The 57,671-nt window shown below is 36.2% G+C and carries 42 protein-coding genes and 1 riboswitch (1 of these 43 running past the window's edge); of the genes, 8 read left to right on the top strand and 34 right to left on the bottom strand.

All coding sequences use genetic code 11. From position 1 onward, the window contains the following. Together gatE and gatD are read left to right on the top strand one after the other, a co-directional pair. On the top strand, window positions 1–1,837 hold the 3' portion of the coding sequence (gene gatE, locus ACXR6G_RS17310; protein WP_458362709.1) for a Glu-tRNA(Gln) amidotransferase subunit GatE. Its footprint begins 134 nt before the window's first position; only the last 1,837 of its 1,971 coding nucleotides appear in the window; its start codon lies beyond the left edge, outside the window; it ends in the stop codon at window positions 1,835–1,837. 9 nt (window positions 1,838–1,846) lie between these two features. Then, window positions 1,847–3,229 carry a Glu-tRNA(Gln) amidotransferase subunit GatD gene (gene gatD, locus ACXR6G_RS17305; protein ID WP_458362708.1) on the top strand — a complete coding sequence of 461 codons (1,383 nt, stop codon included), beginning with the start codon at window positions 1,847–1,849 and terminating at the stop codon, window positions 3,227–3,229. A 121-nt stretch (window positions 3,230–3,350) separates the two neighbouring features. On the opposite strand, the gene ACXR6G_RS17300 is transcribed toward gatD, so the two are convergent. From ACXR6G_RS17300 to ACXR6G_RS17265, 8 genes are all read right to left on the bottom strand, one after another. Beyond that, window positions 3,351–3,503, bottom strand: a complete 153-nt coding sequence (locus ACXR6G_RS17300) for a hypothetical protein (protein WP_458362707.1) — start codon at window positions 3,501–3,503, stop codon at window positions 3,351–3,353. Window positions 3,504–3,576: 73 nt separating this feature from the next. Beyond that, entirely contained in the window at window positions 3,577–4,941 is a 1,365-nt protein-coding gene (locus ACXR6G_RS17295) for an outer membrane protein assembly factor BamB family protein (RefSeq protein ID WP_458362706.1), read from the bottom strand. Between the two features lie 233 nt (window positions 4,942–5,174). Further along, window positions 5,175–6,113: an NAD(P)-dependent oxidoreductase gene (locus ACXR6G_RS17290; RefSeq protein ID WP_458362705.1), complete on the bottom strand. Its 939-nt coding sequence runs from the start codon at window positions 6,111–6,113 to the stop codon at window positions 5,175–5,177. A 574-nt stretch (window positions 6,114–6,687) separates the two neighbouring features. After that, a complete protein-coding gene (locus ACXR6G_RS17285; RefSeq protein WP_458362704.1) occupies window positions 6,688–7,950 on the bottom strand; it encodes a multidrug effflux MFS transporter in 1,263 nt (420 codons plus the stop codon). Between the two features lie 63 nt (window positions 7,951–8,013). Beyond that, window positions 8,014–8,586: a TetR/AcrR family transcriptional regulator gene (locus tag ACXR6G_RS17280; RefSeq protein WP_458362703.1), complete on the bottom strand. Its 573-nt coding sequence runs from the start codon at window positions 8,584–8,586 to the stop codon at window positions 8,014–8,016. A gap of 145 nt (window positions 8,587–8,731) precedes the next feature. After that, window positions 8,732–11,926, bottom strand: coding sequence for an efflux RND transporter permease subunit (locus tag ACXR6G_RS17275; protein ID WP_458362702.1), 3,195 nt, complete (start codon window positions 11,924–11,926; stop codon window positions 8,732–8,734). Window positions 11,927–11,960: 34 nt separating this feature from the next. Beyond that, window positions 11,961–13,046, bottom strand: coding sequence for an efflux RND transporter periplasmic adaptor subunit (locus ACXR6G_RS17270; RefSeq protein WP_458362701.1), 1,086 nt, complete (start codon window positions 13,044–13,046; stop codon window positions 11,961–11,963). A 38-nt stretch (window positions 13,047–13,084) separates the two neighbouring features. Beyond that, a complete protein-coding gene (locus tag ACXR6G_RS17265) occupies window positions 13,085–14,416 on the bottom strand; it encodes a TolC family protein (RefSeq protein WP_458362700.1) in 1,332 nt (443 codons plus the stop codon). 246 nt (window positions 14,417–14,662) lie between these two features. Here ACXR6G_RS17265 and ACXR6G_RS17260 point away from each other — a divergent pair, with 246 nt between their 5' ends. From ACXR6G_RS17260 to ACXR6G_RS17245, 4 genes are all read left to right on the top strand, one after another. Next, window positions 14,663–15,925, top strand: coding sequence for a 6-phosphofructokinase (locus ACXR6G_RS17260; RefSeq protein WP_458362699.1), 1,263 nt, complete (start codon window positions 14,663–14,665; stop codon window positions 15,923–15,925). Window positions 15,926–16,091: 166 nt separating this feature from the next. Further along, window positions 16,092–16,535 (top strand): hypothetical protein, encoded by a 444-nt coding sequence (locus ACXR6G_RS17255; protein WP_458362698.1) that lies wholly within the window; start codon window positions 16,092–16,094, stop codon window positions 16,533–16,535. A 1,972-nt stretch (window positions 16,536–18,507) separates the two neighbouring features. Then, on the top strand, window positions 18,508–19,086 hold the full coding sequence (locus ACXR6G_RS17250; protein ID WP_458362697.1) for an acetate uptake transporter: 579 nt from the start codon (window positions 18,508–18,510) through the stop codon (window positions 19,084–19,086). A 152-nt stretch (window positions 19,087–19,238) separates the two neighbouring features. Further along, the gene (locus ACXR6G_RS17245) at window positions 19,239–19,664 is read left to right on the top strand and encodes a BLUF domain-containing protein (protein WP_458362696.1); all 426 of its coding nucleotides are present in this window, start codon (window positions 19,239–19,241) and stop codon (window positions 19,662–19,664) included. Window positions 19,665–19,925: 261 nt separating this feature from the next. Here ACXR6G_RS17245 and ACXR6G_RS17240 read toward each other — a convergent pair whose 3' ends face one another. From ACXR6G_RS17240 to ACXR6G_RS17205, 8 genes are all read right to left on the bottom strand, one after another. After that, window positions 19,926–21,572: a BCCT family transporter gene (locus ACXR6G_RS17240; RefSeq protein WP_458362695.1), complete on the bottom strand. Its 1,647-nt coding sequence runs from the start codon at window positions 21,570–21,572 to the stop codon at window positions 19,926–19,928. A 20-nt stretch (window positions 21,573–21,592) separates the two neighbouring features. Then, window positions 21,593–22,753 (bottom strand): hypothetical protein, encoded by a 1,161-nt coding sequence (locus ACXR6G_RS17235; RefSeq protein WP_458362694.1) that lies wholly within the window; start codon window positions 22,751–22,753, stop codon window positions 21,593–21,595. Window positions 22,754–23,386: 633 nt separating this feature from the next. Further along, window positions 23,387–24,259: a glycine betaine ABC transporter substrate-binding protein gene (locus tag ACXR6G_RS17230; protein ID WP_458362693.1), complete on the bottom strand. Its 873-nt coding sequence runs from the start codon at window positions 24,257–24,259 to the stop codon at window positions 23,387–23,389. Window positions 24,260–24,283: 24 nt separating this feature from the next. Next, window positions 24,284–25,144, bottom strand: a complete 861-nt coding sequence (locus ACXR6G_RS17225; RefSeq protein ID WP_458362692.1) for an ABC transporter permease — start codon at window positions 25,142–25,144, stop codon at window positions 24,284–24,286. A gap of 1 nt (window position 25,145) precedes the next feature. After that, window positions 25,146–26,390 carry a quaternary amine ABC transporter ATP-binding protein gene (locus tag ACXR6G_RS17220; RefSeq protein WP_458362691.1) on the bottom strand — a complete coding sequence of 415 codons (1,245 nt, stop codon included), beginning with the start codon at window positions 26,388–26,390 and terminating at the stop codon, window positions 25,146–25,148. A 199-nt stretch (window positions 26,391–26,589) separates the two neighbouring features. Beyond that, entirely contained in the window at window positions 26,590–27,750 is a 1,161-nt protein-coding gene (locus tag ACXR6G_RS17215) for a hypothetical protein (RefSeq protein ID WP_458362690.1), read from the bottom strand. 658 nt (window positions 27,751–28,408) lie between these two features. Further along, on the bottom strand, window positions 28,409–29,947 hold the full coding sequence (locus ACXR6G_RS17210) for a BCCT family transporter (protein ID WP_458362689.1): 1,539 nt from the start codon (window positions 29,945–29,947) through the stop codon (window positions 28,409–28,411). A gap of 20 nt (window positions 29,948–29,967) precedes the next feature. Beyond that, entirely contained in the window at window positions 29,968–31,122 is a 1,155-nt protein-coding gene (locus tag ACXR6G_RS17205) for a hypothetical protein (RefSeq protein ID WP_458362688.1), read from the bottom strand. A gap of 572 nt (window positions 31,123–31,694) precedes the next feature. On the opposite strand from ACXR6G_RS17205, the gene ACXR6G_RS17200 reads away from it, so the two are divergent. Continuing rightward, complete coding sequence (locus ACXR6G_RS17200; protein WP_458362687.1) at window positions 31,695–32,858, top strand: ATP-grasp domain-containing protein; 1,164 nt, start codon at window positions 31,695–31,697, stop codon at window positions 32,856–32,858. A gap of 187 nt (window positions 32,859–33,045) precedes the next feature. Here ACXR6G_RS17200 and ACXR6G_RS17195 read toward each other — a convergent pair whose 3' ends face one another. The 8 genes from ACXR6G_RS17195 to ACXR6G_RS17160 form a co-directional block, all read right to left on the bottom strand. Then, complete coding sequence (locus tag ACXR6G_RS17195; RefSeq protein WP_458362686.1) at window positions 33,046–34,575, bottom strand: glycosyltransferase family 39 protein; 1,530 nt, start codon at window positions 34,573–34,575, stop codon at window positions 33,046–33,048. 69 nt (window positions 34,576–34,644) lie between these two features. Then, window positions 34,645–36,177, bottom strand: coding sequence for an FMN-binding glutamate synthase family protein (locus ACXR6G_RS17190; RefSeq protein WP_458362685.1), 1,533 nt, complete (start codon window positions 36,175–36,177; stop codon window positions 34,645–34,647). A 118-nt stretch (window positions 36,178–36,295) separates the two neighbouring features. Further along, on the bottom strand, window positions 36,296–37,057 hold the full coding sequence (locus ACXR6G_RS17185) for an alpha/beta hydrolase family protein (RefSeq protein WP_458362684.1): 762 nt from the start codon (window positions 37,055–37,057) through the stop codon (window positions 36,296–36,298). Between the two features lie 236 nt (window positions 37,058–37,293). Further along, complete coding sequence (locus ACXR6G_RS17180; RefSeq protein WP_458362683.1) at window positions 37,294–38,139, bottom strand: hypothetical protein; 846 nt, start codon at window positions 38,137–38,139, stop codon at window positions 37,294–37,296. Between the two features lie 512 nt (window positions 38,140–38,651). Next, entirely contained in the window at window positions 38,652–39,461 is an 810-nt protein-coding gene (locus tag ACXR6G_RS17175) for a hypothetical protein (protein WP_458362682.1), read from the bottom strand. A gap of 2 nt (window positions 39,462–39,463) precedes the next feature. Then, window positions 39,464–41,584 (bottom strand): HAD hydrolase-like protein, encoded by a 2,121-nt coding sequence (locus ACXR6G_RS17170; protein ID WP_458362681.1) that lies wholly within the window; start codon window positions 41,582–41,584, stop codon window positions 39,464–39,466. Between the two features lie 149 nt (window positions 41,585–41,733). Further along, window positions 41,734–43,191, bottom strand: a complete 1,458-nt coding sequence (locus ACXR6G_RS17165; RefSeq protein ID WP_458362680.1) for a hypothetical protein — start codon at window positions 43,189–43,191, stop codon at window positions 41,734–41,736. Between the two features lie 477 nt (window positions 43,192–43,668). Next, window positions 43,669–44,964 carry a voltage-gated chloride channel family protein gene (locus ACXR6G_RS17160; RefSeq protein WP_458362679.1) on the bottom strand — a complete coding sequence of 432 codons (1,296 nt, stop codon included), beginning with the start codon at window positions 44,962–44,964 and terminating at the stop codon, window positions 43,669–43,671. A gap of 24 nt (window positions 44,965–44,988) precedes the next feature. Next, window positions 44,989–45,051: riboswitch (Fluoride riboswitch) on the bottom strand. Window positions 45,052–45,855: 804 nt separating this feature from the next. Between ACXR6G_RS17160 and ACXR6G_RS17155 the strand changes: the two genes are divergently transcribed. Further along, window positions 45,856–46,260, top strand: coding sequence for a hypothetical protein (locus tag ACXR6G_RS17155; RefSeq protein ID WP_458362678.1), 405 nt, complete (start codon window positions 45,856–45,858; stop codon window positions 46,258–46,260). Window positions 46,261–46,309: 49 nt separating this feature from the next. Here the strand turns inward: ACXR6G_RS17155 and ACXR6G_RS17150 are convergent, their stop codons facing one another. The 10 genes from ACXR6G_RS17150 to ACXR6G_RS17105 form a co-directional block, all read right to left on the bottom strand. Then, the gene (locus ACXR6G_RS17150; RefSeq protein WP_458362677.1) at window positions 46,310–46,645 is read right to left on the bottom strand and encodes a heavy-metal-associated domain-containing protein; all 336 of its coding nucleotides are present in this window, start codon (window positions 46,643–46,645) and stop codon (window positions 46,310–46,312) included. A gap of 92 nt (window positions 46,646–46,737) precedes the next feature. Continuing rightward, complete coding sequence (locus ACXR6G_RS17145) at window positions 46,738–47,070, bottom strand: heavy-metal-associated domain-containing protein (protein WP_458362676.1); 333 nt, start codon at window positions 47,068–47,070, stop codon at window positions 46,738–46,740. 82 nt (window positions 47,071–47,152) lie between these two features. Beyond that, a complete protein-coding gene (locus ACXR6G_RS17140; protein WP_458362675.1) occupies window positions 47,153–47,662 on the bottom strand; it encodes a hypothetical protein in 510 nt (169 codons plus the stop codon). Window positions 47,663–47,754: 92 nt separating this feature from the next. After that, a complete protein-coding gene (locus ACXR6G_RS17135; protein WP_458362674.1) occupies window positions 47,755–48,282 on the bottom strand; it encodes a hypothetical protein in 528 nt (175 codons plus the stop codon). A gap of 331 nt (window positions 48,283–48,613) precedes the next feature. Beyond that, entirely contained in the window at window positions 48,614–50,479 is a 1,866-nt protein-coding gene (locus ACXR6G_RS17130; RefSeq protein WP_458362673.1) for an efflux RND transporter periplasmic adaptor subunit, read from the bottom strand. Between the two features lie 56 nt (window positions 50,480–50,535). Then, window positions 50,536–51,783, bottom strand: coding sequence for a TolC family protein (locus ACXR6G_RS17125; RefSeq protein ID WP_458362672.1), 1,248 nt, complete (start codon window positions 51,781–51,783; stop codon window positions 50,536–50,538). A 96-nt stretch (window positions 51,784–51,879) separates the two neighbouring features. Then, window positions 51,880–55,686 carry an efflux RND transporter permease subunit gene (locus ACXR6G_RS17120; RefSeq protein WP_458362671.1) on the bottom strand — a complete coding sequence of 1,269 codons (3,807 nt, stop codon included), beginning with the start codon at window positions 55,684–55,686 and terminating at the stop codon, window positions 51,880–51,882. Window positions 55,687–55,776: 90 nt separating this feature from the next. Then, entirely contained in the window at window positions 55,777–56,145 is a 369-nt protein-coding gene (locus tag ACXR6G_RS17115) for an HYC_CC_PP family protein (protein WP_458362670.1), read from the bottom strand. 102 nt (window positions 56,146–56,247) lie between these two features. Further along, complete coding sequence (locus tag ACXR6G_RS17110) at window positions 56,248–56,871, bottom strand: C25 family peptidase propeptide domain-containing protein (protein ID WP_458362669.1); 624 nt, start codon at window positions 56,869–56,871, stop codon at window positions 56,248–56,250. Window positions 56,872–57,070: 199 nt separating this feature from the next. Continuing rightward, a partial coding sequence (locus tag ACXR6G_RS17105) for a T9SS type A sorting domain-containing protein (protein ID WP_458362668.1) occupies window positions 57,071–57,671 on the bottom strand: 601 nt, incomplete at its 5' end.

Genomic DNA, 57,671 nt, shown 5'->3' with positions numbered 1-57,671 from the left:
TAAAACCGAAAAAAAACTCTTCTGTCATTGTCCTGCCGGTCTCTTGCACGATCATAAGGATTTTGATGCTGAGGTTATCCGCCATATGCGTCCTACCTTATCGGAGCTTGGCGAATATGATGGAACCGCTTTGATGGAGTTTAAAACCCGGAAAGAGATCACCTATCGTTTGAACAACAATTCGGCTTGTACCTACGAAATTGATGACACCCCACCTTTTATCATAAATAAGGAAGCTTTGGAGTATGCGCTTGAAATCTCTTTGCTATCGAATTTGAATATTGTAGGTGAAGTTCATATCACGCGTAAGCAATATTTGGATGGTAGTATTCCTGCAGGTTTCCAAAGAACAGCCATTCTTGGTGTTGAAGGTCATATTCAGTTGAAAAACAAGAAAGTTCGTTTGATTCAGTTGAGTATAGAAGAAGACTCCTGTCGGGAGATTTCGGATATTGGCCACAACAGACTGTATAAAACGGATCGCCTGGGTGTGCCACTGATTGAAACCGTAACCTACCCTGAATGTTTTACCCCTGATGAATTGAGAGAAGCTGCGGAATACATCCGTTTCCTTAATCGCAGTACGGGGAAAGTACGTACGGGAATGGGTGCTGGTCGCGAAGATGTGAATGTGAGCTGCAAGGGTGGTACACGTGTAGAAATAAAAGGTGTGGCCCATAATAAATGGATTCCTGAGCTATCGCATAACGAGGCTTTCCGTCAGTGGGCTCTGCTTAATGTGCAGAAGCTGCTGAAAGAACAGGCTAAGAACAAGAAGTATTGGAAAATTAAAAGTCAGAAGATTGATCCTTCTCAATTGAAGCTTGATAACAAACTGATGGCATCGCTGGATTTTTCTGAGATGGAGGTTTATGCTGTCAACTTGGAAGGTTTCCAAGGCATACTATCGCACTTTACTCAACCTAAACATTGTTTTGCTAATGAAATTACAGATCGTTTAAAGGTTGTGGCTTGTATCGAAAAGCCAAATATGATTCATTCGGAAGAGATAGATGGTTCGAGCTTAAAGGCTGACTTCGATAAAATTAAAGAACTGCTGAATGCAGGTGATAATGATGCTCAAATCATTTTCTGGGGACCAAAAGATGATATTCCTACGGCTCTTGAAACTATAGAGGAACGTTGTGTAATGGCATTCGATACGATTCCTGAGGAAACTCGCAAGTCCTTTAAGGATGGGACTACTATCTTCGAGAGAGTGTTGCCAGGAGCGGACAGAATGTATCCTGATACGGATTCGGCTCCTATCCCATTGCCACTTTCTTATATCGAAAGTCTGGACCAGAATTTACCTGTTGATATTTCGAAACGTTACGAGCAACTTCGCCATTGGGGCATCCCTACTGATGCTGATCATTATATTTTAAGGAACAATTTGGTTCCGGTTATCGAGAAAATCGAGAAACTAAAGATCCCTGCTAAATTTGTTGGAACCTTCTTCGCGCATACGCTGAAATATGTAGAAGGGAAATACAAAAAGCATGAAGAGTTTAAGTACAATCGCATTGTGAAAATGTTTGAATTCATACAAAAGAATAAACTGCATTACGCCATCTCCAAGCTGATGCTTCCTGTGCTAATAGAGCACCCTAATATGGATTTCTCATCGATTTTGACCAGCATTAATTTCAAGAAAAAAAATATTGAAGAATTACTAGCGCCTGTCAACTATCTGGATGAAAAATTTAGAGAGACCAACGGTCAACCTGATAAAAAGAAAACCGTTGATTGGATTATGGGCCAGCTTCATAAGCAGGCTACAGGGAATATTGCATTAAGCGAATTGAAAACTAAAATTGAAAAAGCTATTAAATAGTCGACTATTATGGAAGATATTTTTCAAGGATATAAAGGCGGTGCGCTAGAAGTACTCAAAAAATATAATGTTAGAGTTTGGGGAACTGCAGAAATCACGACGACGCGTGGTGGTTTTGAGGGAACCATTCTACCCCGATCGGAAAATGACGACGATCAGCATATTGTTCTAAAAATTATTACGGGCTACAATATTGGTGTGGATATTATTACCATTACCGATATGAAGGAAACAGGCTACAAAAAGGCCAATTATAAGATTCCTGAAAAGGAGTTTCCTTTTACCGAGGGTTTGCCTGCCGTGAAACTATTCGGTACGGGAGGTACAATTGCCTCGCGTTTGGATTATAGAACAGGAGCCGTTATTCCGGCTTTCTCGCCAGGTGAATTATACGGTGCTGTGCCCGAATTGGCTGACATCTGTAATTTAACAACCGAGAAGGTCTTTGCTGTATTTAGTGAGAATATGGGGCCTCCACAGTATATGCAATTGGCTAAGGCCATTGGTAAAGAGATTGAGAACGGTGTGGATGGTATTGTTATTGGTCATGGTACCGATACGATGCATCACACGGGTGCTGCTCTTACTTTTATGGTGCAGAACTCACCTGTGCCTATCGTTATTGTGGGATCGCAACGTTCGTCGGACCGACCAAGTTCTGATGCTGCTCTTAACCTGATGCATGCCATGTATGCGGCAGGGAATTCGGATATTGCTGAGGTGATGGTCTGTATGTTTGGCCCTACTTCTGATGAATATGGCTTGTTGCACAAGGGAACTCGTGTGCGTAAGATGCACTCGTCTTACCGATCGACTTTCCGTACCATTGGCGATACGCCGCTGGCTATGGTCAATCGTCATAAGATTGACTACATCAAAAAGGAATTTAAGCACAGACGTAAGGATAGAAACGTAACGATAAAGCCTTATTTCAGTGATAAAGTCACCATGCTTTATTACTATCCGGGCATGAAACCAGACGTTTTGGATGCCATGGTTGATTGTGGTTATAAGGGAATCGTTTTTATTGGAACTGGCTTAGGTCATGTAAATAAAGAGCTGTATCCATCTATTGCAAGAGCCAGGGAAAAAGGCGTGTATATGTTTATGACCCTTCAAACCATTTGGGGCTATGTTCAGATGTATGTTTATGAAACTGGCCGTGAGATGATGGCTAGAGGCATTGTTCCTGGAGGTAATATGCTACCTGAGGTGGCTTATATCAAACTGGGTTGGGCATTGGGTCAGACAGACGATCTTGAAGAGGTGCACAAGCTGATGCTAACGCCTATTAATGATGAAATAACCGAAAGAGAGCCGTATAATGGTTATCTGCTGTACCAAGGTGGTATTCCTGAGGTGGAGGAATTTATTAAGGCGGTTCATAAATAGGAATTATATTCCTATAATACATGCCTTCAGTCGCCCAAATTGGGCGTCTCTACATACTTCATAACAAACGCCCCAAACTTTAATTAGTTTGGGGCATTTTCTTTGTTCAAAATTCAAGGGTTTAATCCTCTCCAAAAATCTCAGAACCGAAAAACAATAAAAACAGAAGAACTAGAAAGAATCCTATAATAAAAAGACATCCCTCTTTTGTTGCTTTTGGAGGTACTGGGCTAAAGCCTGTTAGTCCTCTTCGACTAAATGTAGTATGTGACATATATAAACTTTCTAATATTCCTCGTAAAATTTATCATCTGTCCATTTTAATGGCTTGTTTTTGATGTAATCTCTTATTTTCCTACGGCAATTAAATATTTCTGAGTTCTAAAATATAGCCTTTCGTCTGATATGGCTGGGGTTGCCATAATAACATCATCCATGCTGTTTTTAGCAATCAATTTGTATTCTTTGCCAGCCTTTACAATAAACACATCGCCCTTTTCTGTAGAATAATAAAGTTTCCCATTGGAGGCAATGGCTGATGCGGTTATGCCACGTGCACCAGCAACAACTTCTCTATAAATAAGATCACCTGTCATAGCATCATAACAGCTTAATCGACCTCCCATACTCATATTATATAAGTAATCACCATAAACTATATTGGTTGGATTGTAAGCTCCACCACGCTTTATACTCCAAACCACATGCTCATTCGATGTCTCTTTTTGGCCAAGACTAATATCTCCTTTTGCATTTGGATTTATAGCATATATGGGTGATAACTTCCCATGGGCACTATGTATATAAATCAATCCGTGTGCGAAAATTGGAGTCGGAACTGGAATATCTCCTCCACCATCTAGTTTCCATATCTCCTCACCTGTCTCAAAGTCATATCCTCCAATATGCTTGTAACCATTCACGACAATTTGCGTGCGATCTCCCTCTTTACAAACATTTGGTGTGCTCCATGTAGGCACATCATTTCGTGGTACTTTCCACTCTTCTATACCTGTTTCAATATCAATTGAAGCTATAAAAGAATCACCAAGAAAATCACATTGTACAATAACTTTGTTCTCATGAATAATTGGTGAACTTGCAAATCCCCACTCTACCTTCGGTGCTCTGTAATATCCCGAATTCATTTTTCCAAAATCCTTTTCCCAGATCAAATCACCTTTAAGATTGTAACAGTACATACCATCTGAACCAAAAAAAGCTACAACATATTTTCCATTTGTAGCACATGTTGGATTTGCATGTGACCCTTTCGTATGTCTCTTGGTTTTTGGAACCGATTTACGAGCTAATTTATTCCACAGAATATCACCTGATTTTTTGTCAATACATATCACTCTAAATTCGTGAACGGATTCATCATCATAACTAGCAATATCACCATACAATCCAACTTTTAAAGAATCTGCACCAATTTCACTAACCGCTGTGGTTACAAAAAGTTTGTCATCCCAAATTACAGGACAAGAAAGGCCCAAACCTGGAATTCCTGTCTTCCATTTTATATTTTCTCCCGTAGAAACATCCCATTTATCTGGTAGTTTAGTAGATTCAACAATACCACTTGCCAATGGTCCTCTAAACTGTGACCATTGTTTCATATGATCTTTTTGTGCAATTGCATGATGACCTAAACATATTAGCGACCAGAATAATACTTGAGATTTTATAAACATCATTTTGTATTTCATACGAATTCTATTTTGTGAGTTCTATTCAATATTTTATTACTTAAAACAAGGACTTGTTAGACCACAAATCTTTAATGTTTCTTAAAATTACAAAAAGCATGAATTAAACAATATTTCCGAATGAAGTAAAATAAAAATGATTAACTATATAGAACATCTCTACATAAAAAAATCCCCAAATCTAAATTGATTTGAGGATTATTTTTAGCTGTCTAGCCGGCTTGTATCTAATTTTAAATACTTAAACAATGATCTGCGTTAGCTTCGCTTGTTGCATACTCTTTTAAGTTTTCGAGTACTTTATAGGATAAACGCTCTTTAGCTTCTTTGGTCCATCCTGATGTGGCTTCAGAATATATGATATTATCATTCTGAATCAATTCGGCTTTATGCTCACCAAATGCAACGCTATCGAAAATGGCATAATTCCCTTTTGTATTCATCCATTTCGTAAAATCTTCTTTTTCGAAACACAATCCAAGCGATGTGTTGATCAATATTTTATCGTTCCCTAAGGTTTTAAAATGTTCGGCATTTAAGATTTTTGTTCCACGCGGTAAGTGAAAAGAGATAATATCACAATGGTATAGTAATTCATTTAAAGGCATATATTCGATTCCTTCATTCTCTGCATCGGGTTTTCTGTTTCGGCTGTAGTAGAAGGTTTTAGCTCCGAATGCTTGCAAGCGATGAGCGGTTAAACGCCCCGTTGTACCTATACCAATGATACCGACTTTTTTATTCGTCAGTTCAACAGGTTCTTCACGCCATTGATGCTTACCTAATCCCTTAAGCAGCTGAATCAGTTCTGTTATTATAAATTCACCAACACCTTCGTCACCATAGTCTCTAACACCTTTTACAGTAATGCCCTTTCCAATAGCATAACGAACATCGACATTGGCTGAGTCGAAATCGATCAAACTACAACACATGCCAATATATTTTAAGTTATGGCACTGACTTAATACACTGGCATTAATACGAGTATTCCACGATACTAATACACAATCGGCATGCTGAATGCGATTTATGATCTCGGCATCGTCTTTAGGTATATCATTATAGGCAATTATTCTTTGTTCCGATATAGTTTGAAGTTTATCGAGAGCAAATTCCTGCAAGCCTGTATAGTCAAGAATCACTATCTGTTTGAACTTTATATTATCCATTCCTTTTCCTTAAGTTTTCGCCGCAAAAGTAATGCAATTGTCTTCAAGACCCTTCTGAGACCTGGATTATATTGCTATGATTTATGTCAGCTTTATATAGCGAATTTGTTATACTGAAGCCAAATTATATGGGCAAAAAAAATCCCCAAACCATTTTAAGATTTGAAGATTGCTAGATTGATATTCTAAAACCAATTCTGTCCTAATTAATTGGCGCTTCGCCCAAACCAGACTTCATTTATTCATTAAAGTCTACTTTTATTTGTATTCATGATTTCCGCTTTGCTCCAATTGTTGGCTTGATCCAAAAAACGAAGCAAAAAAAATCAAGGCTGCTTTTTAAATACCTTTCTTATTTGCCTCATGCTAAAGTGCGGCCGGGTGATTTCCTCGCCAAGCTCGGAACTTCCCGGTCTTTCTAAAGCTTTCGTAAATCGAAAAATATTTAAAAGAAATGCCCTTTTACGAGAAGATCAAAAATAACCCCTCAATTCTATTATCAAGCTTAAATAAATTATTAACAATGAAATACACGACACAAACAAAAACGTTGAGGACGCGATTGTTCTAAAACCTATTTCGTGCTTTTATCCGAAACTAAAAGAGGTTGAACTTGAAGTTTGCTTTCCTGTTCTATTGCCATTCGTTTATTTGACCACTTGAAGTATTGAATCAAGAGTAATGATAGTGCACCACAGATAGCAAAACCAATAAAAAGAGCTATAGCGGTAAATTCAATAAATCGGCCAATAAAAGTTGCAAGGGGCACGGCAATAATTGTTGCTACAAAACCGAATATAGCTGCTCCAATTCCAGCAATGTGCCCAATAGGTTGCATGGCTAAGGCATTAATATTACCGAACATAAAGCCGACACAGAAAATCATCATCACAAAGAATACAAGAATAATTGAAAGGCTAGGATTTGGTTCTCCATAATATAGAAATACATAAGCCAAGGAAATTAGCGTTAGGGCAAGCGTAAATGTCGAAGCCAATTTTAGCATCCCGAATCGCATAACAAATGTTCCATTTAAGAAGGTTGCCAAACCAATCACAATGGCTATTCCTGCGAAAATATAAGGAAACTCTTCAACCAAACCGTATTGTACTTGAAAGATATGTTGACTGGAACTTAAATACACCATAAATGCTGCGGTAACAAAGCCTGAAACCAAGGTAAAAACCAGCGTTTGTTTATGATTCACAAACTCCTTTATCCCCTCACTAAAGAGAGACAATTTCATTTTCTTTCTCTTCTCTTCGAGCAAGGTTTCAGGCTGACGTCGCCATAACCAAAGAATCACAAAAAGTCCAAATATAACCTGACTCGTAAAGATGGATTGCCATCCAAAACTGTCTAGCATCACCTTCCCGAAGGAAGGTGCGATAATAGGCGCTAAAATGAAGATAGCCGTCACAAACGACATGATTCGAGCCATATTGTCTCCAACAAATCGGTCTCTAACCATAGCCATACTAATGGTTTTTGGTGCAGATAAGCCAACTCCTTGTAGAATTCTTCCCAAAATCATCATCTCCATACTTGTAGCATAAATACAAAGCAAGCTGGCAAAGGCAAAAACAGTGTAACCTATATAAACAACTGGCTTTCGACCTAAACTATCGGATAATGGACCGGAAATTAGCTGACCGAAGCCAGTTCCCAGAAAAATCATGGTGATTAACAGCTGATTGTTTTTCGCATCTGATATACCAATTGCGTTGCCAATTTCATTCAAGCCTGGCAATAAAGCATCGATAGATAATGAGGCTAGTGACATTAGTGATGCCATGATGATAATGAATTCTGTATCTGATTTCTTTTTTATTTGCATGCTAATCGTATCCTGTTTAAGTGATCAGTAATGAACACCTATTTATTTTTAAACGTAAATTTCTTAGTATTGTATTGTTTTGAAAGCCAATTGAAAGGTAGCTTGTATACTCTGATCAGTTACAGTGAATCTAGAGGACATTCTTTTACTTGATAGAAAAGATGCTGGTGAAAGAAAAAATGCAATGAAGATATCCAGTGACATTTCTTTAATCACTTTTTCTCTTATGCCCTTTTCAACCAATTGGGCTAAGGGCTGAGCGAATTTTTGCATTTTTATTGAGTCCACCAGGTCGTTGAAAGGAGAATTCGTAAACTGAAGGTCGTATGAAATCAATTCTGGCAAGTAGTGTCGTGCTTTAATTGAATTAACCCAAAGCGTTTTTAGATTCTCTTTTATTGTGCAATTATCACCTAAGTCTTTATGATAGTAAGTCGTTAATCTCTCCTTTACATTGTAAAAAATAGAAACAACGAGATCCTCCTTATTTTGATAATAGATATAAAGCGTTGCCTGAGAAACACCTGCCTCCTTTGCAATTTTAGATATGGATGTGTTATTTAATCCATTTTCATTGACAAGCTTAATAGTAGCATCAACAACCGCCTTTTCCTTCTGGATGTCTTTAATTCTCATCGCGCAAATGTAAGTGAGTGAACGCTCACTTACAAATGGTTTTAGAAGGTTTTTGTCTCAAACCACATCACTCTTTACAATATATGTAACAAACAAAAGCCTCAAACTATTACTAGTTTGAGGCTTTATGATGAAGCTAATAAGCTTACTTATAATTTTTCTTTTCTGTGATATAATAGATCAATGGAACGATTAGAAGTGTCAAGAATGTTGAAGCAATGGTTCCACCCATCAGTGAAATGGCTAATCCTTGGAAAATTGGATCGAATAAAATCACAACGGCTCCAATCACAACGGTTCCTGCTGTCAACAGAATTGGTGTTGTTCTTACGGCTCCTGCCTCAATTATAGCTTCTTTAAGTGGGCTGCCTTCTGCCAAGCGCAAATTAATAAAGTCTATGAGCAGTATGGCGTTTCGAACCATAATACCCGCGAGGGCAATCAATCCAATCATGGATGTTGCAGTAAAGAACGCTCCCATTAACCAGTGTCCAACCAGAATACCGATTAGAGATAAAGGAATGGATACCATCATCACAAATGGCACTTTAAAGTTCTGGAACCAACCAATTATCAGCATATATATTACGAGTAGAACAACAGCAAAAGCTGTTCCTAAGTCACGGAATACCTCATAGGTAATTTGCCATTCTCCATCCCATTTCAGACTATAATCATCCTCAAATAAAGGTTGCTGTGTGTACTCTTCAGTTAAAGAGAAACCTTGTGGAACTTTAATCTCGTCCAAATTTTCTGAGATACCCATAATACCATAAACCGGGCTTTCAAGTTTACCTGCAACATCAGCTGTTACATAAACGACACGCTTCTGGTTCTTGCGGTAAATGCTCTTCTCTTTGGTAATCTCATTAATCTCAACAATATCGCCAATGGCTAACATCTCTCCTGTTTGGGTCAGAATATTCACCTTTTTCAGATCATTAATACTTGATCTCTCCTCCTCTTTCAAACGAAGGTTAATGCCTATTTGATTGTGCTCATTTTCTTGATAAAACTGAGATACATCCTGACCATTTAGAGTCATGGCAATAGTCTGAACAACCTGCTGTGTATTGACACCTGCCAACATGGCTTTCTCCTTATTCACATCAAACTGGTATTCTTTCTGATCATCTTCAATCAACCAATCCACATCAACCACATCGGGTGTTTTGCTAAATAAGGTTTTTAATTGAGAAGCAATCGCTATTCGTTCCTGATCGTTAGGTCCATAAATCTCAGCGACCAAAGTTGACATCACAGGAGGCCCTGGTGGTACTTCTACAACCTTAACATTAGCATTAAACTTCGTGCCAATGGCTTGCAAACCTGGACGTATCGCCTTAGCAATATCATGCGACTGTTCATCTCTATCGTTCTTATGAGTCAGATTCACCTGAATATCGGCCATATTAGCTCCACGTCGTAAATCGTAATGACGAACTAAACCATTGAAATTCATTGGAGCAGCTGTTCCAATATAGCATTGATAATCCATCACATTGGCTTGCTGTGCCACATAAGCCGCAAGCTCTTTAGTTACCATTGCTGTACGCTCGAGGGTTGTTCCCTCAGGCATATCAACAATCACCTGAAATTCATTTTTATTATCAAAAGGCAACATTTTAACAGCAACCTTTTTGAAATAAACCAAGGTGGTTGAAGCCAATAAAAGCACCATTACCGAAAGAATAAATGTCCAACGCAACTTTGGAGATTCCAACATAGGACGCATCGTTTTATTATAGATCTTATAGATAAAACCATCCTCCAATTTAAACTTGCTTTCAATTTCTGTCTCTTCATCCTCACCACCTTTCAACAATCGATAGGCTAGATATGGCGTAATGGTTAAAGCAACTAATAAGGAGAATATCATGGCAATGGATGCACCTATAGGCATAGGACTCATATAAGGTCCCATTAATCCCGATACAAAGACCATAGGAAGAACTGCTGCAATTACCGTGAATGTTGCCAGAATAGTTGGGTTACCAACCTCGTCGATAGAATATATAGCCGCTTCCATAAACGACTTCTTCTTCATTTTGAAATGACGATGCATATTCTCGGCAATAATGATGGAATCGTCCACCACAATTCCCGTTACAAAGACCAGTGCAAATAGTGTAATTCTATTCAAAGTATAGTCCAGATAATAGTAGCTGAACATGGTTAGTGCAAAAGTGATAGGTACCGAAAGGAATACAACCAATCCACCACGCCATCCCATGGCTAGCATTACTACAAAGGTTACAGCTATAATAGCACCCAAAAGGTGTAATAAAAGCTCTGCTACCTTATCGGATGCAGTTGCGCCATAATTTCGAGTCACTTCAACATGAACATCAGAAGGGATCAAATCTTTCTTCAATAATTCCAATTTGTTCAGAATCTGATCTGCAATCTTCATGGCATCGGCACCTCGACGTTTTGCGATAGAAAGTGTTACGGCCTGGTATTCACCTTTAAAGGCTGCATGCTTATCATTGACTTGTCCATAACCAAAACTAACGTACTGAGAAGGTATCTCTGGTCCATCGACAACCTCAGCAACCTGTTTTAAATACACAGGACTAGCCTGATTAATTCCAACAACCAGATTAGAAAGCTCTTCTGCATTTTCAATAAAGTTACCTGTCTTAACCAGGAACTGATTATCGTTATTATTGAACGATCCCGACCCCATTTGTTGGTTAGCCGCTTTAATTTGTTGTGCAATACTCAAAGCATCAACATGGTAATTAGCCATCAACTCGCGATTCAAAATCACCTGCAATTGACGAGAACGCCCACCTCTTATCGCCGTGGATGAGACTTCACTGACTTTCTCAACCTCATTATTCAATTCCTGAGCAATTCTTCGCAACTGGAAGTCGTCGTATTTTTCGCTCCAAAGCGTTAATCCTAAAACTGGAACATCATCAATGGCACGTGTCTTAATCAATGGAAATGAAATCCCTTTAGGCATCTCATCCATATGTTTCATGATCTCGTTGTACATCTTTACAAGAGAACGTTCTACATCCTCTCCCACATAAAATTGTACAATTAACATCGCTTGTTCCGACATAGATGTAGAATACACATATTCTACGCCTGGTATATTAGCTACCACTTTCTCTAGTGGCTTCACAATTCTTGATTCAACCTCAGCTGGACTTGCACCAGGATATGCTAAAAAGATATCAGCAATGGGTACGTTAATTTGAGGTTCCTCTTCTCGAGGTGTTAGGTACGAACTATAAGCTCCAATGATCAAAAAGGCGACCATCAATAGAGGAGTTAGTTTCGAATTTATAAAGAGTTTGGCTATTCCGCCAGCAAATCCTGTTTTCATATGATATAGAAGATTAGTCTTGAATACTGCATGTTTACTTTACGTTCTTCACCTTTAACTTGGCACCATCCCAAATTTTACCTTTGTATGATAAAATATACTTCTCTCCTGAACTTAAGCCTGAAAGCACTTCTATCGAATTGCCATAAGATTTACCTACACGAATCCAACGCAACAAAGCCGTATTGCTCTGACTTAGCGTATAAATACCAATTAATTGACCTTTCTCTACTAAAACTGATTTAGGAATAACAATTCTGTTCGTCTCTCCCATTTGGATATAGACCTTTGCAAACATGCCTGTATAAAGTTTCAAGCTTGAATCTTTAATCGCATCAAGTTGTAGCTTAATTTCGAACTGATTTCCTGAATCCAGTGCAGAAGGATTAATTTCTGATACTCTAGCTTGAAGACGACGATTATTCTGAGCTGTTAATTCAACTTCTACATAATCGTGAAGTTTAATTTGTGATATTTCTGATTCTGGTACACGAGCAACCACCTGATAGTTTCCTTTTTTCTCGATTGAAAGTAAAGGCATTCCTGGAGAGGCTAAATCACCAACTTTTACATACTGCTTAGTTACTCGACCACTATATGGAGCTCTGATATTCGCATATTTTAATGCCTCTTCTACTTCAACAAGCATACCCTTAGCTCCTGCTAATTTGGACTCAGCAACATTTTTCTGAATTTGCATGCCTTCCAACTCCCTTTTTGAAGCTGATTTTTTATCAAACAAAGCTTGATAACGCTCTAAATTCTTTTCAGCATCGGTCAAAAGTGTTTCAGAAACCAAAACATTCGCTTCAGCTTGCTTTTTCTTTGCAAGAATATCATTATTACTAATTTCTAATAGAAGTTGCCCCTTACGAACAGTTTCTCCTAACTTGACATGTATTTTCTCAACTTGCCCCATAATTCGAGTACTTAGTTTCGAATAGGTTCCAGCCTCCAGTTTTCCTGTAAAACTCAATAATTCTGCTTGCTTTATATTTTTAGCCTGTGCCACTTCTACAGTCAGATCGAAACCTGATGCTTTCTTCTTAACAGGTTCACTGCTACAAGAAGCTAATAATGCCACTGCTAAAATAATGCTTAAATAGTATCGTGTGTTCATATCATCTATATTGGATGGTTGTTATCGATTTGTTGATTTTATTTTAATTCTTTCTCTAAAAGGAACTCTAAGTAAAACTTAGCTGAATAGTAATTGTTAATCGCATTCAGATATTCTAAATTTTTAGTCGCATATAGGGTTTCTGACTGGATTAAATCAGTCATTTTCTCTAAACCATGTTTAAAACGATTGGTGCGAATCCTCAAGGCTTCCTCTGATTGTTCTTTTGCCAAACGACCCGTTTCAATTATTTTAATACTCAAGACTAATGAACGCTTGGCTTCTCTCACTTTAAGATTATTCTGCTCCAGGTAATCATCGAAATCAAGCTTTTGAAGTTGTAGTTCAGCTTTGGCCTTCTTAATCTTCCCGACATTCTTATAACCTTTAAACAGATCCCAGGATAATGAAGCACCAATCATATAATTATTAGCACTTGTACCTAAGAATTCTTTATCGTTCCATTCATATGCCCCAAAAGCATTTATGCGAGGTAAGAACTTATTACGGGCTGATTTCAACATTTGCTCCTTTGCCGATACACCTTTCTTATAGGCTAAAATATCTGAGCGATCTTCGTTGGTCTTCTCATCATCAACATTTGAACTCATTAATGGTTCTTGAAAGCTATCAGAGGCTATTAAGTCACTCGATGATTCAATTCCCAGTAGGAAGGCTAAATAGTCTGCAGCCCCTTGACGTTGATTCCTTGTTTGGCTTAATTGGTTCTCGACTTCCAGAGCACGAACTTTTGCAGCTAGAACATCGGCTTCTTTAATTAGATCTTCTTCAAAAAAATCTAAACTTTGTTTCAAGTTAGCGTCTGTACTAGTTTTAATCTCTTGAAAAACACTAACGGCTTCTTGTGCAAGTTGCAACTGCTTGTAGGCTTTTTTCACTTCAAATTTGATATACTCTGAGGTTCTCTCCGACTGTAAACTCACAGCTTCATAACCAAATTTAGCTGCTTTACGTTCATGTATACCATCGAAATTCAAGAGAGGTTGTTCGACCTTAATTTGTGTTTGAAAATTTTCCATTGATCCTGGATCATTCAATAATACAGGATTGAAATCAGCAGTCGTAACCACTTCTTGTTTCAATTTAAAACCAAAACTGGCAAGAGGATCATTCGTTCTTACAGCTGTATGAGATAGGTTAATTCCAGGAAGGAATAAGGAGTGAGATTGTTGATAATTTGCCTTGGCAATATCAACACGGGTTTTTGATTTCTTTATCTCTTTATTATTCTCTTTTGCCTTTAATAAGGCATCCTCTAGACTAATGTTATTTTCATTAGTCTGAGCAAGAGCTAGAAAAGGAATAAAAAACACAAAAATGATAATCAAATGATAGGATAACTTTTGCATATATTTTATGATTTTGGATTCTTTAACGTCTCAAAACTATATAAAAACAAGCACACATCCAACTATCTATATATCTAAACTATCTATCTTGTCATAGATTAACCACATCAATTTTTATATTAAAGAAAAGTAACACATTAGCTCGATAACTGCAAATTATATTTTGTATTAAATCTGATAGGTTTATCTTTGCCAACTATATCATCAAAAACAAAAAATCGAGTTTGCTGTTTTTCATCAAACTGAATGTCTAAAATTGATGCTAGACGTAAAATACAACTAAATACCATGAGAGAGTCAATCGTAATATTATGTGGTGGAGGACCAGCTCCAGGAATTAACACCGTAATAAGTAGTGTCGGAAAAGTATTCTTAAAAAATGGCTACCGTGTTATCGGTATGCACGAGGGATACAAGGGTCTTTTTTCTGAAACTCCTGAAACTCAGGATCTGGATTTCCCATTTTTAGATGGCATCTTCAGTAAGGGTGGTTCTTCTCTTAAAATGAGCCGTTTCAAGCCAAAAGACACGGATTTTAACACAAACTTCTTCGTTAAAAACAATGTCAAACTATTGGTGACCATTGGTGGTGATGATACGGCTTCCACAGCCAATCGAATTTCTAAATATTTAGAAGACAACCAAATTTCCATTTCAAACATACATGTTCCTAAGACAATCGACAACGATCTTCCATTACCAATAGGCTCTCCTACTTTTGGATTTCATTCTGCTAAAAACGAAGGAGTACGTATAGCTACAACGGTTTATGAAGATGCTCGTACCTCACAAAACTGGTTTGTATTATCAGCAATGGGACGCGAAGCAGGTCACTTAGCTTTTGGTATTGGAGCATCCGCTCACTTTCCAATGATTATTATTCCTGAGATGTTTAATAAAACAGATATCTCAGCTGAAAAAATAGCCAACCTTGTGATTTCTTCAATCATTAAGCGTCGTATTCTAGGTCTTAATTACGGAGCAGCTATTATTAGTGAAGGCGTTTTCCATTTTATGGATACTGAAGAAATTGAGAGTACTGGTATTAATTTCACCTACGATGCTCATGGTCACCCTGAGTTATTTAACGTGAGTAAATCGCATGTATTCAACATGTTTATTCAACGCAAGATTAAATCATACAATCTAAATATTGGTACTCGTCCAGTAGAATTAGGTTTCGGATTGCGTTGTTGTCCTCCCGTTGCTTACGACTTGGATTTATGTACCATGTTAGGAAATGGTGTTTACAAGCTATTTAAGGCTGGGAAGTCTAAATGTATGGTAACTGTTGATCCTAAAGGAGATTCTTCTCCTCTATTCCTTAAAGATGTTGAGGATGAAAATGGAAAGGTAAGACCTCGTTTGGTTGATGTCAACAGTGAGAAAGTTCAAACAGTTATGAATAATAACTTGCATTACTTATGTGAGGAAGATTTGGAAGCAGCTAAAGCCTACTTACCAGATGCTGAGAACTTTTTATTCAAAAAAATCTTGAACTGGGAATAAACTATTCCACAGCATAAATTTAAAAACCCATTTCGTTTATTCGATTTGGGTTTTTCTTATTATTTCAAACTCTATTATCGATAAAACATATGATTTTTGATAACTAGTTCTATTGTAGATTTTTTTCACTAATTTGTATACTCTAGTAATCAAATCAAAAGGAAAAATGGAACTAACTAGTCATTATAAAGTTTTTCATGAGAAGAGATTTGTTGTTGAATATCATGAAGGTGAAGGTACGCTTGAAAAAGTTAAAACATTCAAAATAAAAGAGGCTAAGGACCCAAACTACTCGCCAGACTATGATTTATTCATGGATATCAGAAAAGTTACTATTAAAGGGATGAAAAGAGATGTGAAAGGATATATCGATTTTGCAAACTCTCACCAAGGCATTTCTGGACATCGTAAATTAGCTGTTATTACCAGTACGCCTCGCCATGTTGTTTTCTTTACCTTTCTGAATATGTTTAAAATGAGATTACCCCAAATTATGAAAATATTTAGCTCTGTGGAAGCAGCTCTGCTCTGGCTAGGGGAACCCATTTCAGTAGAGGATGTGGATTCTTACTTAAAGAATCTAAAAAATGAAACAAAAATTTACGTCTAAATTATTCTTTATTTTCCGATCATAAAATTTTAGTCATTTGAATTCTAGAACATTAAAATCAATCCTTTTATTGATCTACCACCGATGCTCGTTTTCACAGAAAGATCAATTAAAATTATTTTCAATAAAAAGTCTTCAAACGCTTGTTATATCTAATAAAAGCGATACTTTTGCCAACGCTTTGAAACAATACAGACTCTGTATTTCAATCAAATCAACAATCGATCAAATCTTTCTTTTAAATAAGAATTAGATATAAAGATCTTTCTCACACCTGGCTTCCACCTGTGTGAGTTAAGCTAAACCGTCATCATTTATTTGGTGACGGTTTTTTGCTTTTAGTATTTTTCAGCGCAATTATCTTGACAAAAAAACTCACAGATAGCATCCCATTAAAAAAAATATTTTTATTTACGTTACCATACATTATGGTAAAATCACCACAAATAAAAACGCCACGTCACTGGATAAGAGAAGCTTCTCTCCAAAGCCACAACAACCAATAAACAGTGCTGTTTTACATTAATATCTCCTAATGAAAATCAAATCCAACAGAATTAACTTTCACACTTGTTTTATTAAATAAAAGGTCTACTTTTGCAGCGCTTCTAAACAAAATAAGAGTTTCTGGTTTGAAACTTTAAACTTCGATTTTGTAAGGAATTCAATTGATCAATCTTCCTTTTTTTTAAAGGATCAGATATAAAGATCTTTCTCACACCTGGCTTCCACCTGTGTGAGTTAAGCTAAACCGTCATCATTTATTTGGTGACGGTTTTTTGCTTTTTAGTATTGTCCCATGACAATTCACATGCCCAACAGCTCAAAGACAGCATTAAATAAAAAACTTTATTTTTATTTACCATACCATACATTATGGTAAAACAACCACAAATAAAAACTGCACGTCACTGGATAAGAGAACCTTCTCTCCAAAGCCACAACAACTAATAAACAGTGCTGTTTTACATTAATATCTCCTAATGAAAATCAAATTCAACAGAATTAACTTTCACACTTGTTTTATTAAATAAAAGGTCTACTTTTGCAGCGCTTCTAAACAAAATAAGGGTTTCTGGTTTGAAACTTTAAACTTCGATTTTGTAAGGAATTCAATTGATCAATCTTCCTTTTTTTTAAAGGATCAGATATAAAGATCTTTCTCACACCTGGCTTCCACCTGTGTGAGTTAAGCTAAACCGTCATCATTTATTTGGTGACGGTTTTTTGTTTTTTAGTATTTTCCCATGATAATTCACATGCCCAACAGCTCACAGACAGCATTAAATAAAAAACTTTATTTTTATTTACCATACTATCCTTACAGATAAAAACACAACAAAAAAAACGACACATCACTGTATAAGAGATTCTTCTCTCCAAAGATACAACAGCCAATAAACAGTGCTGTTTTACATTAATATCTCCTAATGAAAATCAAATTCAACAGAATCGCCTTTTACACTTGTTTTATTAAATAAAAGGTCTACTTTTGCAGCGCTTCTAAACAAAATAAGGGTTTCTGGTTTGAAACTTTAAACTCCAATTTTGTAAGGAATTCAATCGATCAATCTTCCTTTATTAAAGGATCAGATATAAAGATCTTTCTCACACCTGGCTTCCACCTGTGTGAGCTAAGCTAAACCCTTATCATTTATTTGGTAAGGGTTTTTTGCTTTAGTTTACGTTTTAACATATAGAAGAAATTCCACTCTTTTTATTCTATTAACAAGCTAATTATGTACTCTTCCACTTGATTTATTATTTATATTGAGTCTTTACCCACATCATCACAACAACTTATCAGACTGATTATTAAACCTATCTCAATTTCCAAAAGCCTCCCTTACTATCGTCTATTTTACATTAGCTAGATTGATTCAAATAATCTAGCTAATAATTAGACATCTACTGTTGCTATCTCTGATAAAAAGAATACTTTTGCGGCTGCTTTTTACAACAAAATTTAAAAATGGAAAACACACAATTCATTATTCAAAAGGACAACACAGCGAATCCTGGACCTCTAGGACTTTGTGGCTTTGGATTAACAACTATTCTATTGAACCTTCACAATGCAGGTTTATTTGGCATGGATACCATGATTCTTGCTATGGGCATCTTTATGGGAGGAATCACACAAGTAATTGTCGGAACTATGGAGTGGAAAAAGAATAACATCTTTGGAACCATGGCTTTTACATCATACGGTATCTTCTGGTTAACATTGGTGTTTTTAATGATGCTTCCAAAAATGGGATTGGGTACTGCTCCTACTCCAATATCAATGGGATACTACCTTACAGTTTGGGGAATTCTTTCATTAGGTTTCTTCGTGGTAACCCTTAAGTTAGGTAAAGCGATGGCTATTCTTTTTGGATCCGTTGTTTTATTATTTGCTCTATTGGCAATTGCAAATTTCACAGGTAATCACATGATTCATACTATTGCAGGTATCGAAGGTGTTATTTGTGGTTCAATTGCAGTTTACATTGCAATGGCACAGCTTTTCGAAGCGGTATACGGACGTCAGCTACTTCCTTTGAAGTAATTATATAAAGATCTTTTTCACACTTGGCTTCCACCTGTGTGAGTAAGTTAAGCCCTCATCATTTATTTGGTGAGGGCTTTTTAATTGGCTTTATTTTTCCTCTTGGAGAAGTATTGGTATATTTAGTAGACATGAATCAAAATCCCCCAACTATGGCAGATTTAATCCATATTGTCTATTTAAGTTATTCAGAAAAAGAATTATCCGAAAGTGAATTGAATGGCTTCCTGGCAACGATTCGTAGAAAAAATGAGATTCAAAACATCACAGGCTTGCTTCTCTATAACGATGAAGCTTTCATTCAGGTTATTGAAGGCAAAAAAGACACCATACTTAATCTCTTCGATATCATCTCCAATGATTCACGGCATTCAAATATTGTAAAATTACTAGAGGAGCCCATTACAAAACGAGCTTTCCCAGATTGGGCTATGGGCTTTCGTAAGCTCGATAAGCAACAGAACGTTCAGATACCTGGCTTTTCTGATTTCATGCAAAACAAGCGGTCTGAAATTGATAATAAAGAATGTGCAGTAGCAGTCAAACACCTATTGTACAGCTTTCGAAAACACACCTAAAAACAGATATTCTAAAATAAAAAAGAGACGCAGCTCTTGGCGAGGGCACTGAAAACTACTTATTTTGAGGATTCAACCTTAAACTAAGGTCGTATTAAGAGTTTTGGTTCAACTATTGCATCCAGCGTTCATTTCAGTAAACGCATTTAAATCAAGATGAAACGATATGGTTTTAAAAAAGCAGTAAAAAGATGATTGCATCAACTTTTTACTGCTTTAACTATATAAGAGACTTTTTCAGTGCTCCGCTCTAGGCTACATTTATTCTAAAACACATTCGACCTCTTTCTCTTCAACTTTCAGATTTTTAATTTCATCCAGCTCATTCAGTTCATCCAGTTCATCCAGTTCATCCAGATTGATGAGGGTGGAATCTTCCTCATATTCCGTTAAGGATTTATAAAAACTGTAGCACATGACAATTAAAATCAATGAAAAAGGTATTGCGGTTAAGATCGATGCCGTTTGTAAAGCTGTTAAACCGCCTCCAATCAAAAGAACTGCAGCGAGTAAACCTTCCATAGATGCCCAGAAAATCTTCTGCCCTTTAGGTGCATCATGTCGTCCACCCGAGGTTAGGGTATCGACAACAAATGAGCCGGAATCTGACGAGGTTACAAAAAAGCTAGCCACCAAAATCACTGTAAGAATTGATGAAAATGTTGTGAATGGATACTGCTCGAGAAGATGATAGATGGCAGTTGCTACATTATTATTTACAGCTTCTGTAATCGCATGGTTTCCGATGAGTTCCTGAAAAATCGCAGATCCTCCGAACACAGTCATCCAAAGCATGGTTAATAAGGTTGGTACCAACATAACACCAAAAATAAATTCTCTGATGGTTCGTCCCTTAGAGATTCGGGCTATAAAAATACCGACAAAAGGCGACCATGAAATCCACCATGCCCAGTAAAACACAGTCCATGAACTTTGCCAATGTTTGCCTTCTCCCACCCCTCCAAAAGAATTCGTCCAAAAACTCAAGTCGAAGAAATTACCAATATAATGACCAATATTTTGAATAAAGGATTTGAATATAAAAAGAGTTGGACCAGCGATAAGCATAAATACCAATAAAATAATTGCAAATCGCATATTCCATTCACTCAACATTCGTATCCCTTTATCTAATCCTAAAATTAGAGATAGCGTTGCTAAAACGGTGATAACAACAATTATAATAACCTGAACAGCATTGCTATTTTCTATCTGGAAAAGGTATTCCAGACCAGCATTAATTTGTTGAGCACCTAAACCCAAAGAAGTAGCCAGACCAAATATGGTTGCTATTACGGAAATAATATCAATCATATCGCCAATTGGGCCATATATTCTGTCTCCTAATAAGGGATGAAAGATAGACCGTATGGTCAAAGGCAATTTCTTGTTAAAGGTGAAAAATGCCAAGGCAACCCCAACAATAGCATACAATGCCCAGGCATGTACGCCCCAGTGCAAAAAGGTGATGCCCATTGATGTTTTTGCAGCCAACACAGCGTCTTTACTAGAGCCTAGGAAAGGATTGCTGTTAAAATGAAAGATAGGTTCTGCCACACTCCAAAATAGAAGTCCGATCCCCATACCAGCACTAAAAAGCATGGAAAACCAACCCACTCGGGAAAACTCGGGTTTGGCATCTTTACCACCAATTCTGATTTTAGCATATCTCCCGAAACCAAGATATAATGCAAATACCAATAAGGCATTTACAAGAAGGATGAAGAACCATCCAATTTTATCGGCAACATAGTTTTGAGTATTGGCAAACCATTGTTCCATAGGTTCACCAACGATTAAAGTCGTACTTACCAGTGCCGTTATTATAAGTAAAGAGGTAATAAAAACCGGTCCGTTGGCTTTTATCCCTAAAAATGTTTTTTTGTCACTCCTAATTCTTTCTCTCATCCTATATGATTCCTTTTTGATTAAAAGTAATAGCCTACATTAATATTGAAACGCATTTCCCATTCAGCATTAGGGGTTCCTTCAGCCAAAGCATTGGTCCATTCAGATCCCAACCAAGGCTGATTTTTTCCTGCGGCCAAATCAAAATAAGTGTAAATGTTACCTGCTGTAAACATGGCACCCGTTACATTCATCATAGAACTTTCGAAATTGCTTTCTGCCTTATCCATATACCCAAAATCGTTATAGATAACTACACTAGATACAGGCCCCCATTCTAGAGGAATAGAATAACTTAAACCAAGCGTATAGATACTTGCTTCTGCAGCAACCAAATAAGGTGCACCATAGGCAGTCATGGCAACAACATCATCTCGTTCGCCAACTGGATTCTCAGGACTGTATTTATAATTTACAAACTGAGCTTTTACTCCAAATTTACCCGCCTTCAATTCGTAATAGGCAGCAAGGGCATAATGGTTTCCAATATCTTCGGTATCTATATTGTACAAACCTCCGTATTGTGCAGATACACCCAAACGATGCTTGGCATTCGCATTATTAATTTTATAAGATAAATCTCCATTCAGTTGATTCACCTCTTTATTTCTGAGAATAAGATTCCCATCTGCATCAGAAGTTGAACCCACATCGTAAGAGTAACGACTGTTGGAAACATCTGAATTATTTCCAAATTGAAGTTCTTCTGCATTTTTAAAGAAAGCCAGACTGTAGTCCCACTTTTCCCCTCGATGAGTATACTTTAGTCCCATGTCGTGATCATCTTCCAGACCTACATAGTAGTTTAAGCTAAAGAACCAAGAATTTGAATTGTATGATGTAATACCAAAAGGCACTTGAGTCAAACCGAATTGCAATTCGTCATTTTCATTAAAATCGTAAGCAATCCAACCTTGTTTCAACATGGCTCCACCAAAACCTTCTGAATAAAATCTGTATTCAGCATTCAATTTTAAGCCTTTGTATTTTGCTTTGGCATTTAATCGGAATACATCGAAACCCAAATCACCACCGCGTTTTTGTTGTGCGTCTTTCCAGCTAGAATAATTGTAATTAAATCGTAATGCTCCGCCAATATCAACAGTAGGTTTCTCTTGAGCTTGCACGGAAAAAGTGGCCATAAGGAAACAGATCCCCAGCCACGTTTTTAAATAAAACATAAATGTAAATTAGATGAATATCACATGCAGAATAATGGGTGCATGCATTGGGTATCCGTTTTTAAAACGAATATATAGGTAATCTTAATTGTTGGATGGAGGGAGGAATTTATCAGACAGAATTCTGAAAATAAGAAACTGAAAGCTATAGATTCTGGTATTTCTTTTATTGTGAAGTTCGCTTGGTTTTAATCCCATAGCGGACAAATGTAGTTATTAATTACTAACCACCAATATAATTGGTTGATTTGTAAGCATATTCCATTTCAAAACAGAAACAACTTCACCTTTTACTGTTAATTTGTGCCATTACTATACTCTGATAGGGAGCTGGATAGTGGGAGCTTAAACGAGTAATTACACCATGATGAAAAAGATCTTATCGATTGCTCAAAATACGAGATTGTCCTAGAATTCACATGTTGTAAATGAAAAAAACTGTAAAACCATTCAAATTTAGGCTTTACATCTTTGGCATAATCACCTAAATTGATGTTGATTAATAATACCAACATGCTGTTTTGAAATGTAAATATAACAAACAGAGATCCCATTAGCTGAAACACATAAAAAGAGTCGCATTAATAAAATGCGACTCCTTATATATGTTAATGTAAAGTTTCAGCTTCTAGATTACTTCATCCAAGAATCAACCAATACTTTATTGCTTGTATACCATTCAGTAGCTCCAGCTTCTTCTCCCTTGTTTTTAATGGTTGTCATTAATTCGTACAACTGAGCTTCTTCAAGTTTAAAGTTTCTGAAAAAAGTAGCAGCCACAGGTTGGTCTTTTTCAAATCCTTTTCGCGAAATAATTGTGCAGGCATCCTTTGGGTAAATTCCCTTAGGATCTTCTAAATATTTCAAGTCGTTTTTGGTCCATTTAAAATGAGGTTTCCAACCCGTTACTGCAATCCATTCTTTATGCTTGATTGCCTTCTCAAGACTAGCCACCATTGCAGGTCCACTTGATGTAATTTGTTCGAAATCGAGCTTATATGCGTCGATTGCTTTAAGTGTGTTGGCATGAATACCAGCACCACTACCGATACCAATAATTTCACCCTCAAATTTCTCTTTATTGGCGTTCAATTCTTCTATAGAGTTAATCGTAACATAGGCAGGAACTACTAAACCAGTTGTACCCTCGCTAAAGGATTCGCCTAATTTCACCAGCTTATCACCATAATCTGCCCAGTATTCTTTGTGCGTATTCGGAAGCCATGCATCAAGAAACACATCACCTTTTGAATCCTCTTTTGACAATTCGCCGTAGATCATGCCTGGTGCCAGGTTAGTTAGTTCCACTTCAAAACCATTTGCTTCAAGTGCTGCTTTTGCCAAATAAGTGAACGCAATTCCTTCACTCCAATTTGGATAAAAGATGCTAACTTCTTTTTTATCTTCACTTTTTTCTTTTTTCTTCCCACTGTTATTGCATGAAGTAACTGAAAAAGTTAACATTACAACAACAAGCAAGATTCCTAAATCTCTTAATTTCAACATAATTCTATTTATAAATTATTATAATTATTTTTTTGCGATAGCTTGTGTGATTCTGTCTAAAATTATGGCCAATATCACAATGCCCAATCCAGATTCAAAACCTTTTGCAACGTCGTTCTGCTGAATTCCCTGATAAACAATACTTCCCAAACCTTTAGCTCCTACCATTGAAGCGATAACCACCATTGATAAAGCCAATAGTATTACCTGGTTAATTCCGGCCAAAATAGTCGGTTTTGCCAAAGGCAACTGTATTTTAAACAAAATTTGCTTTTCGGTTGCACCAAAAGCCCGCCCTGCCTCGATCACATCCGACGGGACATTTTGAATTCCCAGACAAGTTAAACGTACGGCCGGTGGGAGCGAGAAAATCACTGTAGCTACAACTCCAGGCGTATTTCCTACACTAAAAAAGAAAATAGCCGGAATCAGATAAACAAAGGCTGGCATAGTTTGCATTAAATCAAGTATGGGCCTAATAATCACGTCAGCTGTTTTGCTTCGAGCAGCCAAAATTCCCAATGGAATACTCAAAATAAGGGCAATCAGGGTTGAAACAATAACCAAGGTGGTTGTTTGTATGGATTCTTTCCAGTAGCCCATTGCGTAAATTAAAAACAATCCAAAAATGACAAATAATGCCATTCCAGCTCCTTTTTTTAATCCTTCTATTTTAAAAGCATTTTTCCCAGCATTGGCATAATAAGCCCCCAAGGCTACAAATACAATAATGATATAAAAAGGAATGCCCAGCAATACGTCGTTCATACCATCAACCGTCCATGAGATAACGTCATCAATAGCTCCCCATAAGCCGGAAAAGTTCTCTTCCAGCTTATTAATTCCGGATTCTATATATTTACCTAGATCAATTAATTTTTCCATATTACATTTCGTTTGCACGATCTTTTAGTTCACTTATCTCTTTTTTACCAAATCGCGTCGCTTCAATAATCAACGACGTTTGAGATACTAGTCCAAGTAACTTCCCAGTTTCATCCCCTATAACAGCCAGAGGGTATTTAGTCCCTGTAATTAAGGGTAACATATCTTCTACTGAATAGCTTTTATATACACTAGGGACATCTGTCTTCAGAGCTTTCTCAATAGAGGTTTCTTTTTCTTTTTCCAATTCCAGAAGGTCCTGCAACCAGACGTAACCAAGAAATACTCTATTCACATCCTCTACAGGAAGCACATCAAGTCCAACTGTACGCATTTTACGAATGGCTCCTCTGGGACCATCTTTAGGCATTTGAACCAGCGTGTTTTTTGTAAACATTAGAGTTTCAGCCGTAATAATAGTTTTTCGATCTACTTTATGAACAAAAGCTTCAACATATTCAGTTGCCGGATTTGTTAGAATTTCTTCCGCTGTTCCAATCTGGTCCACAACACCATCTTTCATAATCGCAATACGGTCACCAATTTTCATGGCTTCATCCAAATCGTGAGTAATAAATACAATCGTTTTTTGCAACTTGCTTTGTATTTCCAGAAGCTCATCCTGCATATCCGATTTAATGAGTGGATCGAGAGCAGAAAACGCTTCGTCCATAAGCAAAACTTCCGGATCATTTGCCAGGGCACGTGCCAAACCGACCCGCTGTTGCATACCTCCAGACATTGCCGATGGATATTGATGTTCATAACCTTTTAAGCCCACGGTTTCGAGAGCCTCCTGGGCTTTTACTTCCCGAGCCAGCTTTTCTTCTCCCCTAATCTCTAGTCCAAAAGCAGCATTCTCAATAATCGTTCTGTGTGGCAGGAGACCAAACTTTTGAAATACCATACTCATTTCTGTACGTCTGGTTTCCAATAGTTCTTTATTTGTTTCGCGGGTAATATCATGTTCATCGAAAAAAACTTTACCGGCCGTAGGATTGATAAGTCGGTTCAAACAGCGGATTAAAGTAGATTTTCCACTACCCGACAAACCCATAATAACAAAAATCTCTCCTTCCTTAATTTCAAAATTAACCTTGTTGACCCCAACAGTACATTTTGTTTTCTTCAGAATTTCTTCTTTTGAAACCCCTTTCTCAAGTAGAGCTAGTGCCTCTTGTTTACGTTTTCCGAAAATCAAAGTTAAATCTTCAACCTTAATTTTTATTTTTCTTTTATCCACCATAACATCTCATTTTTCTAATAAATACCCCTGGGCAAGCCCAAGGGGTATTTAATGGCATCTCACTTTCGTGAGACAAGCATTTTAAGAGGAAAGTCTCTCAGTATTAGTAAAAATACACTTTTAAAAAGCCTTATGAAAATCTAAGGTTTTCAAATTTCCCTTTTTTAACCCCGAGGCAAGCCTCGGGGAATTCTATTGATTAAAAGTAATAACCTACATTGATATTGAAACGCATCTCCCAGTCAGCATCAGGAGTACCTTCAGCCAAAGCATTGGTCCATTCAGATCCCAACCAAGGCTGATTTTTTCCTGCGGCCAAATCAAAATAAGTGTAAATGTTACCTGCTGTAAACATGGCACCCGTAACATTCATCATAGAACTTTCGAAATTGCTTTCTGCCTTATCCATATATCCAAAATCATTATAGATAACGACACTAGATACAGGCCCCCATTCTAGAGGAATAGAATAACTTAATCCAAGCGTATAGATGCTAGCTTCGGCAGCAACCAAATAAGGTGCACCATAAGCAGTCATGGCAACAACATCATCTCGTTCGCCAACTGGATTCTCAGGACTGTATTTATAATTTACAAACTGAGCTTTTACTCCAAATTTACCCGCCTTCAATTCGTAGTAGGCAGCAAAGGCATAATGGTTTCCAATATCTTCGGTATCTATATTGTACAAACCTCCGTATTGTGCAGATACACCCAAACGATGCTTGGCATTCGCATTATTAATTTTATAAGATAAATCTCCATTCAGTTGATTCACCTCTTTATTTCTGAGAATAAGATTCCCATCTGCATCAGAAGTTGAACCGACATCGTAAGAGTAACGGCTATTGGATACATCTGAATTGTTCCCAAATTGAAGCTCTTCTGCATTTTTGAAGAAAGCCAGGCTATAATCCCATTTCTCTCCTCGATGCGTATACTTTAGTCCCATGTCGTGATCATCTTCGAGACCAACATAGTAGTTTAAGCTAAAGAACCAAGAATTTGAATTGTATGATGTAATACCAAAAGGCACTTGAGTCAAACCGAATTGTAGTTCATCGGTTTTAGAGAAATCGTAGGCAATCCAACCTTGTTTTAACATGGCACCACCAAAACCTTCTGAATAAAATCTGTATTCAGCATTCAATTTTAAACCTTTGTATTTTGCTTTGGCATTTAATCGGAATACATCGAAACCCAAATCACCACCGCGTTTTTGTTGTGCGTCTTTCCAGCTAGAATAATTGTAATTAAATCGTAATGCTCCTCCAATATCAACAGTAGGTTTCTCTTGAGCATGCACGAAAATAGATGACATAAGGAAACAAATCCCCAGCCACGTTTTTAAATAAAACATAAATGTAAATTAGGTGAATAAGACATGCAAAATAATTATTGCATGCAATTAGGTATTCGTTATTATAACGAATATATAGGTAATCTTAATTTTTGGATGGAGGGAGGAATTTAGCAGACAGAACTCTGAAAATAAGAAAATGAAAGCTATAGATTCTGGTATTCCTTTTGTCGTGAAGTTCACTTGGTTTTAATCCCATAGCGTGTAAAGGTAGTTATTAATTACTCCCTCGCAATATAATTCACTGATTTTCAATAATATTACATTTCAAAACAGTCAAGATCCCAGCTTTTTACTGTTAATTGTATCCATTACTATACTCTGACATAAAGTTGGATGGTGGTTTTTAAGTTAGCTTTTATATTATAAAATAAAAAAGTTTATTTCTGAGTTCAAATTCTATAAATCATCCTCTATATTCCAAAATTCGATCTTCTTTTTTGGGTTGAAGCATTCGTGACATGTAGATAATCCCGGAGAGATCGAACCTAAATATGCGAAGGTGAAACCTACGCTTATGAACGATCGAAAGAAGAAGAAGAAGAAGAAGAAGAAGAACTCCGAAGTGTGTTCAATACCTCAAACAAATTGGCAGAAACTAAAAAGAGATGTAAGCTTCAGCTACATCTCTTTCTTTTTATGATATCGTGTAATTTATTTAATCCTCTTTATATTCCGTTAAGGATTTGTAAAAACTATAACACATGACAATTAAAATCAATGAGAAGGGTATTGCGGTTAAAAGCGATGCCGTTTGTAAGGCTGTCAAACCTCCTCCAATCAATAAAACTGCGGCTAATAAGCCCTCCATGGATGCCCAGAATATTTTCTGACCTTTTGGTGAATCGTGTCGTCCGCCTGATGTAAGGGTGTCGACAACAAATGAACCCGAATCGGAAGAGGTCACAAAAAAGGTAGCCACCAAAATCACCGTTAGTACCGACGAAAATGTTGTAAATGAATACTGTTCGAGAAGGTGATAGATGGCAGTTGCCACATTACCATTTACAGCATCGGTAATGGCGTGGTTTCCGATCAATTCCTGATAGATAGCAGATCCTCCAAACACACTTAACCAAAGCATAGCGAATAGCGATGGTACAAGCATAACACCAAATATAAACTCTCTAATGGTTCTTCCTTTAGAGATTCTGGCAATAAAAATACCGACAAATGGCGACCAGGAAATCCACCATGCCCAGTAGAAAACAGTCCATGAACTTTGCCAACTTTTGGTTTCGCCCACCCCGCCATAAGAATTGGTCCAAGAACTCAATTCAAAGAAATTACCAATATAATATCCAATATTCTGAATAAAAGATTTGAATAAGAACAGAGTTGGACCAGCTAAAAGCATAAATACTAATAAGGAAATTGCCAATCGCATATTCCATTCACTTAACATTCGTATCCCCCTATCCAAACCTAACATTAGAGATAAGGTTGCTAAAATGGTGATTACGACAATGATAATGATCTGAACCGCGTGGCTATTTTCCACCTGGAAAAGATAATCAAGACCGGCATTAATTTGCTGAGCCCCCATGCCTAAAGAAGTCGCCAAGCCAAATATAGTAGCTATAACTGAAATAATATCAATCACATCGCCGATAGGCCCATATATTTTATCCCCTAATAAAGGATGAAAGATAGACCGAATGGTAAGAGGTAATTTTTTGTTAAAGGTGAAAAAAGCCAAGGATACCCCAACAATGGCATACAATGCCCAGCCGTGAAAGCCCCAATGCAGGAAAGAAATCGCCATCGATGTTTTTGCTGCAAGTACACTGTCTGTAGCAGAACCTAAAAATGGATTGCTATTAAAATGAAAGATAGGCTCGGCCACACCCCAAAATAAAAGTCCGATACCTATACCGGCACTAATAAGCATAGAAAACCAACCCATTCGTGAAAACTCAGGTTTGGCATCTTTGCCACCAATTCTGATATTAGCATATCTACCGAAACCAAGATATAAAGCAAATATCAATATGAGATTCAATAGAAGGATGAAGAACCATCCAATTTTATCGGATACATAGTTTTGTGTATTGGCAAACCATTGTTCCATAGGCTTACCAACGATCAAAGTTGTACTTACCAGTGCTATTATTATAAGCAAAGAGGTGATAAAAACCGGTCCGTTGGCTTTTATCCCTAAAAATGTTTTTTTGTCACTCCTGATTATTTCACTCATCCTATATGATTCCTTTTTGATTAAAAGTAATAGCCTACATTAATATTAAAACGCATTTCCCATTCCGCGTCAGGAGTTCCTGAAGCCAAGGCATTGGTCCATTCAGAACCCAGCCAAGGTTGATTTTTCCCTGCAGCCAAATCAAAATAAGTGTAAATGCTACCTGCTGTAAACATGGCACCTGTTACATTCATGATAGAACTTTCGAAACTGCTTTCAGCCTTATCCATATACCCAAAATCGTTATAGATCACCACGCTCGATACAGGCCCCCATTCTAGAGGGATAGAATAACTTAATCCTAGCGTATAGATACTTGCCTCGGCAGCAACCAAATAAGGTGCACCATAAGCCGTCATAGCAATCACATCATCTCGTTCGCCATCTGGATTCTCAGGACTGTATTTATAATTGGCTACTTGAGCTTTTACACCAAATCGACCCGCTTTAAATTCGTAATAGGCAGCAAGGGCATAATGATCTCCCGTTTTTTCAGTATCTAGATTGTACAGGCCTCCGTATTGTGCAGATACACCCAAACGGTGCTTTGCATTTGTAGTATTGATTTTATAAGACAAATCGCCATTCAGTTGATTCACCTCTTTATTTCTGAGAATAAGATTCCCATCTGCATCAGAAGTTGAACCCACATCGTAAGAGTAACGGCTATTGGATACATCGGAATTACCTCCAAAGTCTTCCGCATTTTTAAAGAAGGCTACACTGTAGTCCCATTTCTCACCCAGATGCGTGTACTTAAGTCCCATGTCATGATCATCTTCTAAACCAACATAGTAGTTTAGGCTAAAGAACCAAGAGTTTGAATTGTATTTTGTGATGCCAAAGGGCACTTGAATTAAACCGAATTGCAGTTCGTCATTTTCATTAAAATCGTAAGCAATCCAGCCTTGTTTTAACATAGCTCCTCCAGAACCTTCAGAATAGAATCGGTAGTCAGCATTGAATTTTAAACCCTTGTATTTTGCTTTGGCATTTAATCGGAACACATCGTAGCCCAAATCGCCACCGCGTTTTTTTTGTGCTTCTTTCCAGCTGGAATAATTGTAATTGAATCGTAATGCACCGCCAACTTCAACAACAGGTTTCTCCTGTGCATATACGCAAAAAGTGGACACAAGGAAACAAATCCCCAGCCACGTTTTTAAATAAAACATAAATATTAATTAGATGAATATATACATGCAGTATATTGATTGCATGCAATTGGGTATCCGTTTTGAAACGGATATGTAGGTATGCTTAATTGTTGGATGGAGGTAGGGATTTATCGGACCGTATTCTGAAAATAAGAAACTGAAAGCTATAAAATCTGGTATTTCTTTTATTGTGAAGTTCACTTGGTTTTAATCCCATAGCGCGCAAAAGTAGTTATTAATTATTCGATCGCAACATAATTAACTGATTTATAAACCCATCCCACTCCAAAACAGATCATCCTCAATCTTTTCACTGTTAAACTGTGTCAATACTATACTCTGACATAAAGTTGGATGATGGGTTTTTAACTTAGCTTTTATAATGTAAAATTAAAAACCTTCTCACGGGGTTCAAATTCTATAAATCAACCTCTATATTCTAAGATTAGCCCTTCCAATTGATTTTTTCACATGAATAAATTTATAATGTTTCAGGATAAGACTTCATTTGGAGTTGCAGTATTCATACACAAAATTTGTAGCTTTATCAGAAATACAAATCGACCTTAAAACGCCCTAGCTCCAAACTCATGATACTATTAGATAAGCCCTACGTTTCGCAATTTTTAAAAGATACCATTACAAAATATAATTATCCAGCCATTGATACAGGTGATATTATTAAAGATGGAGAAATCGCTTTGATTGGCTCTAAGGAAATCATCCAGAAATTTAAAAATGAACCTAATTCCCGTCTTTATACCAATTCGGAAAACTCAATAAACTGGGTAAGTACCCATCTTGCTTTTACAAAGCTTCCAGAATATATCAACCTTTTCAAAAACAAAGTTGAATTTCGTAAGTTGATCAAAAGCATCTATCCTGATTTCTTTTTTAAGGAAGTCGCACTTCAGGATATTGAGCAGCTTGACTTAAAAGATCTGCCTATGCCCTTTATTATCAAACCTGCGGTTGGTTTCTTAAGTTTGGGTGTGCATAAGGTCGTTAATAAGGTCGAATGGCTTAAGGTGAAGCAAGACATACATAAGGAGTTTACCAATTCTAAGAGCTTGTTCCCAATCGAAGTAGTCAATGCCTCATCTTTTATCATAGAAGAGGTAATTGCTGGACATGAATTTGCTTTCGATGCCTATTTTGATGAAAATGGTGAAGCTGTCGTTCTTGGTATATCACAACATTTATTTGCATCTGAAAAAGATGTGAGTGATCGTGTTTATTTTACTTCAAAGGAACTAATTCAAACTTACTTACCTCAATTTACTCTATTTGTTGAGTCTCTGGGTAAGCAAGCCGATATTAAAAACTTCCCTGTTCATATTGAGGTCCGTGTAGATAATCAAGGCAAATTAGTTCCAATTGAAGTGAATCCTATGCGATTTGGAGGCTGGTGTACAACAGCTGACATGACTCATTTAGCAACAAATTTAAATCCCTACCATTGCTTTTTAAATAATATCAAACCTGATTGGGACCAGATATTAGGAGAAATGGATGATGAGATTTACAGCTTAATAATACTTGATAACTCAACGGGTATTCCTTCTGATAACATTGCGCAATTTGATTACGAGAAGCTACTTAAACATTTTTCAAACCCACTGGAATTGCGCAAAATCGATTACAAGTCCTATCCTATTTTCGGTATGTTATACACCAAAACTGAAAAGTCTAAATTCGGAGAGATAGAAGAAATCTTAGTTTCAAATCTTAGTGAATTTGTCACAGAAAAGTAGATTGAGTCTAAAACATATGAAGAGACCTGGCTTTTAGCTGGGTCTCTTTCATTTTATTCTATTATGTCAGCCGACTCTTGTCTTTTATCATCCTTATATTCAGTTAAGGATTTTTTTAAAACTATAGTACAGCACAATGAGAATGTAAAGTCGATAAAGTTAAGTCTAATCGATTATCACTTAATTATTAATGCCGATTTTTCCTTTTCAATATTTCTTCCTGCAAAATTTTATTAACGGACTGTTTTGCCCCCTTCAATAAATAGACTCTGGTTCCACGTTCTCTTGCAAATTCATTTTTAATTTCTCCCACCAAAATGATTTTTTCAAATAGATGTATTTCCCTCTCTCTGTTTATATCAGGATCTGAACCTACTTTCACCAGAATCACATTATTAATTACCATTTTATCAAGTGGATACCAGTTGATATAGTCAGCATTCATTGAAACGGCTTGTGTGAATTTTTGATTTGAATAAAAATTGATTGCCCCAGCCTGTCCATAATTGTCGCAATGTATCAGTGTGTGTTCTTTATCTGCAATGCTGTCAAAGGCACCATCAACGATAGCGGCTAATTCACGCCAGCCTAACATATCTGCAAAATCCTGAGGTAAGCTATGGTTAATCCCGTCTTCCCAACGAAGTAAACCTATACGTTCAAACTTCTCTGATTTTTGCACAATCATATCAGGTGATAAAACAGGTAAAACAAACTGTATTATTGGCAAAAACACCAGAATAGGAATTAGAACCGCAATGGGCCTAAGATATCTAAGCCAGCCATTCCTTAGTAGTTTTTCAAGATACACCGAACCAAAAGCGAGTAAAACAGGGTAAAGACCGATTGCATAATAGCCCTTTGCTTTGAGATAAACATAGATAGAAATGATAAAAACATAGGACCAAAAGAAGATGACATATTTCTTAAAGGGTGGATATCTGAAGAATGAAATGAATGCCAAAACAATAACAAAGCCGGAGCCGATGAAGAATAAAAATTGCTCTTTCAAAAAGTCAATACGATCAACATTAACGAGTTGTGTATTGGAGAGCGTTTCCAGATGATGAAGAACAGGAAAATCATTATTATACTGCCAGATCAAGTTTGGAGTAACAAAAACAAGAGCAGCGACTAAGGACAAGTAAAAGTGTTTATTCAGAAATATTTTTCTGTGACTTGTCAGCAAAATAGCTGGCAATAAACCTAGTAATAAGAACGTGATATTATACTTGTTTAAAAATCCAATGGCAAAGCTCAGAGATGCCAGCCATAGCCATTTGTTATTTTCAGAATTTATAAATTTTATAATGGTGAAGAACATGATAGTCCACAGAAGGTATTCCAATGAATTGGGCTGATACAAGGTATTTATTCTCAGTAAAACCGAAAATATGACACCAACCGATCCTAATATCAAGGCAAACAACTCCCCCTTCAGTTCTTCAATTGTTTTCCAAACAACCACTACTGTTAGTGCGCCAAATAATGCCGGAAAGAATTTCACCCAAAACACAGAATTCCCCAAATGAAGGATTAAGTACGAAATCCACGCGGTTACCGGAGGGACAGATGAGTAGCCCCATGCCAGATGTTTTGCCATATCAAGATGCAAATATTCATCACGATGCAGCTCATAACCAGAAGCGATCGCAAAATACTGAAGCACAAATTTCAACAATATAAAGAAGAGAAGTATTACCGTTCTTTTTGACATCTTAATTGCAGTTTCAAATTATCACAAAGGCGTGAATGAAGGTAATTATTACCATCTTTTTTTAATCTGTTATCCCTTTAGGTATATACCTTCCTCTACCTCAGGGAAGATTTCACTATAGTTTAAGACATTATTCATCGATAACCTTCTATTAATGTGTTTTCGACTTAATTCACCCGGACTGGATATCCCGGAAGCTGCTAATAATTCTATAAAACTCTTGATTGTTTCATGATGAAAATTAGCGACTCTTATTGCTTTATCCTCTACCACCAAGCCTTTCATTAAACTTTTATTTTGTGTGGCAACCCCTACCGGACAATTATTCAAATTACATTGTAATGATTGAATGCAACCAATAGCTATCATCATTGCTCTTGCGCAATTTACCATATCAGCACCCAAAGCGATGACCCTTACCATATGAAATCCGGTAAATACTTTTCCGGAAGCAATGACTTTGATGTCTTTCTTCAGATCATATCCTCTCAAAGTATTTATTGCAAATGAAAGCCCGTCTCTTAACGGCATTCCCAATGAGTTAGAAAATTCAATTGGTGCGGCACCCGTTCCTCCTTCTCCTCCATCAACAGTAATAAAATCAGGTTTTATCCCAGTAGATATCATGGCTTCGCACATATGAACAAATTCATCTTTTTTACCCAGACAGAGTTTAAACCCAATGGGTTTGCCACCTGACAAATCTCTTAATTGTTTAATAAAATGCATTAAGCCTTCGGGGCTATTAAAAGTTGAATGGCTTGGAGGTGATTGCACAACAGTGTGAGGCTCTACATGTCGGATTTCTGCTATCTCAGCTGTATTTTTACTTGCCGGTAATATTCCTCCATGTCCGGGTTTTGCTCCCTGTGAAATTTTAATTTCTATCATTTTCACATTATCTTCTGAAGCATTTTTTTGAAAAGTATCAGGGCAAAATCTGCCATTTTTAGTCCTGCATCCAAAATAACCGGTTCCAATTTGCCAAATTAGATCACCACCTGGCTGAATGTGATAAGGGCTTATGCCTCCCTCTCCCGTATTGTGAGCAAAACCACCTCTTTTAGCTCCTTTATTCATGGCAAGAATTGCGTTTTGACTCAGTGAACCAAAACTCATAGCTGAAATATTTAAAATATTTGCCGAATAAGGTTTTTGGCAATCAGGGCCTCCCACATGTACTCTGGGTTTAGTTTCTAAATCGGGGTATGATTTTGCATAAATGGAATGGTCCATCCATTCATATCCATTTCTATAAACATCCACTTGTGTACCAAAAGGTGTGGTATCGATTACTTTTTTTGCTCTTTGATAAATTATATTCCTGAATAATCTATTAATGGGTCTTCCTTCAGTATCAGTCTCAACGAAATATTGCATTATTTCGGGACGGATTTTTTCGAGAATGTAACGGAAATTACCGATCACAGGAAAATTCCTTTTTATTGTATGTTTCGTCTGCAAAATATCCGAATATCCTAAAATGATGACGGGCCCAAATAAGATTAAACTCCATATAATAGGAGTCCAAACACTGTAAATTACAGCTATTGCAATTAATATGACTATCGACAAAAAAATAAAGATTCCTTTTGGTTTCATATGTCTATTATTTCAAATTTATGCCATCTTGAAGTCGCCCAATAATCATACTTCTGTATGTAGAAATCCTAATCCTGGCTCGTTTGACTTCGTCGATTTTCAATTCATCTGTCTGGTACTAAACATTAATATATCGTTCAGCCCAGTTGGCTATCATTTTTCCTGCATAAATAGAATCTTCCTTTTTTGATAATAAATGATCAGCACCATCAAGTGAGATAAAGCTTTTGGGATGCCAGGCAGCCTTATATATTTGAGCCGCATTATCTATCCCAACAGTGGTATCTTGTGGTGAATGCAGAACCAATAAAGCTATCCTCAAATTCTTAAGAGTTTCCTCCATATTTTTCTCATTGATATCATCCAAGAACTGTTTTTGAATTTTAAATTCTCTTCCTCCAATCATTAATACGGCTTCACCTTTCTCTTGTATCTCAGCTAATCCAGATTTAAGTAAATGAGAAACATGCTTGGGATTTGATGGAGCACCTAGAGTTGCAAGAGCTTTCACACTTGGAATTTGAAGTGCAGCAAAAACAACTGCTGCGCCCCCTAATGAATGACCTATTAAAATGCTGGGTGCTGAATAATTTTCGGATAAGAATTGAGCTGCTGAAACCAAATCTGATACATTGGAAGAGAAATTGGTATTCTCAAAATCACCCTCACTTTCTCCAAGTCCTGTAAAATCGAAGCGTAATACAGCAATTCCACATTCATTTAATGAATGGCTGATATTCCTGACTGCTGTTAAATTCTTATTGCAGGTAAAACAATGGGCAAACAGAGCATAAGCTTTAGGTTCTCCATCAGGGAATTCTATTTTAGCAGCTAATTCATGCCCCAGAGAATTCTTAAATTTAATTTTCTCACTTTTCATATGGGTTCTTCATATTAATAAGATGCTATTCTATATAAGCATAGTAATAGCTTTTCACCAATCTGGATTAGATTTATTAAATATAAGGAAGTAAGGGGATTAATAAAAAAACATTTTAAGACAAGTGAGATATGAAGGTATCAATGATAAGCAGTTAAGCCTTCAATTTGAGGTATAATAACTGATTTTTTCAATCCCCCGCTAGCGCGAGCTACAAGTTCGCGCTAGCGGGTTAATTACTTTGATATTTTTTTAAAATCACTCTTTAAAAAACTGTCACTTTGCTTTCCTCGTACCATATGGTAATCGAAATAATAAAACTTTGCATCCCTGGCACCAATTAGTATCTTAAAGCATCTGGCTTTGTTTTTGGTATTACCAGGGCCTACTTTATGCAAAAAAATCACATTATTGTCTTTATTTTTAATGGCGTTCTCTATTTCTACAGCTTCAACCAATTTTACTTTACCAGGATATATTTTTCTTATTTTGGCTAAAGAGTTAATGTCGTATTCCAGCTCATTTTTTAGTACATAAATAGTTTTGTCTTTGGTTCTGGCATTGTTCTTATTGTAATATCTAAGAACATTTTCCGTAATAATCTGCGGTTTTTTAGTCGCCAATGCAATATGGTTTTGAATAAATTGAACCAAAGCTGTGAGTTTATAAATGTAATTTTCTTCGTCAGCCTTAACATACGATAAAGGAATGGAACAAAGATCGGGCATATCTCCAATTTCTTTGGCCTGTCCACCTAAAACCAGACTTAAAAAATTATAACTGGCTTTGGTTTTGTCTTTATTAAAAGTAACAATACTAGTTAGCAAAAATGAATAGCTAGAATTGAATCGTTTCTTTTCGAATTCAGCGTTTGAAATAAATTCATACTCTGTTACAGTCCAGTTTTGTTTAACTGCTTCTTTTATCTTGTCATTAAAATCAGAAAACAGATGATCATCCAATACCACAAGGGTTTTGGTTTTATAGAATTTGGTATAATCAGAGGAAGTTGGCAGATGTTCCTGAGAATGGAGACTTAGGCCTGAAATACATATTAGTATAGTTACAATTATCTTATTCATCGTTTTTATTTTTTCTAACAGTACGATTCGATTTTTGAGTCGATTAAAAATTTATTTAATCAAATAAATTATGTCCATCAATATATAGAATGTTTTGTAGTTTCTAATAGTACTGATCTGTTTTAGGCAATTGATCCCCACATGCCGCAAGTCTGCGACTTGTGGTTTCTATATTAATGAAATAATATAGAAACCGTGTAATAATACAGTTTTAAAATAACAAGAATAAATAGATTAAAAAGCAATCAGAAATTAAAGATTTGAAACAATTACATCCTTCTTTCCACAAGTCACAGACTTGCGGTAGACGGAGTAATGTATCGGAATCAATTAGACCAGTGAGGTTTGACTAACAAGATGCAAATAAACCTGACTGGTCTGGATAGAATATAAGCTTGTGCATATAGGAATATGAACAAAGCCCAGCTACATTTTATTGGAGGTAGGCTTAGGCATTTTAGTTATTAGCACAAGTCACAGACTTGCTGCATATGGGGGGATCATAGTTCTATTTATTGGCTGCTATTGTTTGACAAAATTACTATCAAGTTTTCCAAATAGGCTAAACTTTTTTTATAAAGTTCATCTATGTTGATATCTTCATCGCCAATTAGCTTTCTCGTTTCTTTAATGCAAATAATTTCTCTCAAATATTTAGTATGGACAATATTATGCATATCCCATATTTTCAAATTTTCCATATTTGAATAAAATTCTATGTTGTATCCCATTAGTCGCAAATAATTACGCATTGCTTGCAGGGATATATATATTATTTGGTCAAGTAATGAAGAAAAGACGTTATTTAAAGATTTACACTCGTATTCACCTTTGTTATTACACCATTTCCTCATAACAAAATCTTTGTTTTTCAAGTCTTTATAATGCCTTAAAAGTCCATCACCATCGTGAAGCAAAAGTGTAGGAGTTAATTCTTGATAATCTATATAACTTCTTAATGAAGTACCATATACAGGACTATATTTGCTTACACTATTTAAGAATAGTGTATTTCTCTGTTTTAAGGTGTTTTTCGTATCAGCTAATAGATGAATAACAGGTATTCCAACTTGCTCAAATGTGACAAGACCCCAACCTTGAATTATGCAAACCTTATTAAGAAAAATAGATTTCAAATATTCTTCAATTATTGATACTGACGAAATTACTTTAAGAATAAGCAGTATGTCAAAATCTGATGTTAATGATTTATCATTATTTTTTTCTAATGCACAACTTCCTACATAGCTAATAGATTCACATAAAACAGATAGAAAATCAAGATTTTTTGCAATAGTATTCTTAATAAAATTGGGAGTCATCGTTAATTATTTATACTTGCTAATATTGCTGAAGCAACAGTTAATCTTGCTGCATCAATTGGGTCTTTAATTGATTCCAAACGGTAGAAGACATCTTTAAGTTTGAGATTATTATTGAAACTAATAAAATCAGTTTTTTTATATTCTAAGTATGTTTCTTGGGCAACACCTTTGATAAAGGGAGAAGGCAAATATGTTTTATTATTATTGAAAATGAATCTTTCTTGCATCATCCCTTTAGCAAAATCACTTTGCTTAATATCTGTATCTTTCGAGTTTATATACCCTCCAATAGCCAAACAGATATCTGAATTCAAGAATAAAGCATCCCTCATTGCAGAATATTTATCTGTGCCGTTTGAGTTTGAATCAATAAAAACCGTTGTGCCAACCGGTTGTATTAGTCTGCTTATTCTATCTTTCGCATCTATTTTTAATTTATTTTCCACTATAAAATCATCTTCATTTAAGACACGGTTATACCTTAATATATTTGTTCTATGAAGCTTTGACTGATTAGATTCTCTACAATATTCAAGTGCTCCTTCAAGAATGTGATTAACAACACCAACACCGTTGCCTATCTTAATTATAAATCCTGCCTCTAATAAAAATGCACCTAAATATTTTAAATACTTGATTTCATCATCATCTAATTGTCCGACAAATGCCCCACTAATTACAATTGTCCTTTGCTTTAATTTCCAATTCCATTCTTGAAAAATATCTTCAATTGTTGACCATTCTGGAATAATTATTTGTGAAATATAGTTTTTCGATATTTCAATTTCATTTGTAGTTAAAACATAATGAACTGGCTTATTTCTATTTGAATTATGGAACTCTTCAAGTATCTTTTTGGATATATCATCTGAGAAACTTGTGCCAATAAATAGAAAAGACCTTCGCAATAATTCATTATTTAATTCTTTAAATAATTCCTCTTTCTTTTTGCTTAGCTCATAAAATGACTGTGTTGATAAGACTAAATCAGATGTATTTACGCTATTAATGCTGCCATTTATTTTAACTATTTGAGTTCTTTTTTCAAATGGAGAAAGATCAGAGTCATTTACTATTATTTCAGGAGAATATGCATATGAATCTTCTATAAGGGAATCATAATTTGTTGTCCAAATTCTATTTAAATTTAAACTAGCAAGTAGAATATGCTTTTTGGGAGGAGAATCATATTTTGAAAAGCTTTTCCTGATATAATCAAAAATTCGATTTTTACCCAATTGCGGATTCTTATCAATATATCTTTGTATTAACAAAGGTAAATCTCCATTCGGAATATCATTTTCAGGTGAGAATTTTTGGACTAAAGATGACCAATCATCTAAACCAGCTTCCATAGAAAACCCTGCTCCAATAAAGATTGACAACTTTTTTAGTTGTATTTTTTCAAATAGTTCTTGACTGGAAGGTATGATTTGGTTTATAATTCCAAAAATGAACAAATCCAATAATGTTTTTGCTTGAACTACATTGGATTCAAAAAAACAATTTTCAGCCCATGAACTTGCAATAAAATGAATATTTGCTGCTTTTGCTGCTTGAAAATCATTTTCATGGTCACCAAAAAAATATACACATTCATCATTCTCGATCCTAGCTTCTTTAATAATTACATTCAACCCATCAGGTGAAGGCTTTGGATTGCAACCATCTGGTAGGTTATCCTCTCCGTAAATTAGGTTACAGTCAAAGTACCTTAATAGTTTATAATACTCGAGATTATGGATTATTCTATCTTTATTAGTTCTTGAAAGAACTCCCATTTTAACTCCATCATTAAATAGTAGTTCTAGCAGCATCGGAATTAGAGGAAACAGCCTAGATTCTTTTTTATTCCTAAGTTTTGCTGTATTTGTTAAATGAACAATTTCTCTAATATGTGGATTTAATAATTCTATGGATTCTTTTGGATATTTTTTTAAAACACAATCGATTGTTTCGTCAAACGTACCTTGCAAACAATCAGAAATTATACTTCGATCAATTTTTTTGGTCTTTTCTTCAATAGATTGATAAAGAAAATTAATTGCATCGCTGGTACTATCTACGATACAGCCATCAAAATCAAATATTACTAACTCAGGTTTTCTTGTAATAATCATGATGTTAGGTTTTTTACAATTGCAGCCAACAGTAAATTGTATGAGTAGTGGCAGATTCCGGGGTACTTCCCTGTCAAACCATGATAAAGTTTAAGCGAGCTGAAAGCCCTGCAACCTAGCACTTACCCTCCCATTACTTATATAAAACATTAGCCATTGTTACTAATTTCAATAATATTATTTTCTTGTTTCATCATTTTCATATGAGAACAGTTCATTTCATAAATACTCTTTTGCCAATGAACAGCCTTTTTAAATTCAGGATTTTCTATTTCAATTAAATATCGTGCTATTAATTCAAGAAATACATTAACGTCATTTATGTGTTTGTATTTATTCGCATAATCATAGTTAATATTCTGAGTTCCATTTCCACCATGTGCTACCGTATTTCTACCTGTGTTGTAAATTATTGTCCCCAATGATTTTGAACCCAAATAAGAATGACCTCTCCATTTATTAAGTATCTGTTTTGACTTATTTTTTAATTCTGTCATAAAGTTAAGATATTGAGTTTTCCTCTTATCTACCATCTCTCCTGTTTTTGAATCCCAATCTGAGCCATAGTCTAAAAAGAATAAAGGAATGAACCTGTGGCTCTTTGCTTCATTGTAGTAATATTCAATTACATCCTTTAAATCAATTTTTGGCTGCCTAAATAAACGTTGGTAATGATAATTTTTTCCATATTCTACAATTCTGAATAGGAAAACACATCTTGGTAATGGTTCAATTTGTTTTAGTGAGGAATGGTATAGGTGCAACAAATCATTTGAATTAGTTTCAGGTAAGATTGTGAAATTTGTGTCTTTACGAAGTTTAAAAATAGGAGTACTTAAGCTTCGGAATTTTGATTTAGGGTTATTAAAAAATTTATTGCTTGTTAAAGTTAGTAAGTCAAGAATATCAAACTCATTATAGATATTAACTAATTTTTCATTGTATGATTTATTCTTAGTTTGGAGAAAGTTTGGTGATGCTTGAAAAAAAGCAATAATATTCAACATTGTTACTACATCTTCTCTTTGTGTATCATCTTTAAACAAAACAGAACTACCATACCTGGAATTACCAATACTTACTTCATTATAAATAATTATTTCCTTTGGAAATCTTAAGAAGAAATTACCTCCTAAGAATTCTTCATTCTTATATGTAGAGAACTGGTAGTTTTTTAATTCAAATATTGCTTGTTTTGTTTCTAATAATTGTTTTTGCAATTTTATTAGAGTTAGTGTTTTAAGTTTATTATCAAAACTATCTTCATTTTTAAGTTTATAATCAACATCCAAGGTCGTGTTTATTAAGTCTATGTCTTCTACATTGTAAGTAAACACAATCTTTATTGTACCATTTTCGATGCCTGAAATCAAATCTGTTAAATGTGTGGCTAGTTCTTCATAGACTAACTTTTCATAGTCGAGAATTTTTTTTTGTTTTAGAGTTTTAGAAGTCTGGTTTAACTCTTTATGAATTTTCAGAAATAGATTATCAAAAGCATTTACTCGTATAAAATGTAGGTGTGCAAATCCAAACTTTTCGTTTGGAAGATGAATATGAAATTCTTCCAAATTAAGATTCCCTTTTATACTATTCAGCTTTTTCATTTAATGTTCGTTAAGGCAGATAGTTTAATAATGGCTAAGAATTTAGAAACAAGCACATGGCTGTTATTTCAATTATCTCTTTTGAAAAGGTCTTGTTATCCCGCCTTATTGGAGGGATAAGGACATCTCCTAAATTGAGGCCACTAAAATTAAGAATTAATCTCACTAAACAGTATTTAATCTACAGGTAAAATACCTGTTCTACATAAAATGGAACGACTCTTTATAATTATAAGTTTGGATTTTCTCACATCTGAGATCGTGGTGGTCTGTTTGCAAAAGGGATAGGAGCTTTTGTTTGAGCTCCTTTGTCTTCTTTTTTTGACAAAGAGCGAGTGCGGATAGCCCGACCCGCAGGGTTTTGCCCAAGGAATTATTATTAAAAAAAGGCTTAGTTTGCCCTGAGTCTGTTTTATAGAAATGAATAGAATGATGCTTGATCAATCAAAAAAATGCAAAAGTCAGTTGCCTGTTTTCTTAAACTTCCCCCAATGTACTACCAGTCTCACGAAGTTTTGTAACTATTTTAGCATCACCAATAACCTGTGAGCTATAGATACCATGATGCCCGGAAATGAGATAAGCGACAATACAAGCAATAGCAACATAGGGACTACAGGCTATACCGAAGAGCTCGATAGCCATAATACTTGATGCTAGTGGTGTATTGGATGCACCGGCAAAGACAGCAACAAAACCCATTGCAGCCAAGAGACCGACCGGCAAAGGAAGAAACAAGGACAGAGCACTTCCCAAGGCGGCTCCTATAAAGAACAAAGGCGTCACCTCTCCCCCTTTAAAACCCGCACCTAGTGTAATAGCTGTCAGTAAGAGTTTAAAAAAGAAAACGTAAGGCGCTTGCTGAACCGTGAAAGATTCGACAATGGTAGGCAAACCTAATCCCAGGTATTTAGTCGTTCCTAAAAGTCCTGCAATGGCTAATATGAGAAGCCCTCCAAAGAAAGGTCTCATGTAGGCTCTTTTGATGTATTTACTACTGAGCTTGCTGTAAGAAGATGTCAGCTTAATAAAGCCGAGAGCAGCTAAACCAAAGCAAATTCCTGCCAAAATCGTGATAAGAAGACCTTGCAGATTAATATCGGGCACAAGACCTAAAATGTAATGGGAATGGGATACGCCATAAGATTTGGTGACATAATCAGCCATAAAGGAAGAAGCAAAGGCCGGGAAAATGGCATTGTATTTGATTTTTCCCATGTGAGAGACCTCTAATCCGAAAATGGCTCCGGCAAATGGCGTTCCGAAAACAGCACCAAAACCGGCACTCATTCCTGATATTAAAATAATCCGTCTATTGTACTTGCTCAGCTTAAAAACACGGCTAAGTTGATCGGAAATAGCAGCAGCCATTTGGATTGCTGTTCCCTCTCGTCCTGCCGATCCACCAAAGAGATGGGTAAACACGGTGCCTCCCAGAATAAAGGGAGCCAATCGAAAAGGAATGATCTTTTTTGGCTTATGAATGTTACTGATCACCAGATTATTTCCCGGTGCAATTTCTTTTCCCCACTTGTAAAATACATATCCCAATAATATGCCGGCTATAGGCAGTAGATAAATTATCCACTCATGTGCATTTCTATAATCGGTGGCTTTTTCCAGACTAATTAAAAAGAAAGCACAAGCCGAACCCACACAAATGGCAATGACCATAGATAACAATAGCCACTCTAATATGGATAAAAGAGCTGGTTGCTTACTTAGAATAAATTTACGAGCAAGTGAATATGAGCTGTACAGATTTTTTTGCATAACAATCCTGTGAAATTGAAAAAAATATTCGCAGGAGTCATCAGCCATTGGGCAGTTAAGTAGGAAAACTCCATTTCCTTTGGGTGGACAAATTTATGATTTTTTTTTGAGATCAAAAATCTCTTGATAAAAAAAAGGCTTATCTAAGTCGTAGAGCATATATAATGACGTAAAGCAAGCTGTATTAATAAGTACTAATTCACATATTGATGTCCTTGCCGGACGGGCTTGTACTTTTTTATTCATTCATAATTGAATGGGTATTCATGAACTCGCTACGCTCAAACAGCATTTCGTTTTTAACGCCTTCTTCATCTATGGGTCCCCTCCCGAAAATTCTCGGGAGCCATTGCCGATGTCGTCATTAGAAAAATAATCCTAACGCTGATGAAATATGATTAATGATTTGAACAACTTTAAGTAATACGATATAAATAATGACGTAAAGCAAGATGTGTAAATAAGCACTAATTTACATATTGATGTCCTTGCCGGACGGGCTTGTACTTTTTTATTCATTCATAATTGCATGGGTATTCATGAACTCGCTTCGTTCGTTTCTTGAAAGAAAAGTACCAAAAATTCAAGACTGCGGCATTCGCTGACCCATTACGACTTAAAGGCTAAACAAAATGAACTCGCTACGCTCAATCAGCATTTCGTTTTTAACGCCTTCTACATCTATGGGGCCCCAGCTGCCATTGCCGATGCCCTAAAAAAAATAATTCAGACGCTGATGAAATATGATTATTGATTTGGTATAATATGAAATCTCTGTGGAATTTCGTAAATTAGATAGTGTGTATTTTCAATAAGAATCAAGCTCAACCCTTGTCTCGAACACTAATTAATCTTGAACAATTCATACTATTCACTTTAAAACAAGACACTATGGGAACCAATTATTTATGCCCACATTGCAGAGGAATATTGAATGTTAAGGGACATATTATTTTGTCTGCAAAAAATTCAAAAAATGAAAATGGACTGCTTCTGCTTCATCCTGAGATAGGCAACTATACCAGTTTTAAAAATGGTGATTTTAAAATCGCTACTGGTGAAAAACTCGCCTTATACTGCTCCATTTGTCATTCAAATCTGGATAGCAATAAACACGAAAACTTTGCGCAAATACAGTATCAAAATATCCATGAGAAAGAGTCTACTGTTATTTTTTCTAAAATTTATGGCGAAGAAGTGACGCATCTTTTTGAGGATACAAAGGTATTCTCTTACGGAGAACATTGTAAAAGATATGCTGATCCTGAATGGTTTTTAAAGAGTTCTATTGATTAAAAAAGGGATAAAGCTTAGCTCTATCCCTTCCAATTATCTTTAAGAGGTTTTATTCTGGCCTATCGAACTTACAGCAGCCTGGCAAACCATGATAAGCCTTTGACTTAGCTTTATGCTTATCGGTATCATAACCGGCTTTTACGATTGCCATATGAATTTTGTGCAAATTCGTTTTCTTCTCATCAAAAGTAAGCACAATCATTTTCGTCTTTCTACTCCAATCAGCAGTTTTAACCCCATCAACCGATTGAGCTGCTTTTTCGATTCTAAGTTCACAAGTACCGCAATTGCCTAAAACCTTAAACTGTTCTTTTTTAATTTGAGCTTTTAGATGACTTGTTCCAAGTACCAATAAAATTATTAAAACAATGTTTCTTACTTTCATATCCTACTCTTTTAATTCTACACTCAAAATCAAGATAAGACATATTTATCTTTTAATAAAACCTTTAAGAATTTTTTAACAAGTTCCTTGCTTTACTTTCTGTCATACTGACAACAGCCTGGTAATTTGTTATAAACTTTATCATCCGCTTTATGCATCTCAGTATCGTACCCAACTTTTGCAATTGCCATATGCACTTTATGCACACTAGTTTTCGTTTTATCAAAAGTAACTTTCATCATCTTGGTTTTCTTATCCCAGTCTGCAGAAGTAACACCTTCAACTGTATTGGCAGCCTTCTCAATTGTTTTTTCGCACATGCTACAATTCCCAAACACTTTAAACGTTTCTGTTTTGCTTTGAGCCAATAAACTCATTGTTCCCATCAACACTAACACAACTATACTTATAATTTTTGTTTTCATCTTTTTAAATTTTAATTCTGCCCGATAATGTTCGGGATCAGGATAATACATTTAATTACACTTTTCTGGATCGTTCAGAAACTTACTTTGCTCCTTGAAAGATAATATCACCGCCTTCCATAGTGAATAAATAGCTGAAAGATTGATGCTCCATATCAAAACCACCAAAATGGTCATCTCCTTCTTTATGCTCATCGTTCAAGTGGTGCATCCATTCTGATTCTCCATTATGCATGTCACCCATCATTCCACCTGAAATATGGCCATCCCCTTTCATATGCCCATATAGAGTTTCAAATTCCTCACCTGTATGGCAAACAAACACACTATCTTTATGTAGATAATAATCAAGCATGAAAGTGGTATCTAATTCTCCACCATAACAGTGCACCTCAATTTGTTCACCAATTATTTTTACATTAGCAAATGCCTCAGTTGGTGATATTGTAGAAATTGATTTCGAAACATCACTGAGAAAAAGAGTTCCAACATAAGTTCCATCAATATTATTATTATTATCAGAACTATTGTTTTCTTCACAAGAGATAAATAACAAGCTTGCGGCTATTAAACTGATCAATAATTTTTTCATAACTTCTTCTTTTAATAAAAATCTATTTGTATTATATTCTGTCATATTCAAGTTGAATTCTTATTTTCTAATCATCTTCCATGACAATATAATTAAGGCAAATTGTAAATTAGGGTTTCATCACTTTCATTAAAACCTTCACCAACATGCTTGTAAACAAGCATCTTGACTACTCCATTAGTCTTAATAATCTCCATATCATTGCTATTTTCAACTCTTAACAAAGATTTACCACTCTCAGTGATTACGTTGAGTGTGAAATTGATTTTCCCAAAACCTTCAGAAGGGTCTTCATAATTATCTGACACAGTATATTCAACACAAGAATATACAAGCTCAACTTCTTCGTCCTTATTGAATGTTTTTTGGGAGATAAGTTTGACTTCATCCAGAAGATGATTTTCAGGTAGTGGAAGCTTCACTTCTTTCCAAATTGTGTTATTCAAATTATATATAAAAATCGTTTGATTCTTTTTATCATACTTCACATACTTCAAAGACCCATCTTCCAATTTAATAGACTTGTATTTCGAATCGATTTTACCCTCATATTTGATTTGTGAAAATCCTGTAAAACCAAAAAATAATACGAATAAAATTGTTATTGCAGTTGCTTTCATAATCTTAGTTCTTTAAAATTTGACTCGATTGTAAATACCTAACTGTTTCGCTAGTAGTGAGAGAATTTGTTACATTGCCTGTTCTTAAGTAAAAAACAGTTCGGTTATTTTCATTTAAATAAACTGGTCTTTCATATGGCTTTATAACAACAGTACAAATTCCTTTTTCATTTATTCCATGGAAATAATATGAGCATAAGAACACACATTCCTATCATATGCAAGCTAAAAGCGTGTGAGATGCTCTCTGAAATTGCTTTTCCCAAACTAATTAAGTTATACCCTGATCCCAATGATATCTGGGATCAGGATATCCCTCTTGATTATAAAATTATTTTCTGTCGTACTGACAGCATTCAGGCAAGCCCTTATAAACGCTATCAGAAGCTTTATGATTTTTAGTATCGTAACCAGCCACTGAAATAGCTTTTTCAACAGCATCAACATCGTTTGAACCCGATTCGAAATCTAAATTCAACATATGGGTCTCTCCGTTCCAATCGGCACGAATTACGCCATCAATCGATAGTGCAGCCTTTTCTATAGTAGCCTTACACATATCACAATTTCCGTTAACCCATACTGAGGCTTTTTCCATACGCGGATATTGACAACATTCAGGCAATTCTGCATATACCTTATCGTCTGCACGCAAATCACCAGCATCGTAGCCTTTTTCTGTAATGGCTTTTTGCACTTTTTCAGGATTCACTTTTTTAGCATCGTAATGCATGGTGAGTTCCTTAGCTTCCTTATCCCAGACAGCATGAGCAACACCTTTCACAGCAGCGGCTGCCGTTTCAATATTCTCTTTACACATTTCACAAGCTCCATTTACGAAAAACTTAGCCTCATCCATACCTGGCATCATTTTTTTAGTATCTCCTCCATGATTATGACCTGCAGGAGCAGCACCACCATCAGGGTTCATCATACTTCGTAAACCAATTAGTTGAGCTGCAGCATCAATTTTAAACACACCATTGGTTGCAATCTCGTCACCTTCATCTAAACCTTCTGAAATCACATAGAAGGCACCTGCTTCCGGTCCTAAAACAACTTCACGATGTAGAAAAGATGGGGATTCACGATCGGGAACTTTCACATAAACCACTGATCGTTTCCCTGTCCATAAAACAGCTGATTTAGGTACCATAATTTCACTGCTATTTTCAGCAATTTCTGATTCCAGAATACCTTGTGCAAACATCTCAGGCTTCAAAACACCATTCTTGTTTGATACTTCAATTCGAACTTTTGCTACACGAGTTTTCCCATTGATAAAAGGATCTATATAAGTGACTTTCGCAGAATAGGATTCTCCAGGATTAGCCTTAAGTTCAAAGTTCACCTCATCACCTAGCTTAATCCAAGGCAAGTCACTCTCATAAGCATCGAACATCACCCAAACTTTTGAAAGATCAACAACTTTAAATAAAGCCTTTCCCTCTTTCACATAGTCGCCCAAGGCCACATGTCGCATACTTACGGTTCCTGTAATTGGTGATAAAATATTGAAATAAGCCTGAGGATTTCCTTTTTCCTCAATCGCAGCAATTTGCTTATCTGTTAAATCCCAAAGCTTCAATTTGCCTTTAGCAGCGGTATATAAACCTGGACGATTTTCTTTAAATGAGATGGCTTCTAGTAACTCTCGTTGAGCACTCAGCAATTTAGGAGAATAGATACTTGCAAGTTTTTCTCCCTTGCGGACATACTGTCCGGTATAATTAACAAAAAGCTTCTCGATACGACCACCAAAACGGGCAGTTAGTTCAGAAATATTTCGCTCATCAACCTGAACTTTCCCCTGAAGGTTGATTGTCCTAATTGGAGTTCCCTTTTCTACTCTTATTGTCTGAATTGAAGCTAACTTCGCTGCCGATTCCGACATCACGATTTCATTTGGATCCACATCGTCACCACCAGACTGCATGCTTTTTAATGGAATTAAATCCATGGCACAAATTGGACACAAACCGAATTTATCTTGCTTGATTTGTGGGTGCATAGAACAAGTCCATGTCTGAGGATCTGCACTCTCATGCTTATGACCTTCATGATTCTCAATCCCTTGATCTGATGTATTTACATCACCTGAATTGCCTGAAATTAACCATCCTAGAAACAAGCCTAGAAATAGAACCCCAACAACTAATTTGTAATTCTCTTTAATATTCTCGATTATACTTTTCATCGTATTGTATTTTAATTAATCTATTACCACCCTTCGACTCCGCTCAGGGTTCGGAATTAGTTACCCATTAAATAGGAGATAAATGAAATAGCTGCTTGCTTATCTGCTTTAGCTTTTTCTAATTCTAAATTATATTTCAAGAGTTTGCGCTCCATTCTTAAGATTTCCTCGAAATTCTTATTTCCGGTCGCATAATTCGTTTCTAATATGTGTAAGGCTTTTCGGGCCAACTCAAGTTGTGAATGAAAAAGGTGTATACGTCTTTCGCCATCACGGTAATCTTTCCATCCCTTTTCAAAAAGACTCTCAAGAATATTGCTTTTGTTATCTTTTTCAAGAGCTTTAGCTTTTTCCTGAAAAACAACCTCTTTAACTAGTGCCTTATACTTGTTTCGATAAAGAGGAATGGTTAAACCGATTTTAGGAAAAACAAAAGCATCGGTTCCAGCCAGATTCATATCACCCTTCCCAGTTGCGATATAATCAAAGCCAATATTGATATTAGGCTTTCCAGCCTTCTTGGCCACCTCTTTTTTGAAACTTAAAGCTTCTTGTTGAAAACTTAAGCTTAAAAGTTGGTGATTATTGCTTTGAATTGAATCAAGTATGGCCTCTTTGCTTAATGCCAAATCTGTGAGCCATAATTCTTCGGGAAGCCAGATCTCTTTTTCACTCTCAGAGTTCAATAAATTATTAAACATTACTTCAAGTACAAACTGCTTATCCTTAAGCAAAGCGAGCTGGTTCTCAAGATCCCCCATCTCAATCTCAATACGATAACCATCGAGTGCAGATACGAGTCCTGCCTCTAACTTAATCTCAGACATCTTTCTAAAAGAATGAAGAATATCTATATTTTCGAGGCTAATGGCAATGGCTTTCTTATTAAAGTAGAGGTTGTAATAAGTGGTTCGAACCTCATGAAAAAGCTTGGCTTTAGCTTCTTCGAAAGCTTCGTACTTTGCCTTAGCAGCATGGATGGCACTATTTTCTTTTGCCTTTAAAGTTCCAAACCAAGGAAACATCTGAGAAGCCGAAAATTTAAACTCCTGTGGTCCCATTCTTGTTTCTACAGGTTTTATAAAATAGGCAAATGCCACTTGTGGATCAGGTAATGCCTTTACCTGAGGTGCACGTTCCAATGCTGCCAAATAATCGTTGAACTTAGCTTTAAGTCCAGGGTTATTTTCTGCAGCCTCTTCCAAATAGTTCCCAAGTTCGCTTTGTCCAAATCCTGAAATAGGGATCGCGATCAATAGAAACAGATAGAAACAGATCGATATATATTGTTTTTGTATGTTCATCTTCATATTATTTACGTATCATAAATCTTAAATAATTTTAAAACCTCCTCCTCCTAATCCCGAAAGCTTTCGGGAATGAGGAGAAATATTAGGCTCTTATTCTTGACTTATAGAAGCTTGCTTCTTTAATCTTCTTTCCTGCCACATGCTATAAAGTACTGGAACCACCAACATGGTTAATACCTCAATGGTCATACCACCAAATAATGGGATCGCCATAGGAATCATGATATCCGAACCTTTTCCTGTTGAAGTAAGCACAGGTAGAAGAGCAATAATCGTTGTAGCCGTGGTCATAATGGCTGGACGTACTCTTTTTGAACCCGCTTCGATAATCAGTTCTCTAACTTCCTTAACAGATTTAGCAGGTTTCTTTTCTTGCAATTGCTTGATATAGGTACTAATCAAGACCCCATCATCAGTTGCCACACCAAAGAGAGCGATAAAACCAACCCAAACGGCGACACTCAGATTAATGGTCTGCACTTGGAATAAGTCCCTAAAATTCATACCTGCCAAAGAAAAATCTAAGAACCATGTTTGTCCATATAGCCAAAGCATGATAAAGCCTCCTGAGAGGGCAACGATAATTCCAGAAAATATCAAGGAGGTCGAAACAACCGATCGGAACTGGAAATACAGAATCAAGAAAATAATCATGAGCGATATAGGAACAACAAGCATTAAGCGCTTAGTCGCTCTTATCTGGTTTTCGTAATTCCCCGTAAAGACATAACTTACTCCTGCTGGCAAAATAAAGGCGCCTTCATCCAGTTGTTTATTCAAATACTCTTGAGCATTTTCAACGACATCGATCTCAGCAAATCCTTCTTTTTTGTCGAAAATCACATAACCTACTAAGAACGTATTCTCAGACTTGATCATTTGAGGTCCACGCACATAATGAAATGTAACTAAATCACCTAAAGGAATTTGAACACCTGTTGGTGTGGGAATCAGGATTTTCTTTAAAGCTTCTGGGTTATCTCGGTATTCACGTGCATATCTCAACCTTACTGGGAAACGCTCACGACCTTCAACTGTTGAAGTCAGTTTCATTCCTCCAATAGCAGAACTGATAACAGCTTGCAGATTTTTTATGGATAAACCATAGCGAGAAATAGCATCACGGTCAATCTCCATTTCGAGATAAGGTTTCCCAACCACTCTATCTGCAAAAACAGACATGCCATTGACACCTTCCACTTGTTTAAGCAGTTTCTCTAATTCGAAGCCAACTTTTTCAATGCTTTCCAAATCAGGTCCAAAAACTTTGATTCCCATTGGCGCTCGCATCCCTGTTTGTAGCATCACCAATCTCGTTTGAATAGGCTGCAACTTTGGAGCTGAAGTCAGACCTGGTATCGTAGCCTTATCGATAATCTCATCCCAAATGTCATTAGGTGATTTGATTTTATCTCTCCACTGACGGAAATATTCACCGTTTTTATCAACAACTAAGTTTTCCTTAGCCACCAAACGGAATCCTTCTTCTTTGGGATTATAAACCGATCCATCTTTTAAAATAAAAGCTCCAACACGATTTACTTCAAATCGCATCTTATGACCGTCTTCGTTTAGAATGTATTCTGGTTTATAATTAATTACATTTTCGTACATGGATGTGGGAGCCGGATCTAGTGCCGAATTCACACGTCCCCATTTCCCGACTGCAGATTCTACTTCAGGAATGTTGTTTAGTTTTTTATCAAGTATACGAATCACCTCAAGGTTTTCGGCAATACCCGAGTGAGGCATGGTTGTAGGCATAAGTAGGAAAGAACCTTCATCCAAAGAAGGCATAAATTCTTTTCCAATACCTGGCAAACTTTCATCCAAGTTCTGATAAAGAGCGGTTTCTTTTACAAAATTGGGTGCAAAACCAAACATCTTATCGAAGCCTTGCCAGCTAGTAATTCCAAATAGGACAATAAAAATTGGCAGACTCAAGAACTTCCATTTGTTATTTAAACACCATGTCAAAATTCTTGAATAGAAATACACAAAGCTTGACATCAATCCTAGAATCAAAGTAACAATCAAGATAACGAACATGAAATTAGCAAACATACTGTATTGCGCACCCATTGGCATCCAAGACTTTGTCAGGAAGAACACAATAACCACAATAGTGATGGCTATATTGATAATATTTATCCAAAACTTTTTCGTTTCAGACCATCTGTCGGCTAAGTAGTTATTTAATCCATAGGCAGTGATAACAATCGCTATGTAATAACCCGTAAATATCGAAATAAGAAGTCCAGCAGCAATTAGAAAGATGCTCCAGATTTTCTTATACTTGTTTTTATCTAATCGAATTGAAAAAATAAGATGAGCCAGAGTTGGAATAATAATCAATCCAATCAATAGGGCTGCAAGCATGGTGAAAGTCTTGGTAAATGCAAGGGGTCTGAAGAGTTTACCTTCGGCAGCCTCCATGGCAAATACAGGTAGAAAACTGACGATGGTAGTGGTAAGTGCAGTAATAACAGCACCTGCAACCTCAACAGTCCCTTCGTAAACCACATTCAGTAATTGTTTCCCTTTGGCTCCAACATTCTTTGCCATGTCGATATGCCGAATTATATTTTCGGTGAAAACAATTCCCACATCAACCATGACACCAATAGCAATGGCAATACCCGAAAGGGCTACAATATTGGCATCGACTCCAAATTGACGCATGGTAATGAAAGTAATCAAAACCCCAAGTGGTAATAGTGAAGATATCAAAAATGAAGCTCGAAGGTTCATAACTAAAACGATCACAACCAGAATGCTGATTAAAAGTTCCAACGAAATAGCCTCTTCAAGAGTTCCTAGCGTTTCTTTAATAAGACCTGCACGATCGTAGAAAGGTACTATCGTTACTTTCGAGACGGTTCCATCTTCTAATGTTTTAGATGGTAAACCTGGTGTTATTTCTGCAATTTTTGCCTTTAAATTATCAATTGTCTCTAGGGGATTGGCTCCATAACGAGCAACAACAACACCACCAACGGCTTCTGCTCCCCCCTTGTCCAAACCTCCACGACGAGTTGCTGGACCAAAATTGATTTTAGCCACATCTTTCAATCGAATGGGCACATTATCGCGAACTGTAACAACAGCTTTTTCAAGATCTTCTAGACTTTTGATATAACCCAAGGCTCTCACCAAGTATTCAACACGGTTAAACTCAAGAGTACGAGCCCCAACATCAAGGTTGCTGTTTTTTACAGCAGCCATAATCTGAGCTACATTCACCCCATGAGCTCTCATGGCATGTGGATCTATATCAATTTGATATTCCTTTACAAAACCACCAATTGAAGCCACTTCGGCAACACCTTTAGCTGCTGTTAAAGCATAACGCACCTGAAAGTCCTGAAGACTTCTCAACTCATGAGGATCCCATCCTCCCGCAGGATTTCCGTCTTTATCTCGTCCTTCAAGCGTGTACCAGTATATTTGCCCCAGAGCTGTTGCATCTGGACCTAAAGCTGGTGAAACATCATCTGGCAAAGTACCTGATTGAAGAGAGTTTAATTTCTCCAAAATTCGTGTTCGACTCCAATAGAATTCAATATCTTCATCAAATATGATATAGATACTTGATAAACCAAAAATGGAGTTACTTCTAATGGTTTTCACGCCAGGAATTCCCAGTAGTGAAGTCGTTAATGGGTAAGATATCTGATCTTCGATATCTTGGGGCGAACGACCTGGCCATTCGGTATATACGATTTGTTGATTCTCGCCAATATCAGGAATAGCATCGACAGGAACTGGGTCTTTAGGTAAAATACCTGTATCCCATCCAAAAGGTGAATTGATAACACCCCATGAAATGAAAATAGTAAGTACCAAGAAAGTGACCAGTTTATTCTCAAGGAAAAAACGGATAAATTTATTCAGCATAGTTATTCAATTATGATTTTTTCAACGTAATAATTCGCACAGAATATGAGATTCACTCAACATTCGGTATCAATCTATTAGACGTTTAAATCATAAACGATAAACTTGCAAATCGGAAAGTACAGTTTGAATTTTAAGTGGTGGCGGCTTATGGTAGGCAACTTGCACAATTTCTTCTGTGATAGAAGGAACTATAAGCAATTGAATGAAGGCCGCTAAGAATGTGAATTCTTGTTCGAAATCGAAATTGAGAGTTTGAATCGTAAAATCATCTTCAATCTCAACTTTAATAATATCATTCTGACAATTTGGACATGAATCTCCACAGCAATTTTCAGCCTCAGATAATAATTGGATAGATTTTAATTCTCCACTGCAAGAATGAGCAGACACAGTCATCCCCATGGTGGTCACCAATACGAGTAGGGCTAAAATTATATGACTGATCTTTTTTAACATTTTATTTAGATTCTTTATACAAATATAGACTAAGTATAATAAAAGATGGGTTAATGAGATGTTAAATCATGTACTAATACATCGTAATTAGTGAAGTGAAAATTATTTAAAGCTTACTCGATAGATCAGTTTTGAATAAACACGAAGCTTCTTTGTTAGAGGATTCAATTGAACAGGACGAACCTGAACTCTAATCATTCTCTCATCACGAGCGACTTGATTTGATATGATTTCGACAAGTTTTTCTGGAAAGAATTCATTCTTCTTATAAACTTTAACATCCTTATAAAAAGGAGGAACCTCTGCACCATAGGCGTCTGAAATGGGTGCTGAAGCAGGATAGATCATAAAATTATCATACTCGATATAGTCACTCTCCACAAGCTCCAATAAAATTTTACTGTTCGTAGGAACCTTCAATAAATCATTCCTCATGGGCAATGCAGGTGCACCCTCCTGTCCCATTTTACCAAAACCTTTAATGTGTACAAAATAATAACTCTCATCCTGATGTTCCTTCTTCGCCAATTTCGCTCCAGTAAAATCATAAATGACTTGCAGATACTCATCGTCCACCTGGACTTGCTCACGAATAGGCAGAACAAACACTTTCTCAGAACTTAAGTTTTTATGTTTAAAAGATAAATAATCCTTTGGTAAAACCTGTGTCATTGAACAGGAAAAGAAAATTGGGAGTAATATATAAAAAGACATTTTTTTAAGCATCTGGAATAAATTTTAATTCAGTATGAAGTTATATAATTAAAGACATATCATCTCAGATATAAAGGCTGAATTCATATAACTTAAAACATTTTTTATTGAAGAAGTATTTATAAGCTTTTCTTCATTCAATAAAGATCTATATAAAAAAAGGAAGGCTGCTATAATAGCAGCCTTCCTAGTTTAAAAAAAAGATAATAAATTACTTAATAATTAATTTCTTAACTACATGCATATCTCCAATACGAATACGTACTAGATAAAGTCCAGGTACAAAAGAAACTGATATTACTTTTTCTTGTTCGAACATGCTGCCTTGATAAACAAGACGACCTGTAACATTACAAATTTCTATAATAGCCTCCGCTTGAGGACGCTCATTAAGATGAATTTTGAATGCACCTCGACAAGGATTAGGATAAAGAGAAACTGTTTGTACAGTAGCATCAATATCTTCGATCCCTGTAACTACTACGGCTTTTACAGTAATCATAACAGTCGTTTCTGACACATCTGTACCATCTGAAACTGTTAATTGAATTTCAAAATCAGTATCAACATCAACCTCAGGTGCGATAAAGCTAGCCTGAATCTGAGTATTATTTTCAATACTAATTCCATCCTCTGATGTCCATGAGTAAGTCAATGTTGTGTTAGCATCAACATCACTAGAAGCACTTGCATCCAATGTTACAAGATCTCCTTCGTTTACTGTTTGCGCTTCACCTGCGTTAGCAACTGGAACAACATTAACCGGAGCAACATTCTTCACTGTAATAACAACTGTTGATGTTGACGTTAAT

It is taken from the genome of Ancylomarina sp. YFZ004 (assembly GCF_054254355.1).
Note: the sequence above shows the minus strand (reverse complement) of the source record. Positions and strands in the feature narration are given on the sequence as shown.

What these genes read in the sequence shown, in the direction of transcription:
- gatD (WP_458362708.1), top strand. Translation starts at nt 1,847, where the DNA reads ATGGAAGATATTTTTCAAGGATATAAAGGCGGTGCGCTAGAAGTACTC.
- ACXR6G_RS17300 (WP_458362707.1), bottom strand. Translation starts at nt 3,503, where the DNA reads ATGTCACATACTACATTTAGTCGAAGAGGACTAACAGGCTTTAGCCCA.
- ACXR6G_RS17295 (WP_458362706.1), bottom strand. Translation starts at nt 4,941, where the DNA reads ATGAAATACAAAATGATGTTTATAAAATCTCAAGTATTATTCTGGTCG.
- ACXR6G_RS17290 (WP_458362705.1), bottom strand. Translation starts at nt 6,113, where the DNA reads ATGGATAATATAAAGTTCAAACAGATAGTGATTCTTGACTATACAGGC.
- ACXR6G_RS17285 (WP_458362704.1), bottom strand. Translation starts at nt 7,950, where the DNA reads ATGCAAATAAAAAAGAAATCAGATACAGAATTCATTATCATCATGGCA.
- ACXR6G_RS17280 (WP_458362703.1), bottom strand. Translation starts at nt 8,586, where the DNA reads ATGAGAATTAAAGACATCCAGAAGGAAAAGGCGGTTGTTGATGCTACT.
- ACXR6G_RS17275 (WP_458362702.1), bottom strand. Translation starts at nt 11,926, where the DNA reads ATGAAAACAGGATTTGCTGGCGGAATAGCCAAACTCTTTATAAATTCG.
- ACXR6G_RS17270 (WP_458362701.1), bottom strand. Translation starts at nt 13,046, where the DNA reads ATGAACACACGATACTATTTAAGCATTATTTTAGCAGTGGCATTATTA.
- ACXR6G_RS17265 (WP_458362700.1), bottom strand. Translation starts at nt 14,416, where the DNA reads ATGCAAAAGTTATCCTATCATTTGATTATCATTTTTGTGTTTTTTATT.
- ACXR6G_RS17260 (WP_458362699.1), top strand. Translation starts at nt 14,663, where the DNA reads ATGTCTAAAATTGATGCTAGACGTAAAATACAACTAAATACCATGAGA.
- ACXR6G_RS17255 (WP_458362698.1), top strand. Translation starts at nt 16,092, where the DNA reads ATGGAACTAACTAGTCATTATAAAGTTTTTCATGAGAAGAGATTTGTT.
- ACXR6G_RS17250 (WP_458362697.1), top strand. Translation starts at nt 18,508, where the DNA reads ATGGAAAACACACAATTCATTATTCAAAAGGACAACACAGCGAATCCT.
- ACXR6G_RS17245 (WP_458362696.1), top strand. Translation starts at nt 19,239, where the DNA reads ATGGCAGATTTAATCCATATTGTCTATTTAAGTTATTCAGAAAAAGAA.
- ACXR6G_RS17240 (WP_458362695.1), bottom strand. Translation starts at nt 21,572, where the DNA reads ATGAGAGAAAGAATTAGGAGTGACAAAAAAACATTTTTAGGGATAAAA.
- ACXR6G_RS17235 (WP_458362694.1), bottom strand. Translation starts at nt 22,753, where the DNA reads ATGTTTTATTTAAAAACGTGGCTGGGGATCTGTTTCCTTATGGCCACT.
- ACXR6G_RS17230 (WP_458362693.1), bottom strand. Translation starts at nt 24,259, where the DNA reads ATGTTGAAATTAAGAGATTTAGGAATCTTGCTTGTTGTTGTAATGTTA.
- ACXR6G_RS17225 (WP_458362692.1), bottom strand. Translation starts at nt 25,144, where the DNA reads ATGGAAAAATTAATTGATCTAGGTAAATATATAGAATCCGGAATTAAT.
- ACXR6G_RS17220 (WP_458362691.1), bottom strand. Translation starts at nt 26,390, where the DNA reads ATGGTGGATAAAAGAAAAATAAAAATTAAGGTTGAAGATTTAACTTTG.
- ACXR6G_RS17215 (WP_458362690.1), bottom strand. Translation starts at nt 27,750, where the DNA reads ATGTTTTATTTAAAAACGTGGCTGGGGATTTGTTTCCTTATGTCATCT.
- ACXR6G_RS17210 (WP_458362689.1), bottom strand. Translation starts at nt 29,947, where the DNA reads ATGAGTGAAATAATCAGGAGTGACAAAAAAACATTTTTAGGGATAAAA.
- ACXR6G_RS17205 (WP_458362688.1), bottom strand. Translation starts at nt 31,122, where the DNA reads ATGTTTTATTTAAAAACGTGGCTGGGGATTTGTTTCCTTGTGTCCACT.
- ACXR6G_RS17200 (WP_458362687.1), top strand. Translation starts at nt 31,695, where the DNA reads ATGATACTATTAGATAAGCCCTACGTTTCGCAATTTTTAAAAGATACC.
- ACXR6G_RS17195 (WP_458362686.1), bottom strand. Translation starts at nt 34,575, where the DNA reads ATGTCAAAAAGAACGGTAATACTTCTCTTCTTTATATTGTTGAAATTT.
- ACXR6G_RS17190 (WP_458362685.1), bottom strand. Translation starts at nt 36,177, where the DNA reads ATGAAACCAAAAGGAATCTTTATTTTTTTGTCGATAGTCATATTAATT.
- ACXR6G_RS17185 (WP_458362684.1), bottom strand. Translation starts at nt 37,057, where the DNA reads ATGAAAAGTGAGAAAATTAAATTTAAGAATTCTCTGGGGCATGAATTA.
- ACXR6G_RS17180 (WP_458362683.1), bottom strand. Translation starts at nt 38,139, where the DNA reads ATGAATAAGATAATTGTAACTATACTAATATGTATTTCAGGCCTAAGT.
- ACXR6G_RS17175 (WP_458362682.1), bottom strand. Translation starts at nt 39,461, where the DNA reads ATGACTCCCAATTTTATTAAGAATACTATTGCAAAAAATCTTGATTTT.
- ACXR6G_RS17170 (WP_458362681.1), bottom strand. Translation starts at nt 41,584, where the DNA reads ATGATTATTACAAGAAAACCTGAGTTAGTAATATTTGATTTTGATGGC.
- ACXR6G_RS17165 (WP_458362680.1), bottom strand. Translation starts at nt 43,191, where the DNA reads ATGAAAAAGCTGAATAGTATAAAAGGGAATCTTAATTTGGAAGAATTT.
- ACXR6G_RS17160 (WP_458362679.1), bottom strand. Translation starts at nt 44,964, where the DNA reads ATGCAAAAAAATCTGTACAGCTCATATTCACTTGCTCGTAAATTTATT.
- ACXR6G_RS17155 (WP_458362678.1), top strand. Translation starts at nt 45,856, where the DNA reads ATGGGAACCAATTATTTATGCCCACATTGCAGAGGAATATTGAATGTT.
- ACXR6G_RS17150 (WP_458362677.1), bottom strand. Translation starts at nt 46,645, where the DNA reads ATGAAAGTAAGAAACATTGTTTTAATAATTTTATTGGTACTTGGAACA.
- ACXR6G_RS17145 (WP_458362676.1), bottom strand. Translation starts at nt 47,070, where the DNA reads ATGAAAACAAAAATTATAAGTATAGTTGTGTTAGTGTTGATGGGAACA.
- ACXR6G_RS17140 (WP_458362675.1), bottom strand. Translation starts at nt 47,662, where the DNA reads ATGAAAAAATTATTGATCAGTTTAATAGCCGCAAGCTTGTTATTTATC.
- ACXR6G_RS17135 (WP_458362674.1), bottom strand. Translation starts at nt 48,282, where the DNA reads ATGAAAGCAACTGCAATAACAATTTTATTCGTATTATTTTTTGGTTTT.
- ACXR6G_RS17130 (WP_458362673.1), bottom strand. Translation starts at nt 50,479, where the DNA reads ATGAAAAGTATAATCGAGAATATTAAAGAGAATTACAAATTAGTTGTT.
- ACXR6G_RS17125 (WP_458362672.1), bottom strand. Translation starts at nt 51,783, where the DNA reads ATGAACATACAAAAACAATATATATCGATCTGTTTCTATCTGTTTCTA.
- ACXR6G_RS17120 (WP_458362671.1), bottom strand. Translation starts at nt 55,686, where the DNA reads ATGCTGAATAAATTTATCCGTTTTTTCCTTGAGAATAAACTGGTCACT.
- ACXR6G_RS17115 (WP_458362670.1), bottom strand. Translation starts at nt 56,145, where the DNA reads ATGTTAAAAAAGATCAGTCATATAATTTTAGCCCTACTCGTATTGGTG.
- ACXR6G_RS17110 (WP_458362669.1), bottom strand. Translation starts at nt 56,871, where the DNA reads ATGCTTAAAAAAATGTCTTTTTATATATTACTCCCAATTTTCTTTTCC.